Origin of the sequence: Parafrankia sp. EUN1f, assembly GCF_000177675.1 — a bacterium.
Classification (GTDB): domain Bacteria; phylum Actinomycetota; class Actinomycetes; order Frankiales; family Frankiaceae; genus Parafrankia.
The window spans coordinates 1-56306 of sequence record NZ_ADGX01000033.1 but is presented as its reverse complement, the minus strand read 5'-3'; the positions used below and the strand labels follow the sequence as shown (position 1 = coordinate 56306).

Below are 56306 nucleotides of genomic sequence, written 5' to 3'. Positions count from 1 at the left end.
GATGGCCACCAACAGCAACGGCCAGGCGTTCATCCGGTCGGCGAACGCGGGACGACTGCCGGTGGTGACGGACTTCTACGGCAACGGCACGCACAGCTGGAAGTACTGGGACCGCCAGCTCGTCCGGTCGTGGCCGACGCTGGCCGCAGGCCTCGGCCTGCCCGCGGCCTAGCGCCGCACCAGCGGGCGACGGTTGGTTCAGTACCGGTGACAAGCATCGAAATGACGTCCATCCGGACGGACGAGGGGACAGCCGACCCGACGGCTGAGGGGACAGCCGACCGGGCAGCTGCGCCTGCGGGCCGCCCGGCGGGTGGCCCGGAGATTCGGCGGCCGGGCCGGCCGGCCCGGAGGGCGGGGCGGCGGCGGCGACAGCGGGCCGTGGCCGGCGTCCTGCCCGGACGCAAGGCGATCGCGCCGATCGGGCTCGCGGCGTTCATCACGGCGCTGGACAACACGGTCGTGAACGTCGCGCTGCCCTCCATGCAGCGCGACTTCGCGCTGTCCGCGGCCGGGCTGGAATGGGTGGCGACGAGCTACATCCTCGCCTTCTCCAGCCTGCTGCTGCTGGGCGGACGTCTCACCGACCTGTTCGGCCGCTGGCGGGTCCTCCTGCTGGGGCTGGCGGTCTTCGCGGTGTTCTCCGGTGTCGCCGGCGCCGCGGACACCTCCCTCGCCCTGATCCTCGCGCGGCTGGCGCAGGGGGCGGGGGAGCGTTGGCGCTGCCGGCGGCGCTGGCGATCCTCGCCGCCGACCTGGACGAGCGGGATCGCCATCTCGGCGCCGGTGTCCTCACCGCCGCCATCGCCGTCGCGCTCGCCCTCGGCCCCGCCGTCGGTGGGACGATCACCCAGTACGCCCACTGGAGCTGGATCTTTTACCTGAACCTGCCGGTGTGCGCGCTCGCCATGCTCCTGGCCGCGCGGGCGAGCCGCGGTCAGCCGTGGCGACCCGAGCACGGCGGCCGACGGCCGCGGCTCGATCTGCCCGGTGTCGTGCTGTCCGGGCTCGCGCTGCTGGCCCTCACATATGCGCTGGTCGAAGGCAACACGCTGGGATTCGGGTCGGCCCGCATCCTGCTGTCCTTCGCCGTCGCGGCGGTGGCCGGCACCATGTTCCTGGTGATCGAGGGACGTGCCAGGGAGCCCATGGTGGCCCTGAACCTGTTCCGGTTGCGGGCGTTCAGCGGCGGAATCGTCGCCCAGGTCCTGTGGGGGCTCGGGGTTAACGGGGTCTTCTTCTTCACCGCCCTGTTTCTGCAGCTCGTGCTGGGTTACAGCCCCACCCGGGCCGGCCTGGCATTTGTTCCGCTCGCGCTGGCCCTGATCGTGATGGTTCCCCCCGCCGGTCTGCTGGCCCGCCGGTGCGGCGCGCACTGGACGGTGGCCGGCGGGCTGCTGATGGTGGCCGGTGGGCTGCTGATCATCGCCTGGATTCCGGTGGACGCCACCTTCGTCGAGCTCGTGCCGGGCCTGGTCGTCATCGGGGCGGGCTCGGCCCTGACGACGCCGATGACGTCCCGGATCCTGGAGGTTCTCCCGGCCTCGACCGAGGGCATGGCCTCAGCTGTGCTCAGTTCCGCCCGTGAGGTGTCGGGTGTGCTGGGGGTGGCGTTGACCGGCGCGATTCTGCTTTCCCGACAACGCGCACTGATGGCGGATGGCGCGGCCTTCCCGGAGGCATTCGTCGCCGGCTACGCCCGCGGGTTGGAGGTGTCGGCCGCACTGGTCGCCGCCGGAGCGGTTGTCAGCCTGCTCACTTTACGGCGAGCTCCCCGGCATCGACGGCGCGGGGGAGCACATCGCCTCGCCGGAGCCGCGGTTATGATTCCTCGCACGCAATTCGCCGGCCCGATTTCGACCGGGCGGGCACGGCGCCACGTCCGATGATTCTGTGGGAGACTTCTCACATCGTAATCGCTAGGCTCACCTCAATGAGCCTTCTCCATCTCGCGGTGCACGGTCAGGGCCGTCGTGCACGAGTCGGCGATGGAAAAGGCTCACTTCTGGGGGGTGACAGCGTTCAGTGGAATTACGGATATCCGCCGCTTCCCGGCGCGGTGCTGCACAACCTGGCCGCGGGGCCTCGGCGCGGCCTGCCCGGTGTCGTCCAGGCAGGCGCGCACGGCGGCCGCGGCGGGTCGCGGGAACCTCCGGCGCGGCGCTGGGACTGGTGCTGGTACTGCTCCTCGCGGCCTGTGGCAGGGCCAGGGGCGACGCGTCGCCGCCGGTACCGGCCTGCACGACGCCGGGCTTCGCCGGCAGCACGGTGCGAGTCGGTCTGGTCTACCCGGACACCGGCCCCCTCGCCCTCGCGTTCAGCCTGGCGCGTAGCGGTTTCGAGGCCAGGATCGCGCTGGCGAACGAGGCGGGTGGCGTGCACGGGCGCCGCATCGAAGCGGTGCCGGCCGACGACGCCGCGCAGAACGAGACCAACCTGGCCGTGGCGCACCGGCTGATCGAGCGGGAGAACGTCTTCGTGCTCGCGGAGTTCACGACGGCGGCGTCGGGGTCGGCAGACCTGCTGGCGGCCAACGGCATCCCGGTGCTCGGCATCGCGGCCGAGCAGGCCTGGAGCAACTACGAGAACATGTTCGCGGCAACCTACATCTACGCCTCCGAGGACTCGGTCACCACGTTCGGTGTCTTCGCCCGGGCGCAGGGTGTGACGCGGGCCGCCGTGGTGGAGGACCCGGTCTCGGACTCCGCGCAGGTTCTCGGGGACCAGATGGTCGCGAGCATGCGGTCGCAGGGCGTTGACGTGGTCTCCCGCATCCCGTACCGCCTGGGCGCGACCTCGGCGGCGCGGACGGTCAAGGCCATCCGGGAAAGCGGTGCCGACGGCCTGATCGTCTCCATGGAGCTCGCCGGCCTGCGGGAGCTCCTGGCGGCCGCCCGCGAGGCGGGGGTCGGTTTCAAGATGGTGCTTTCCCCGCTCGCCTACGACCGGAGCGTGCTCGCCGGCGACGGCCGGCAGTTCGCCGGGGTGTCCGCCTACTTCGTCCAGATCCCGTGGGAGTCGAAGGATCCCGCGCTGAAGACCTACCGAGACGCGATGGGCCGTTTCGCGCCCCAGGTGTCCGACCCGGACCAGAACCTCGTGCTGAACTCCTACATCACCGCCGACATGCTGCTCCGGGGCCTGGAGCTCGCCGGCCCCTGCCCGACCCGGGCATCGTTCCAGAAAACCCTGCGCGGGCTCACCGACTACGATGCCGCCGGGCTCATTCCCGGGGGAGTGGACTTCAGCACCAACCGGACCAGTCTTTCCCTGTGCTACCGCTTTGCCACGGTGAACGAGAACGGCACCGCCTTCGAGAGCCGCCGCGCCGCCGACGGCACCGAGCGATGGTGCGGCACGCGCCTCACCGACTGACGGCCCGGCCCGGCTCCGGTTGACGCGTCAACCCTTCGGCGGTGACGGTCAGATCATCGGGGAAGGCCAGCAGCGGATGTGTGGCGACCTTGACGGCGTGGGCGGGGTTCGCGACGTCGACACGCCAGGTCTCGCCGCCCGCGGCAGCAGGCCGGACCGGTCTGACCGGCCGGCTCGGTCGAGGTCGAGGACGAGGACGAGGCGTGCGCGGGCACGGCCAGGAAGGCAGCCGTGACAGCGCCCGCGGCCGTGACGGCCAGCGCTCGGGCAGCGGCTGGGCGCCGCCGGGTCGGTCTCGTCGAGGTCTGCACGGCTGCTGTCCGCACGGCGTCCTCCTGGAGGGGTCTGGCTACGGGAGAAGCACCGATGGGGTCGTACCGGTGCGGGCGAGGGCGAAGGCGATCCGCAGCGCGCTGGCGTCCCGGTACCGGCGTGGATCTCGCCCGGTCAGGCTGACGATTTTCGTGATGCGGTAGCGCAGGGTGTTGACGTGCACCGGCAGGCTGCGGGCGGCGGCCTCGGGGGAGCCGTCGCAGCGCAGCATCGCGTCCACCGTCTCCACCAGCCCGTGGCCGGCGCTGACGAGCGGGTCCACGCAGGTCGCCACCAGTTGCCGGGCGGCCTGGGTGTCCCCGCACAGCACCCGCTCGACGAGTAGATCCTCGGTGCTGACCACCGCCGGGTTCCCCGGCCATGCGGCGAGCGCCCGCAGCCCGGACAGTACGGCCGCCGTCGCGGGGCCCGCCCGGGCCACCGACGCGACCGGCTCGCTGATGACGATCCCCGGGCCGGCGAGGCCGTCGACCAGCCCTCGCAGCCCGCCGACCAGATCGACCGGAGCGCCGCCCTCCGTGGCTGTGCCCGCGCCACTCCGGCTCCCGCCTCCGGTGCCGGCAGCGACCGCGGCAGCCGCCGGATCCGCGGCGAACACCGTGGGCCCGCCGCCGGTCGCGGCCGTCGCCGAGGAGGGCCCCTGGACGGCGATCACGACCACTGCCTTTCCACGGGACGCGGCGCAGGCGACCAGCCCGAGACGGCCGGCAATCCGGGCGATCTCGTCGAGCAGCGGGTCGGTCCCGCCCTCGGGCGGGTTCATCCCGAGGATGCGTACCGGGAGCCCGAGCGGAACCACGTCGGCGGCCCGCGCCGCGATCTGGTCCTCACGCCCGTCGACGAGCGCCTCGAGCAGCAGCGCGCGTCGACCCGCCACCGCGCGGCCCCGATGCTCGGCCGCCTTCGCGTAGACGGTCGCCGCCTGGAAGGCGACCTCGCGGCCGTACCGCTCCAGCTCGGCGCGCAGCACCGCGGACGTGGCGGGGTCCAGGGCCTCGTCCGCCTCCGCGTTCGCCACGCGCAGGACGACGTCGACGGTGACCTGGAGCAGCTCGACGGTCTGGTCGAACGAGATCTGCCGGGCCACCTCCGCGGGCACTCCGGAGAAGACGTTCTGCAGCGAGGGCGCCCGCGCCGCCACCAGGCTCTGCGCCATCGTGGCGATCTCCTGGTGCACGATGAGCCGGACCCAGGACCGGCTGTGCGCGGACAGCCGGGTGTACCACGGCAGGCCGCCGAACGCGGCGACCGCCGTGTCGGACAGCCGCCCCACCGACTCGTAGAGCCACGCGGACGCGGACGCGCCCGGAGCCGCCGCATCACTGCCCGGCGTCACCGGCGACCTCGACCAGTGCGTTCGTGACCGCCACCGACTCGATGATCAGCAGGTCGTGGCCGGTGTCGATGGACCACAACCGTCCGGCGGAGCGCGCCTGCTCCATCGCGACGACGTCCTGGATGTGCAGGTCGAGGTCGACCTGCGGGCTGGGCAGGTGCGAGCGTTCGCCCAGGCCGGTCAACGTGGGGGTACGCACCTCGTGACCGGCGCCGCGTAACCTGCGGGCGAAGGGCTGGTAGCACCAACCGCCACGCCCGCTCCCGTGCACCAGGACATAGGTCGCCATGACGGTGTCTCCTCGGATCCGGACCCGGTCGAGGAGCCACCCGGTCCATGGCCAGCAACGTGATTATCCGGACAAACATAGTACGGACGCATTGTCAGGCGGGCCGGCATCGTCCCAGGCGCCACCGGCGGGCAGGGGCGACCGGTGGATCCGGTTGCTCAACCGGCGGAGCCGGGCGGGGAATCCGGCGCCCAGGGATCGGGCGTGTACGCGGAGCCGACGTCGCGTCGCCACTGCATCCACCGCTGGATTCTGGCCAGGGACGTGAAGCCGGCAGCGGCATAGTGGGTATGGGCATCCTCTGTCACCAGCGTGAACTGCGGGATTTCGCGTAACAGTCGGTGCTGGAGCAGCCCACAGACCAGCCAGTGCCCAACTCCTTTCCCACGATGGTCCGCATCGACGAAGACGTCGTCGATGAAACCGACCGCCACCCGGTCGGTCACGCAACGGGCGACTCCCCGCTGCAGACCGGCCGGATCGTAGACGCCCACGGTGAGGGAATGGTCAAGCGCGGTGTACACGGCCTCCTGGCTACGGCCGCGCGCCCACGGAGCCTCCAGCGACAACCATCTCCACACCTTGGGGCGGTCCAGGAGCTCGGGGTCGTCCGACAGTTGCCACCCTGCGGCCCGTAACGGCTGCCAGGGCGGGGTCACCGGATCCCCGATGTGGCCGGCGCGCCGGGCGTACCAGCCTCGACGAGTGCCCGTAGGCGGTCCAGGGCCATGCGGGTGCCGGTCTCGTTGTCGGCGGTGGGGATGGCATCAGGGATGCCGTCGTGGGCGATGACGACGAGGGTGCCGCCGTCGTCGGTGTCGGAGAGCGTCGTGGTCATCGTCATCGGGGCGCCCAGGGCCGGGTCGGCGGTCTCGAACGCGAGCTCCTCGACGACCTGCTCGCCGGGAACGAGCCGCACGAAGTGGCCGCGGTACGTGTCGGTGTTCCCTGCGGTCTTTCCGGCCGCGCCGGGCCGGTCATAGGAGAGCGAGATCCGGAAGGCGCCGCCCTCGCGGGCGTCGAACTCGTGCAGCTGTGCGCTCATCCCGTCCGGGAACCGCCACCGGACGATTGCCGCCGGGTCGATCAGTGCCCGGTACACCGTGGCGCGTGAAGCGCCGAGCCGACAGCTCACCCGCAGCGAATACACGGTCCCGAAGGTAGCGGCGGCCGCCACGGGTGGGCCAGTCCCGCCCGCGGATGACGCCCTCCGCGCGCCGTCGAGGGATTCGGATCCGGCATAGGTCCATCTGGCAGGCACGTTCGAGCCATGGCTGAAACATGGCCGCGAAAGCCTGCGGTCAGTGGGCCCGGGGGCCCGAAGCCCGCCTGGTCCCCCGGAGCAGGGACCTGCGGCATCCGACAACGGTGCTCTTCGCCGTGGGCCGGTGCTCACCGCCCGCGTAGCTTGGATGACCGGCCGGCTTCCCGCCCGTCGCACCAGGCATCTGACCGCGCCATCCGGAAGGGAAAGATCGCAGTGATCATAGCGCTCATCCTGGTGTTTCCTTTCGCGCTGATGGCGATGATGCTGGGCATGCACGCCATCGAGGCGGCGCTGACGCGGGTGGCCGCTCCGGCCCGTCTACCAGCACGCGAACGCGGCCCCGCCGCAGTGGTGCGTCCGTCCGCCGGTCGCCTGTCCGTGGTGCCCACACAACCCGCCCGGGCTCGAGGCGAACGTCCGTCGACCGCTTTCGTGCCGGATGCCCCCACCTCCGTGCGCCTTTCGCTGGTCACCGCGGCGCCGGATCGCCCTTTGACAGCCGGTTCGCCGGATGCTCCCGCACCCGCAGAGCCGTCGGACACCGACTGGGCCGAGACTGCGGGGCCCGCGGCTTCGATGCTGGCGGAGCCCAAGCCCGCGACCGTGGATACAGCGACGCCCAAAACCCCGACGCCCAAACTCCCGGTGTCGAAGCCCGCGGTGCCGCGGCAGGTCGTGCTGTCGGTCGTCCCGTCGGTCCTGCCCACGGGCGGTTAGGGCGCGGCCACGCGATCGTGTGCCGTCCGGGCGGACGGGCTGGCCGAGACCATGTGGGCCGGTTGTTGCCTGTGTCGCGGCGCGATGCCAGGAAGCGATGGCGCGTCGGTTAGCGTTCGCTGGCGTGGAGGATTCCGAGCGCCTGCGCGGCAGTGGGTCGCGTGCGCGGGCGGCGGCGGTGCGCTTCGAGGCCGTCGACCCGACATCACCGGCGGCGGTGTGGGCTGTCGGCCGTTACTTCGCGGAGATCGGGCGGCGGTTCGGCTTCGATCCGTCCGCCGAGCCGGATGACGGTGCGGCGTCGCTGGCGGCACCCGGGGGCTGTTTCGTCCTGGCCATCGGTGATGGGGCCGCGGTGGCGTGCGGTGGTGTGCGGACGATCGAGGACGGCGTCGGCGAGATCAAGCGCATGTGGGTGGATGACGCCTGGCGCGGCGCGGGCCTGGGTTCCCGACTTCTGCTCCACCTGGAGCAGACCGCGCACGCCCTCGGTCACCGCACCGTTCGGCTCGACACTCATGAGTCCCTGACCGAGGCCATCGCGCTGTACGAGAAGGCCGGCTACCGTCCGATCGGCCGGTACAACGACAATCCGCACGCCACCCACTTCTTCGAACGGGTGCCCCGGCCTCGCCCCTGACACGCCGGCCGGCTCGGCCACCCCGGACCCCCGCCGCGGGACACCGTGCCCGACCTGCCCGGGGTGTTTACCAGCTGACAAACGGACGATTTTCGGGCCGCGCGAACGATAGATACTCCGCTGTGGTTGAAAACCGGAGCAACCGGAAAGACCGGCACCCGTACGCTGGCAGCGCGGCTGCTCCGCGGTCTCCTCGTCCAGGGCCGCCGGCGGACCCTGCCCGGCGCGACGAGCCCGACGGCCTCGTCTACGACCTGATCCGCTGGCCGGCGCGGCTGATCGCGCTGGTGATCGTCGTTCCGCTTCAGCTGCTGTGGCAGGGGCTCGTGCTGGTTGGCCGCGGGCTGCGCACGCTGCTGTGGACGTGGTTCCTGCGCCCGCTCCTGCTGGGCCTGAAACGGCTCCTCTGGGACTGGTTCCTGACCCCGCTCGGACGCCTGCTGTGGCGATGGGTGATCAATCCGGTCCGGCTGGCCGTGTTGTTCGTCTTCCACTACGCCATCGCGATCCCGCTGCGCTTTCTCGTCACCTGGCTGGTGATCGTGCCGGCGCGGTGGCTGTGGCAGACCGTGCTGCGACCCGTGGCGCGTGCGTTCGCCGGTGTCCTGCGGCTGGCCGGGAAGATCGCGGAGGCGGTGCTGGCGGCGCTGGTGGTGGCGCCGGCGCGCTGGGCGTGGCGGGCCGTGATCGTGCCTGCGGGCCGGATCGTCGCCGAGGCCTGCCGGTTCGCGATGCGGGTGGCGACCGCGATCGGGCGTGGGATCGCCGCCGTCTTCCGGGTGCTCGTGGTGGTCCCGACCGCCTTCGTGTGGCGAACGGTGGTCGTCCCGGTGGCGCGGGCGGCCGCCGCGGTGTGGCGCGTGACGGTGGTCGTGCCCGTCCGCTGGGTGAACCGGGTCTTCTGGCAGCCGGTGGCCAGAGCCGGCCGTGAGATCCGCAGCGCGCTGTTCGGGGGTCCCGCCGTCCGCCGGTGACCTGACGGCGACGAGCCGGGCCCGATCCGGATTCCCAAAGGCGGGAATCTGCCCGGTGGTCCGGCGATAGGCTGCCACGTGCCGACGTCGGCGTGTGAACGGCTGGGCTGGGGGGCAGGCAGACGTGGACGCGGGAATTGTCGCCGCCCTCATCTCCTCCGTTGTCAGTGCCCTGGTGGCGGTGGCCGCGACGGTGTGGACCCATCGCCAGGGTGTCGAGATGGAACGCATCCGTTTCGAGCTCGACCGTTCCACCAGGGACAGCGAGAAACGCTCGGCGGCGAAGACCGAGCTGGACCGGTACCGGGAGCCGCTGCTCGTCGCGGCGTTCGACCTCGGCACCCGTATCCACAGCATTCGGAAGAAGGAATTCCTGGCGTATCTGAAGCCCATCTCGAAGGAGCCGGATCGTCGTAGCCGGCTCGCGCTGCTGGCCACGCTGTTCTGCGTCGCGCGCTACTTCGGAACCCTGGAGATCGTGTACTCGCGGCTCGCGTTGCTGCGGTTCGAGAGCGCCGAGGACACCCGCGTCGTCGCCGCGCTGCTCGCCGACATCGGCGGGGCGTTCAGCAGCGACGAGTACGACCGCGTCGACACCTACCACTCCTCCCGGTTCATGCTGTGGCGGGAGGAGCAGCGGGCGATCGGCGAGCTGATGCGCGGCGGGCCGGGCAGTGCGTCCAACGAGTGCCTGGGATTCGCCTACTTCCATGACAACTACGAGGCCGTCTTCGCCGAATGGTTCGATGCCTTCGCCGAGGCGTTGCAGTCGCCGGCGGCCGTGACCAGCGCCCGGCTCGCCCGGGTGCAGACTCTGCTCGCCCTGCTCGTCGGTCTGCTCGACGAGGAGGGTGCGTTCACCCTGACGGTCGGCGGCGAGCGGATCGCGCCGGACTGGGTCACCCCCACCGGCCTCGCCTGATCCAGTCGGAGATAACCGGCCACGCTCGGATTTCTTCATTTCACGATGTGTGGTACGTTCTGCGCGGATCTGGTGACCAGGTACCTGCCGTCGCCGATCCCGACGTTTATCGGCCTCGCTCTCGTCAGTCGACGTTTCGGATGTCAGCTCACGGTGCGGTCGCCGATCGGCGTCCGCGTCATCAATAAGCCAGTACAGGCGGGGGCTGTATGGCAAAAAAGAATCAGATCTTCGAGATCGTGGTCGGCAAGCGGGCGCTCACGATCGGGCACGAGGTGTACCCGCTCGCCAACATCTCCCGGATTCAGACCCGGGAGCTGAAATGGTTCGGGAAGTACAGCACCTTCTACCCGCTCCGGCGGATGGCGTCACTCGCGGGAGGCGTCGCCCTGCTCGTGGTGGCGGTGATCGTGGGCCCTCGCTACGCCGACCCTGACGGGGAGTACGCCCTCGAGGACGTCGGCCGGCAGTTCGCAGTGCTCGTGCTTGTTCTGGCCGGCGCGGGCGTTCTCTGGCTGGTCGGGGTCCTGATCTACCGGATGTTCTTTCGGCGAACCTACTACCTGCTGGTTCTCGAAACCGCCGGCGCGCAGGCCGCCCTGCTGAACGGAACGGATCTCAATGAGATCATGCGCATCCGGAACGCGCTCGTCGCCGCCATCGAGGATCCGCCGGCATCCGCGTACAACATCGAGGTCCACGGCGATGTTTTTGCCGGCGACAAATTCACCGGGCGGGGCTACAACGTCAACAAGGGTGGCCGCGGTGCCGGCCAGTGACAGACGACCGGCCCGGTCCGGGCGCAGGGCGGGGGAATGATGGGTGACGTCTTCTCCGGTGACAAGTTCACCGGCCAGGGCTACACGGTCAACAAGGCCGGTCGTGACATCAACCAGGTGGTCAGCAATCACCAGGCCGGGTCCGCCGCACAGCTCGACGCGGCGGTGGGCGAGCTGCGCGCCCTCATCGCCCAGCTGATCCGGGACAGGGCGGTCACTCCGGACGGGGAGGTCGTCGCCGACCCGGCGGCCGTCATCGCGGCGGTGCGGGACAACCCGAGCCGGCTCCAGGAGCTCGGCGCCGCCGTGGCGGGCGGGGCCAAGGACGCGGTTCTGTCGATCGTCCAGGGCGGCGTGGCCGCGATGGTGGTGGCGCTGCTCGGCCGGTAACGGATGCGGGTGCCCGCACCCGCCGCGCCCGGCCTCCGGTCGACCCGCGGCCGGGCGCAGCCGGTCAGCGTGTGGTGCCCCGGCGGCGGATTAGCTGGACGGCGGCGACGGCGGCCAGTAGCAGCACCGCGACGGAGATCACGGCGATGATCCACCACACCGCGTTGCTGTCGGACGACGACGGTGGCGCGGACGGTTCGATCCGCACCGTGGGTGTGGGGGACCCCGCCGCCAGGGCGGCCGGGGATGCCGGGGACGAACTGCCGGCCGCCCGCCCCGGTCCGGCCAGGGGCGACGCGGAGGTGGGCGCGGGGCTGGGCGCGGCCACCGTGAAGGGGAACTGCCCGTTGATCGCATGGCCGTCGGCGGAGACCACGGTCCAGACCACCTGGTAGCCGCCGCCGGTGAGCCCGGAGACCGGCACCGTCACGGTGTTGTCCACGGCGGAAAGAGCACCGACGGCAGCCGGTGCACCACCGTCGCCCGTCACGGTCACGCTGGAACCGTCGCCTCGGACCGTCCCGCTGAAGGTCAGCGAGATCGCGCCGGGTGCGGCGTCGAGGGTCGCGCCCGCGGCCGGATCGGACGAGGTCAGCGCGGTGTGGGCGGACGCCGGTGAGCCCAGCAGGGCCACCAGCACGGCGGCCAGGGCGACGACCGGGGCCACCCTGCGCAGGGCCGCCCCGGGCAGGGAGGCGCCGGGCAGGGGCAGATGCGATCTTCTGTGCACCGCTTGCATGCTATGGGTCCACGTCGACAACGCCGCGAGGTTCTGCCCTGGCGGGTCGTCGTGCTTTCCCGACCTGCCTTTGCCCGGCCGGCCTTTGCCCGGCCGGCCTTCTTTCCAGCCAGGCCTGGGCCGCGCGGGGCCCACCGCCGCCCGCGGCCGTGCGGGCAGCCAGATGCTCCGTCCTCGCTCGTCTCACGTTCCCGGCGGGTCGAATCGTCCCTGCGTACCGAAGCCGACCTCGGTGAGCTGGTTGCTTCTCTGACCGCGCGCCGCCGGGTCGCCACTGCCTTCCGGGTCGCTGCTGGGGTGCGGGACCCCCGGGGGACGGGGCCGGAAACGCCCTGTCAGCAGGCACAGGCTCACGACCTAGGCTGAGCGCGTGAGCGTGACCGCATTGACGACGGCTGACCCCTCCGCGCCAGTACCCGGCCAGATGGCACGGGCCGTCGCCGCGTCGGCCGGCACGCTGCGCGCACGGCTCTGCCCGCCGATGCCCGCCGACCGGGTACTGGGCTGGGCCGCCGCGCTCGCCGTCACCCTGCTCGCCGGAATCCTGCGGTTCTGGCGGCTGACGGAGCCGAAGGGCATCTACTTCGACGAGGTCTACTACACCAAGGACGCCTGGGGCCTGATGACCCACGGCTACGAGGTGAACAGCAACACCTGCTCCGGCGACGCCTTCGTGGTGCACCCGCCGCTGGGCAAGTGGTTCATGGCGGCGTCGGAGAAGCTCTTCGGCTACCAGGACTGCGCCGGCGCGGTGCACGGCAGCCCCGAGCTCGGCTGGCGGTTCGCCTCCGCGTTCTTCGGCACGCTCGCGGTACTGGTCTTCACCCGGCTCGCCCGCCGCATGTTCCGCTCCACCCTGCTGGGCTGTTTCGCCGGCCTGCTGATGACCTTCGACGGGCTCGAGTTCGTCCAGAGCCGGATCGGCATCCTCGACATCTTCCTGATGACGGGGCTGGTGCTCGCGCTGGCCTGCCTCGTCCTCGACCGTGACCACGGCCGCACCAGGCTCGCCGACCGGCTCACGTGCACCGGCAGCACTGACAGCACCGACAGCGCCGACAGCGCCGTGGGAGCTGTGGGAGGAGGAGCCGACGCCCGGTACGGGCCGTGGCTCGGCTGGCGGCCCTGGCGGCTCGCCGCCGGTCTGTGCCTGGGTGCGTCCATGGGCGTGAAGTGGAGCGCCCTCTACACCCTGGTCGGGTTCGCCGCGCTCGCGCTGGCCTGGGACATCGGCGCCCGCCGGACGGCGGGCTTCCCGGCGCCGGTCCGCGGGGCGCTGCGCCGGGACCTGCCCGCCTGGTTCGGCTGCTACATCCTCGTGCCGATCGTGACGTTCCTTTCCACCTGGACGGGCTGGTTCCTCACCGACGGCGGGTACGACCGGCACAAGTACGGCGACGGGTTCGTCGCCGCCTGGCGCGGCTGGTGGTCCTACCAGCGGGCGATCCTCGAGTTCCACGAACACCTGTCCGCCCGGCACGTCGCGCAGTCCACGCCGATGAGCTGGCTGGTGATGGGCCGGCCGGTGGCCTACGACTACGAGGGCCCGAAATTCGGCGAGCAGGGCTGCCGGGCGGTCGAGGGCTGCGCCCGGGAGGTGCTGGCGCTGGGCAACCCGGCCGTCTGGTGGGTCGGGACGGCCTCACTGGTCGCGATGATCGCGCTGTGGGTCGCCCGCCGTGACTGGCGGGCCGCCCTCGTGCTGGTCAGCTTCGGGACGTCCTTCCTGCCCTGGCTGGCCTTCCCCAACCGCACGATGTTCTTCTTCTACGCCCTGCCGCTGCTGCCGTTCATGATCCTGGGGATCACCGCCTGCGCGGGCCTGGTACTCGGCCCGCGCGAGGCCTCCGACACCCGCCGCCTCGTCGGGGCACTGATCTTCGGCGTATACCTGATCGCCGTCGTGCTGCTGTTCGCCTACTACTACCCGATCCTGGCCTGGCAGACGATTCCGCTGGACGACTGGCGCGACCGCATCTGGTTCCCCGCCTGGATCGTCGCCTGAACCCGCGAACCGCGAGGAACCGACCGGTGATGAACCGACCGGTCAGGTGAGCAGCTTCTTCTGAACCTTGCCCAGGGGGTTGCGCGGCAGCGAGGTGACGAAGCGGACCTCCCGCGGGCGCTTGTGCGGGGCGAGTGTCGTGGCGACATGGTCGACGAGCACCGCGGCGTCGACGGTCTCGTGCGGGACGACGAACGCCACGATCCGCTGGCCGAGATCGTCATCGGGAACACCGATGACGGCGGTCTCGGCGACCGCGGGGTGGGCGAGCAGCGCGTTCTCGATCTCCCCGGCCCCGATCTTGTAGCCGCCGGACTTGATGAGGTCGGTGTTCTGGCGGCCGACGATGCGCAACTGGCCGTCCGGCTCGAACAGGCCGAGGTCGCCGGTGGCGAACCACCCGTCGGGCGCCAGCGCCGCCGCGGTCGCGGCCGGGTTGCCGAGATACCCGGAGAACACGTTCGGGCCGCGCACCTCGACCGGCCCGAACTCGTCGGTGCCGGTGACCCGGACCTCGACGCCCTGTAGCGGTGCGCCGACGAGGCCTGGCCGGCGCTCGCCGTCGGCGCGGGCGGCGGTGTTGATGAGGGTCTCGGTCAGCCCGTAGCGTTCCGCCACCCGCTGCCCGGCCAGCGCGACGAGCCGCTCGAACACCGGCACGGGCAGCGCCGCCGAGCCGGAGACGAGCAGCCGGGCGGACGAGAAGGCCGCCGGCTCCGGCACCCGTGACCACATGGTCGGCACCGCGAAGTACAGCGTCCCGCCCGGGGTGGGCGCGAACCGCCCGGTGTGGTGCAGCGCGGACCCGAGGCGCAGTGGGCCGAGCGTCCCGAGCACGAGCCCGTGCACGTGGAACAGCGGCAGGGCATGCCCGAGGACGTCCTCGGGTGTCCATGCCCAGGCGTCGGCCAACGCGTCGATGTTCGCCGCGATGGCGCGGCGCGGGATGACCGCGCCCTTCGGCGGCCCGGTGGTCCCCGAGGTGTAGATGACCAGGGCGGGTGACTCGTCCCCGCCCGGCCCGCCCGGCAGGTCCGCCGCGCCGGCCGCCGGTGCGGGCTGCGCCGGCAGCGCGGCGCGGGCGGTGAGGTCGATCTGGTCGAGGATCAGGTCGGGGGCGCTGTCCTGCAGGACGTACGCCCGTTCGGTCTCGCCGGCCTGCGGGTTGATCGTGACCACGGTGACGCCGGCCTCGACGGCGCCGGCGATCGCGACGACCGTCTCCAGCGTCGGGGTGGCGACCACGGCTATCCGCCGCAGGCCGCGCACCCGCTGCGCGACGGCACCCACCGCACCCGCGAGATCATCTCCCTCCAGAGAGACGTCCGACATCCGGACCCGGGCCTCGCCTCGGCGCAACGCAGTCAGCACGTTTCTCATTGTCACGCACGCAGGCCGATCCGGGCTCGGAGCATTGCGCCTCGGGCTTCGGCCCGGGTCTTCGGGGCTCAGGGGCCGGTCGCGATGTGCAGCGCGGCGAGCCGCCCGGGGTCGAGCAGGAGATCGATCTCGACGATGCGCCCGCCGGTGACCATGAAGCCCGCGACGGCGAAGACGCCTTCCGCCGACGCGGCGAGCACACCGGCCGCGCCGTTGACGAGGGCGGTGCCGCACAGGCGGGCGAACCGGACGGCGTGGGTGGTGATGTGGCCGGCGACGTCGGTGGCGCCGGCGAGCACCGTGGGCCCGACCCAGGGCCGCGACCCGGGGTCGACGCGCAGGATGATCGCGGGCCCGGATGTGACCGCGACCTGGATGTGACCGGACTCGGAACCGGCCGGCCCGGAGGTGACAGGTGTGGGCAAGGGGCGGGCTGGTGCTCCGACGGACGGCGACAATGGCGGCGGGGGAGATCACGACGTGGAGGAGAATGAGTCGATGTATCCCGGAACGTTCGCTGCGAGGTTCGCCGACAAACCGGCTGTGATCATCGCGGAGACGGGGGAGCGGCTCACCTACCGTGAGCTCGAGGACAATTCACTACGGTTAGCCCGTTATCTCTACGACGCGGGCTTCCGGCGGGGCGACCATCTCGCGCTGCTGGCGGACAACACTCCGCAGGCCTACGAGGTGTACTGGGCGGCGGTGCGTTCAGGCTTCTACATCACCGCGGTGAACTGGCATCTCGCGGTGCCCGAGATCAGCTACATCGTGAACGACTGTGGGGCGCGGGTACTGATCGCCTCGGCCGCGCTGCGGGACGTCGCCGCCACCGTCGTCAGGGACACGCCCGCCGTGGACCTCCGGCTGATGTTCGGTGCGCAGGCGCAGCCGCGCGGATCCCTTCCGGGCGGCTTCGGCTCCTACGAGGCCGCGCTGGCGGGCGCCTCGCCGGAGCCGCTGCCGGCGCAGCCCCGCGGGGCCGACATGCTGTACTCGTCGGGCACCACCGGCCGGCCGAAGGGGATCAAGAAGCCGTTGCCGGAACGGCAGGTCGACGAGCCGGGCGACCTCTACACCGAGCTTCTCCCGCGGATGTACGGCTTCGACGCCGACACCGTGTACCTGTCTCCCGCGCCGGTCTACCACGCGGCGCCCCTGCGGTACTCCACTGTCATCCACGCGGTCGGCGGAACCGTCGTCCTGATGCGCGGTTTCGACGCGCAGGCCGCGCTGGCCGCCATCGAACGCCACCGGGTCACGCACAGCCAGTGGGTGCCCACGATGTTCGTCCGAATGCTGAAGCTGCCGGCCGGGGTGCGGGAACAGTACGACCTGTCGAGCCATCGGGTCGCCGTGCACGCCGCGGCACCGTGCCCCGTCACGGTGAAACAGGCGATGATCGACTGGTGGGGCCCGATTCTCCACGAGTACTACGCCGCCACCGAGGCCATCGGCACGACGCTCGCCAGCAGCGAGGAATGGCTGCACCGGCCGGGAACGGTCGGGAAGGCGACGCTCGGCATCCTGCACATCTGCGCGGATGACGGTACGCCGCTGCCGCCGGGCGAGACCGGGACCGTGTACTTCGAACGCCACGACCCGCTGTTCGAATACCACAACGACCCGGAGAAGACGGCCCAGGCACGGCATCCGGACCACCCGACCTGGAACACGACAGGTGACATCGGGTATCTCGACGCCGACGGCTATCTCTACCTCACCGACCGGAAGGTGTTCCTCATCATCTCCGGCGGCGTGAACATCTATCCGCAGGAGATCGAGGACAGTCTCGTCCTGCACCCCAAGGTGTTCGACGTCGCCGTCGTCGGAATGCCCGACGAGGAGATGGGCGAATCCGTCCGGGCGGTGGTGCAGCCCGCCGGGGGCGTCGCGCCGGGACCCGACCTGGCGGCCGAGCTGACGGAGTTCCTGCGCGGGCGGATCGCCTCCTACAAGATCCCGCGCAGGTTCGACTTCGTGACCGAGCTGCCGCGCACACCGACCGGCAAGATGGCCAAGAAGGCCCTCCGCGGCTGATCCGCTCCTGCAGCAGCTGGGCGCGGAGGCTGAGCAGCGCACGCTGTGTGCGGCCTCCGCGCCGGGCTCAGGCGAGGGCGGGCATCACCCTGTCGGCGACGATCCGCAGGTAGCGCCACGCAATCTCGGGGGGCAGACCGCCCACCAGCGGGTGCAGGTTGATCGTCTGGCCGCCGCGGGCCAGCTCGACCGCCTCCTCGACGGTCATGACGCGGTGGCTGCGGTTCTCGGCCCGCAGCTCGTCCACCGTCGTCGCGAAGGAGAGACTGGCGGTGGTGGTATCGGTGCGCTGATCAGCCTCGTTCCAGCTGGCGTAGCTGACGGCGTCGTGCAGCAGGTGCGGGCCGATTTCCTCCCACGCCCGGTCGACATCCTCGGCGACGAACACGGTGGTCGGCAGGTCCGGCGGTGGCAGGAAAGCGAAGCCGGGCTGGTGGCCCGCCTCCTGAGCGGCCTGCTCGTAGGCCTGCTGCAGGCCGGGGGCAGCCTTCTGGGCGAAGAAGCCGAGGCCGTGGCGGCCGGCGCGGCGGGCCGCCACGGCGCTGGCACCGCCCCAGAAGAGCGTCGGGCCGCCCGCGGTCACCGGCTGCGGGGTGACCTGCAGCCGGCGCCCCTCATGCTCGAACGGCTCGCCGGACTTCGCCCGCAGCAGCAGCCGCAGCTTCTCCTCGGCGATTTTGCCGCGGCGGGCGAAGTCGACCCCGAACAGCTCGTACTCGGCCGGCCGGTAACCGACGGCCGCCACATAGGAGATCCGGCCGTTGCTCAGAATGTCGAGCACCACCATCTGCTCGGCGAGCCGGATCGGGTCGTAGAGCGGCAGCACCAGTGCCGCGACGAAGATCGGTAACGTGGTGGTCCGGGCGGCCAGCGCCGCGCAGAGCGTGAGTGGTGCGGGCAGGTAGCCGTCGGGCGACGAGTGATGCTCGCAGACCGTGACCGCGAGGCATCCTTGGGACTCGCCCCAGGAGGCCATCTCCAACGCCGTCTGGTACAGCTGCGGTGCCGGGGCGCCGATGGCCGGCGCGCGCAGGTCGAAACGCATCGTGAACACTGGGACTCCCTGTGGGCCTGACGCGTCCAGAGGTCGGTCGAGGAGCGGAGCTGGTCGGGGGACGGGACGACCGGCAAGATCGGATAATACATACAATTCGTGACCCTGGTAGCGGCGGCGGTCCCGTCGGAGTGGTCCGGGTGAGGCCGGGCCGGTGCTCGGTCCGACGGCACACGAAGATCACCAGTTGTCGCCACCGACGCGGCGGACCCGGCGTACCGCGGCCGCTGAGCTGTCCGGCCCGCCCGGCCCGTCCGGGTGCCTTGTCCGCCACTACGGCGGGCGGCCGACGTCGCTGTGCGCATCCGGAACGTAGCGTCGGACCGAGCGAGTGGACGGGCAGAGGAGCGACTCGGTACCCGCGGGATCGGGAGGTCCACCATGAGTGGCAGCACAGGCAGGCACCGAGTACTGATCGTCGGCGGCGGGACGGCGGGAATCACGGTCGCGGCGCGGCTGCGCCGGGCGGGCGTCACCGACGTCGCGCTGATCGAACCGTCGAACACGCACTACTACCAGCCCATGTGGACCCTGGTCGGCGGCGGCCGGGCCCCGGTGGAGCCCACCGCCCGACCGGAGCAGGACGTCCTGCCGCGCGGTGTGCGCTGGTACCGCGACGCGGCCGCCGAGATCGACCCCGACGCGCACACGGTCGGGCTCGCCGGCGGCGGGCGGGTGGCCTACGACTTCCTGGTGGTGGCGCCCGGCCTGCAGCTGCGCTGGGACGCCGTCCCCGGGCTGGAACGGACGCTGGGCCGCGGCGGCGTGTCCAGCAACTACAGCTACGACTTCGCCCCGGCGACCTGGAACTTCATCCGCAACCTGCGGTCGGGGACGGCCGTGTTCACGATGCCGTCAACGCCGGTCAAGTGCGGCGGGGCGCCGATGAAGATCGCTTTCCTGGCGGCCGACTACTGGTACCGGACCGGTGTCGCCCGCGACATCAGGATCGTTCTCGCCTTCGGCGCGTCCGCGCTGTTCCGGGTCGCGGCGTACCTGCCGGCGCTGGAGGCCGCGGTCGAGCGCTACGGCCTGGACCTGCGGCTTTCCACCGAGCTGGTGGAGGTCCGTCCCGAGCGCCGCCAGGCCGTCCTGCACGAGATGGCCGCGGGCGCGACCGGAGGCGCCGGTGGCATGACCGAGCTGGACTACGACTTCATGCATGTCACGCCGCCGCAGCAGGCCCCGGACTGGATCAGGTCCGGCCCGCTTGCGGGAGCGGACGACCCCGGCGGCTACGTCACCGTCGACCCGGCGACCCTGCGGCACACCCGCTACCCGGACGTGTTCGCGCTCGGTGACGTGGCGGGCCTGCCGACGTCCAAGACCGGTGCGGCGATCCGCAAGCAGGCACCGGTGGTCGTGGCGAACCTGGTGGCCCTGCTCGACGGCCGCGAGCCGCGGGCCCGCTACGACGGCTACACGGCCTGCCCGATCGTGACCGCCCGCGACCGGATGGTCCTCGCCGAGTTCGACTACGCGCTGCAGCCACGCCCCAGCATCCCGGTGATCGACACCACCCGGGCGCGCCGCGACATGTACCTGCTCAAGCGCTACGGCCTGCCGGCCTTCTACTGGAACCTGATGCTTCGCGGCCTCGGCTCGTGAACGCGCGGGCAGTTCACGAGTTTCCGGTACCGGGACGGATCAAGGTTTCCCGGTAGGAACCAGGGTGTCAAAGTAGGTCGGTGAAGGACACTTCCGACCAGCGTGTGCTGGCCCGGGCGAGGGCCGCGACGATGGTGACCCACTTCGCGCTGGCGCTGGTCCTCGCCGCCTGGGCGCCGCGCATCCCCCAGGTCCGCAGCGACCTCGGCCTGTCCGACGGTGAGCTGGGCCTGGCCCTGCTCGGCGGGCCGGTGGGTGCGCTGGCCACGCTGTGGGCTGCCGGCGCCCTCGTCAGGCGGCTGGGCAGCCGGCGGATTGTCGTCGCCTCACTCATCGGCTACTGCACCGCGGGCACGCTGCTGGCGGTGGTGTCCGGGGTGCCGTCGCTGTTCGCGGTGCTCGCGGTGTGGTGTGCGCTCAGCGGTGCGCTCGACGTCGCGAGCAACGCGCAGGCAGCCATGATCGAGGAGCTGTTCGGCCGGCGGATCATGATGACGGTGCACGCGGCCTGGACGGGAGGCGCGCTCGTCGGCGCGGGCCTCGGCGCGGGCGCCGCGGCGCTCGATCTTCCGCTCGGCCTGCAGACCGCTCTGCTGGGCACGGCCGGGCTCGCCGTCGCCCTGCCCGCGACCGGCTGGATGCTGGACGGTGACCGCGCCGTCGCGGCACCTCGCTCCTCGCCGCGCAGGCACCGTCGCTCGGCGGAGCTCCGGGCTTCGGTGCGGTGGGTGGTGCCGTTCGTCCCGCTCTGCGTGGTCGCGTTCGCGAGCTTCCTCGGCGAGGGAATCGCGGCGGACTGGAGCGCGGTCTACCTGACGGACGTGACCGGTGCGTCGCCCGGCCTGGCCGGGGTGGGCCTGGTCGCCTACATGACCTGCATGCTGGGCGTACGGCTGGTGGGTGACCGGGTGGTGGAGGCCCACGGCGTCCGGCGGACGATCCGGCCACTGGCGCTGGCCGCGGGCGTCGTGTTCGCCTGCGCCCTCGGACTCGGTGGGACGCCGGCGGGCACCACGCTGGGGATCGTCGGCTTCGCCGTGCTGGGCGCCGGTCTCGCCTGTGTCGTCCCGGCGGCGTTCTCCGAGGCGGGACGTCGGGCGACCCGCGCCGGGGCACCCGCCGGGCCGGCGATCGCACTGGTCGGGTCGCTCGGCTATGCGGGCTGGCTCGCGGGGCCGCCGTTGATCGGCGGCGTGGCCGAGGTCGTCGGCCTGCGTACGACCATGTGGGCGGTGGTCGGGCTCACCTGCGCCATCGCGGCGCTCACCGGCGTCCTCGCCGCGGCCACCTCGCCCGCGTCACCTGATTCACCCGCGCCACCTGGTCCCGATTCACCCGTGGCGCTGCCGACCACGGCGAGCCTGCCGCCCGCGACGACGTCGGCGCCCGCCGCGGGTTAGCCGGGAGGGGCTGCTGGACAGGCGTTTCGGCCCCCTTCCGACCTGGCATCGGCCTATCTCACAGGCGTCGCACAGGGACAGCACAGCGGCGCCGAAGGCCCGGCGCCGACGGTGGACCCTTGTCGATCCCGGCACCTGCGGCCCCGACGGCGACGCCCGACCAACTGACTCCTCGGCCTGCTCGGTGCTCCCACCGCCGAGCAGGCCGAGGCCGCCAGGGGCGGATCGTGGCTCCGCCCGACATGGGTGTCCCGGTTCGCGGCGGTCAGGCGGCGCGGCCCAGCGCCGCACCGACGAAGGTCAGCTGGGCTGGCGTGACGGAACGCCAGTAGCTGGGAGTGTGGCCGCCGGGCCCGAAGTTCTGTTCCTGCGCCCGCAGCGTCGCAGCGGCCTCCCGGGAGACCCTGATGAAGGGATCCGACTCGCCGCAGTCGATCCGGTAGGCCACGCCTGGTGCGGGTTCGGTTCCCAGCACCGGGTGGGCGCCGAAGTCGGCCTTCGAGTCGAACGCGCCGGGGGCGCTGGCACCGTAGGAATGCCACATCGCCGGGCTGCTCGCGGCCACGGCGACGACCAGCTCGGGGTGACGGTGCGCGAGCAGCAACCCGCCGTAACCGCCCATCGACCAGCCCGTCACCGCGATCCGGCTGGTACGCAGGCCCAGCTGGTCGAGCCGCGGCAGGACCTCGTCGAGGATCATCGTCTCCGGGTCGTCACCGGAGGCCCGGCGGTGCCAGTACGTCTCCCCGCCGTCCATGGTGACGAGCGCGAACGGTGCCACCCCGGCCGCGAGCACCGTGCCGAGCTGGTTGTCCAGCCCGAGCAGGGAGACGGCCCGCGCAGCGTCGTCACCGCGCCCATGCAGGACGAGGCAGACCCCCAGCCCGTCCGCGACGCGCGGAGCGACCACCGCCAGACCGACCTCACGGCCCCGCGCCGTGCTCGTGAACCTCGTCCGACGCACCTCCACGGGACCACGGGTCGCCGCGGCGCCGGACGTGGACGTGGAATGCGATGCAGGCGGCGAAACGGGCGCGGCCGGAGTGCCGACCGAGCGTGGGGGATCACTGACGGGGAGGCCGCGGGAGGACTGGGAATCCGTCCCGCAGGCCGTGGGAAGACCACCGGCCGCGGTCACGGTCGCGATCAGCAGCGCACGCCTGCTCAGGCCCATGCTGCGGATGTTCTCATCACGCGGCGGACCACCGCGACCACGGTGCGGTGGTCCGCCGTTGCGCCGTGGCGCCGGTTCCTCGGTGCGCGGCCCGTTCAGCGTTGCGTGGCCGGCTCCCACTGCCAGCCGGGGATCCGTTCCAGCGCGGACCGTCGCTCCGGTGGGAGCCGATCCTCCAGGTGCGCCACGCGCTGACCGGCGACCCAGGTCGCGAGGGGGAAGCCGCTCGGCGCCAGCTGCCCGTCCGGGACCCGCGTGTGGCCGTGGCTGTGGCTGAACTCGCGCAGTGCCGCCAGGCCGAGGTGGAACTCGTCCTCATCGGCCTGGACCTGCGCATCGGACAGCTGCTGGACGCTGTGTTCCAGCCGCTCGCGGCGCCGGGCGCGATCCGCGGCGGCGATCTGCGGTTCGTTGTTCACAGTGCTGACCTTCCTGCCGGCAGCTTCTGCCGAACACTCTCCTCCCCCTGCATGCCCGCAGTTCGACAGGTCGCACGTGCCCGGCGGAGGCGAGATCCGCCCCCGCCGGGCGGGCGGTCAGAGCTCGTTGCCCCAGAAGTAGCGGGCGACCATCTCCACCCGCTGCAGCTTCGCGCGCTGGTGTGCCGCGTCCAGCGGCACGGTCGTGGCGTGAAACCCGCCGTTCGTCGAGATCGCGATGTCGTCGACGTCGATCAGGGTGGCCGCGTCGTCGATCCGGCCGACCAGCTCGTCGACGGACTCCAGTTCCGGGTCGTCGACGTCGACGATGCCGAGTGACACCACCAGCCCGGCGGGCAGCTGCCCGAGCGGGAAACGCTCCGCGGGTGCCGCCGGGTATTCGACGCACAGCCGGCCGAATCCCAGACCGCTCAGGAACCGCTCGACGGCAGCCGGGTCGTAGCCACCGCCGACCGCGCCGGTGGTGGTGATGTCGAGGCCGACGCGAAACTCCGCCGGCGTCTCCAGGCCGGCGAGGACCTGGGCGTCGACCTGCGACATCCGTTCGATGGTCGAGTCCGGGTCGATGCCGTGCGATCGGGCCTGCGACCGCCCCTGCTCGGTGAGCAGGAAGGTGTACGCGGGGTTGGTCAGCAGGACGTAACGGATGCCGTCGGCGGCCAGGGCGGCGATCTCCGCGCCCAGGATCCGCGCGAGATCCGCACCGACCTGCTCGACCTGCCCGGCCGCACCGCCGGTGAGGGCGACGCCTCCGGTCAGCTCGGCGAGGAAGCCCGGGGACGGTAGCGCCACCAGCGTCGGGCGGTCGGTGCCGGACAGCAGGTAGTCGGCCTCGTGCTTGGCCAGCCGGCCCTGCCCGACCGGGCGATCGGTCAACCCGCGGACCTCCGGCGCGTGCGCGATGCCGACGAGGTCGGCGAACGCGCCGCCGGGGAGCGGCTCGTCGGTGAACCCGGCGATCCCGTCGTAGACGACGGACAGATGGTTGCGCCGGCGGAACTCCCCGTCGCTGAGCGCGGCCAGGCCCAGCCGGCGCTGGGCGAGCAGCGCCTGGCTGATCGCGGTCTCCTCGGCGGCCAGCAGCGCCGCACCGTCGACGGCTCCGCGCAGCTGTGCCGCCCGGGTCTCGACCAGCTCGGCCGGTGGCAGCAGGCTCGCGTGGTGGTCGATGTGGTACTTGAAGTCGTCAGCCATGTCCGTTCGCCTCCCGGCGTGCCCCGGCCCAGGCCGGGAAGTCGACGGCGAAGCCGGCGGCCGCGACGACGGCTTCGCAGATCTGCTGGTCCTCGTCCGGGCTGCCACCGGAGATGCCGATCCCGCCGAGGATCGCGCCGTCCCGCTTGAGGGTGTAGCCACCCTTGGTGGCGACGATGGGATGCTGTCCCATCCGTCCCACCTGGGTGAAGAAGACCGGGTCGGACTGGCGCCAGTTCTCCAGCATCTCGGTCGGCCGCTGCATGACGGCCGCCGAATAGGCCTTCGACAGGGCGATGGCCGGCGTCATGGGCCGGGCGCCGTCCATCCGCTCCACCAGAACGGTGAAGCCGCCGTAGTCGACGACGGCGATGCTCAGCGCCTTGCCCAGTTCGAGCGCGCGTTCCCGGGCGTCGTTCACGAGGGTCCGGGCATCACTGAACAGCAGGGTCATGCCGACGCTCCAGCGGTCGCGAGCTCCGTGGCGTACGCCTTTTCCAGAAAGCGGATGAGGGCGGCGTTGAACAGGTCGGGCGCTTCCCAGTACATCGAGTGCGGCGCGGCCGGGACGAGTTCCAGCGTCGCGCTCGGGAGGAGTGCCGCCGCGGCGCGGACGGTGTCCGGGCGCAGCACCGCGTCGTTCTCCCCGGCGAGGAAACAGAGCGGAATGCCGGAGCCGACGAGCTCGGCGACGGTCGGACCGTCGGTGTTGAGATTGCGAAGGTCCGCCATCTTCGCGGTGTTGAAGGTGCCCATCTGCCGGAACAGGAACGTCTTCTCCTGCTCCTCGGTCTGGAAGCGGGGAGTGAGCAGCCGGTCCAGGACGGGCAGCTTCACCGCCTCGGCCCGGTCGGCCTGGACCCGTTCGGCCAGGTCAGGATGGTCGATGCCGCCGAGCGAGTGCGCGAGCACCACGCCGGCGGCGAGGCCGGGCCGGCGCAGCGCGGCCCGCAGCGCGGCCGCGGCCCCGATGGACTGCCCGACCAGCACCGCGCGCTCCACCCCGGAGTCGACGAGAACGGCGGTGATGTCGTCGGGAAACGCCCGGCTGTCGAACTCGTCCATGGTGGAGTCCGAACGGCCGAAACCGCGCAGGTCGAGGGTGATGACGGTGAACCGGTCGCGCAGCACGGGAACCTGCTGCCACCAGGCGGCGTGGTGCCCGCCCGAACCGTGCACGAACAGGACGGCCGGGCCGCTGCCGTGCACCTCGTAGTAGATCCCGGTGCCGTCCGAGGACGTCGTGGTGGGCATGGGTCACGCTCCCTTGGCAGCGGAGTCGGCGGAATCGTCGGTGAAGGCGGGTGCGGCCGCGGGTGTGGGCGCGGGTGCGGCGGCCTGGCGGGGCGGCGCACCGCCACCGGCCCCGGGGCGGTTGCCGTGGTAGACGATCTCGATCATGGTGTGGTCGGGGTCGTGGATGTAGCAGAACTTCGAGTTGTTCTCGGGTCGCTCGATGGGCCGGGTGTGCCGGACGCCCAGTTCGTGCAGATGCGCGAGAAAGCCGTCCCAGTCCTCCACCTCCATGGCGAAGTGGTAGGGCGACATGCGGTCCATCTCCTCGACCGGGGTGAAATGCAGGTCGAAGTTCCCGCGGGTCATCAGGACCACCCTGGTGTTGCTCTTCGGGGTGATCGCCTTGAGGCCGAAAACCTTCGAGTACCAGGCCTTCGTGCGCTCCGGGTCGGTGGTCGGGAAGTTGACGTGATGGATATAGGCGGGTCGGTTGCTCATCATTTCTCCTCGGCCGCTGCTGACGACTTCTCCAGCTCCACCGGATTGCTCAGCGTGCCGATGCCGGAGATCGTCACGCCGACGGTCTGGCCCGGTTCCATCGCCACGACGGACTCGGTGCCCATCCACAGGACGTCGCCGGGCATGAGCGTGATGTAGCGGGAGATCTCGCGGATGTAGTCGTAGGGATCGAAGATCATGTCTCCGGTGGCGAACCGCGCGACCTCGGTGTCGTCCAGGCTGACCGTGGTGGTGGCGGCCAGGGCGTCGGCGTCGGTCTCGATCCACGGACCCATCGGCTTGAAGGTGTCGCTGTTCTTGGACCGCCACAGGGTGCGGTCGCTGCGCTGCCACTCCCGGGCACTGACGTCGTTGCCGATCGTCCAGCCGAACACCGCGTCGACGGCCTGCTCGCGGGAGCAGTGCCGCACCCGGCGCCCGATCACCGCCACCAGCTCGCCCTCGGTCTCGAGCCGGCCGCTGCAGTCGGCGGGCCTGACGATCGCCTCGCCGTGCCCGATCAGTGCGCTGTTGGCCCGGTAACCGATCTCCGGGCGCTCGGGCATCACCGCGAGCGCGTAGCCGCGCTCCCGCGCGTGCTCGATGTGGCTGGCGTAGTTCAGGCCGACGGCGAAGAAGGTCGGGGGCACCACCGGCGCCAGCAGCCGCACCTCGGCCAGCGCCACGGGCTCGCCGCTGGGCCGGTGCCCGGCGAACGGGTCACCGTCGACGGGGCAGACCTGCTCGTCGACGATGATCCCGAAGCTGGGCACGCCACCGCGTTCGAAACGGCACCATCGCATCAGATCGCCCGCATCAGATCGCCAGCCGGTGCGAGACGCGCTTGGTGACCAGGTAGCCGTCCAGGCCCTCGGATCCACCCTCGCGCCCGTGGCCGCTCTCCTTGAAGCCCCCGGACGGCGCCTGCGGCACGGACCCGCCCACATGGTTGATCGACAGGATCCCGGCCTCGAAGGCGTCGGTGAGCCGGGCGACGGTGTCCGCCCGGTGGGTGAAGCCGTAGGCGGCCAGGCCGTAGGGGAGCGCGTTCGCCTGCGCGATCGCGTCGTCGAGCGCGCGGAAGCGGATCACCGGCGCCACCGGGCCGAACGGTTCGTCCCGCAGGATCTCGGCGTCGGCGGGTACGTCCGCCAGCACGGTCGGGCGGTAGAAGTACCCCGGGCCGGGGATGTCCTCGCCGCCGGTCAGCACGGCTGCCCCGCGGTCGCGGGCGTCGTCGACCAGGTGCCGGACGGCGGCCCGGCGGCGCTCGTTGGCCAGCGGGCCCATCTGGACACCCGGCGCCAAACCGTCCCCGACCACGATCGCGTCGGAGGCCTTCACGAACGCGTCGACGAACTCGTCGTGGATGCTGTCGTGCACGAAGAAGCGGCTCGGTGAGGTGCACACCTGGCCGGCGTTGGTGTACTTGCCGCGGGCGCAGGCGGCGGCCGCGGCCGCCGGATCGACGTCGTCGCAGACGATGACCGGGGCGTGCCCGCCCAGCTCCATGATCGTCGGCTTCATCACCGCGGCGGCGAGCCCGGCGAGCTTCTTGCCGACCGGCACCGACCCGGTGAACGCGACGAACCGGATCGTCGGCGAGGCGATGAGATGTTCGGACACCTCCGCCGGGACGCCGAAGACCAGGTTCAGGACCCCGGCCGGAACCCCGGCCTCCTCGAAGCACCGCACCAGCGCGCAGGCGGTGGCGGGCACCTCCTCCGAGGCCTTGATCACGATTGAGCACCCGGCGGACAGCGCGGCCGCGATCTTGCGCATGGGGCTGCCGGCCGGGAAGTTCCAGGGCGTGAAGGCGGCGACCGGGCCGATCGGTTCGCGGCGCACGGTGAGGGTCTCACCGGGCCCGACGGGGATGATCCGCCCGTAGGCGCGGCGGCCTTCCTCACAGTCCCAGTCGAGCAGGGTTGCCACCCGCTGGACCTCACCGACGGCCTCCGCCAGTGCCTTGCCCTGCTCGAGGGTCATCACCCGGCCGATCCGCGGGGCGCGCTCACGCAGCAGGTCCGCGGCCCGGTGCAGAATCTTCGACCGTCGCTCGACGGGGGTGTCGCGCCAGATCCGGTAGCCGCGGGCGGCCGCCGCGAGCGCGGCGTCCAGGTCGGCCTTCTCCGCCAGCGGAACACTGCCCAGCTGCGTGCCGGTGGCCGGGTTGATGACGGCCTCGCGGCGGTCGCCGCTGCCGTCGGTCCAGCGGCCGTCGATGTGCAGCGCGAGATTCGGATAGTCGGTCGGGACCGCAACCGGCTCGGGCACCTCGTAAATGCCCGGCTGCGTCGTCATTGTGCACTCTCCCTGTTGGTCTGCAGCGTCCAGAGGTGGTGCGGCGGGGTGACCTCGTGCGTTCGGGGCGCATACGAGTCGTCGACGCGGTCCATGTCGGCCGCGTATTCCACCCGGCCGCCGCACGGCGCGTGAACAAAACGGAAGACGTTCGACCCGACGGTATGCCGGCCGAGCCGCCTGGCCTCGCGCCAGCCGGCCTCGATCATCTGGTTTCCACCCAGGATGACGTCGTCGAAACTGTTCACCTCGTAGGAGGTGTGATTGATTCCGGCGCGGTCGGGCCGGTGGCACAACAACAAGGTGTGCTGGTCGAAGTCGCCTTTGCAGCGCATGAACGTTCCCATCGGCAGCACCTGGTCGGTGATGCGAAAACCCAGCCGGTCGGTGTAGAACGCGACCGCCTTCTCCCAGCCCTTCTTGGGAATGTTCAACGCCACATGGCACAGGCGCAGCGGGCGCACCGGTGTGAACGGGTCGAGACCCCGGTTCCAGCGCCCGACGGCGCCGAACCGGTTGACCGGGATCTCGACGGCCGGCGGCTTGGCGGGGGCGGCCACGGCGAGCCCCAGGCCGAAGCCCGTCTCGTCGAACAGATGCGCCACACCCGCGGCGTCCACCAGGACCTCGTGGTCTGCCCGCAGGTCGCGGACCAGCTGGTCGAGGTTCTCCTGAGTGTCGACACCCCAGACCACCTCGCGGATCGTGGGTCCGGGCTCGACCGGCGGAGGAAGGGACGGGTCGTCGGACCGGCGGAGCTCGACAGCCTGGTTGCTCAGGGTCGTGAACACGGCCCGGTCCTCGTTCTTGTCCGCGTCATCGTGGGCGGCTGACAGGGTGAGGCCGAAGTCCCGGAAGAACCTTGTGCAGGTGGGTAGATCGTCGACCGCGTAGACGGCGCGTTCGATACGCAGGATCGTCACGGGTGCATTGCTCCTCAGCTGGAAACGTGCGACTTTGCTGCCCCACGCCGATACGGTGAGCCTAGGGCTGCGGCACCGGTCGAACCATCCTCCCGACTGTGCGCACGGCGAAGGCTAATGATGCGGATCCGGGTGCACAGCCGGCTTGGTACAGCTCGGTTCAGGCCGGTTTGCTCAGCTGGGCTGAACTGACCGTCATCGGGTTCCGCGTGAACCACGCGGTGATGTAGTCGAGAAAAACCCGGACCTTGCGCAGGGTGTGCGCCCCGGGTGAATGGACTGCATAGAGTGACCGGGCCGGCCCCTGGTAGTCCGGAAGGGCTCGTTCGAGCAGCCCGCTCGCGAGATCGGCGGAAACGGTGCGAATGGGCATCAGCGCCAGGCCCCGGCCGCGGACGGCGGCCTTGCGCAGTGTGAGATAGCTGTTCGAGGAGTAGACCGCCGTCGGCACTTTCGAATGGATCTCCTGGCCGTTCCCACGCAGGTGCCAGATCGGGTCGTTGAGGTGAATGAGGCAGTCGTTCTCGGCGAGCTGCTGGGGATCCTTGAGCGGCGGTCGTGCGGCCAGGTACTCCGGTGCGGCGCACAACACGTACTCGATGTCCGCCAGCTTCCGGATCAGCATGGTCGAGTCGCGCAGATCCCGGGTGTGAAAGGCGACGTCATAGCCCTGGTCGAGAAACTCGAACGGGCGGTCCGACATTCCGCCGACCTCGAATCGCACATGAATCTTCGGGTGGTCGACGGCGAAGTCCGCGATCGCCTCGCCGAGGTCGAGATTTCCGATCCATTTCGGACAGATTACTGCCAGTGGCCCTTCCACTCGCTCCCGCAGGCCGCGGAGTGCGGCGTCCTCCGCATCCATTTCCTGTAGCACGCGGTCGGCGAAGTCGCGGTAGCGCCGGCCGGCGGCGGTCAGGGTCACGGCCCGCGCAGTGCGGTTCACGAGTCGAATGTCGAGTTGTTTCTCGAGTTCCGCGACATGGCGGGAGACCAGCGATCCCGAGATGTTCAGCTGTCGTGCCGCACGGCTGAAGTTACCTTCGTCGGCGACCCGGACAAAGCTCCGCATTACGGTCAGGCGATCCATCTGTGAAATCCCTTTTTTCGCCGAGACAAGGTTCCGATGGTAACGCCCGACCGGACTGGTCGTAAACCTCTCACCGACCGTGACAAGAGCAGGGTCGCGGTCGGTGAGAGATTCGTTTCCCAGCGGTATGCGGGCCGGCGTCGTCCCGGTCGGGCCCGCCCTGAAACGGGTTACCCGGCGCCGGTCAGGCTCGCCGCCGACGCGGATGCCGGTGCATCGCCGCTGTCCGTTCTCTCGCTGCGGGCGGTGTCACTATCCGTGTCACCGGCCGTAGCGGAGTCGTTCTCGGTGGCACTCGCGGTGTCGTCGACTGTGGTGGTGTCACTGTTGGTGATGCTGTCACGGTCGTCGACAACGGCGCCGTCGGGCACAACGGCGCTGTCATCGATACCGCCGGCGGGGGCGGCGGTATCGCTGTCGGTGGCAGCGACGCCCTCCGCCTGTGCGCGGGCGGAGGGGCGGAGAGCCTGGCGGGCGGCCGAGGCGAAGGTCGCCGCCACGATCGCGTCCGGCGAGATCCGGTCGGTGAGCTCCTCGGCCACCGCGCCGTCGCGCAGGACGAGCACCCGATCACACAGCAGCGCCAGCTCGTTCTCGTCGGAGCCCGCGACCAGCACCGCGCAGCCGGTGGCGGCCGCCGACCTGATCGTCTCGACGATCGTCTGCCGCGCTCCGACGTCCACCGCCTGCGTTGGCTCGTGCAGGGCCAGCAGCCGTGGGTGGGTGGCAAGCCATTTGGCGAGCAGGACCTTCTGCTGGTTGCCGCCGCTCAGCTTGCCGACCGGCATCGACGGCCTGGGGGGCCGGACATCAAGCGCGCCGATCCAGTGCCGCACCATCGAGTGTTCGGCGCCGCGGTTCACCGGTTTCCACCTGCCGTGCCCCTGGGATCGCGGCAGCGCGATGTTCTCCGCGATCGACAGCTCGAATGCCAGCCCCGCGTGCTCGCGCCCCTCGGGAACGAGCGCGACGCCGGCCGCGATGGCCCGCTGGGTGTCGAGTTCCGTCAGATCCAGATCGGTGGTGCCGACGGTGAACCTGCCGGCCCGGGCGGGACGTGCCCCGGCGACGAGGTAGGGAAGCTCCTCGTAGCCGGACCCGGCGAGGCCCGTGACGCCGAGGACCTCCCCGGGTTCGATACGGAGATCCACCTGATCCAGGACCTTGCCCGAGACTCCGGTGAGCCTGATCGTGGCCGGCCTGGTGCCGCCGGCGGGCGTGCTGCTGTCGGCGGGCGTGCTGCTGTCGGCGGGCACGGTGCCGTCGGGGCCTTCCGACCTGTCGTTGTCGGAGACCTCATGAGCGGCAGAGCCGTCAGCGGTGCCGGAGATCTCGGGTGAGTCGCCGGCGTCCTCGGTCTCGACGATGGCCGGCCCACGCCCCAACCGGTGGGTGGGCACGTCGCGGGCGGCCTGGGCCCGATGCCCGACCACGAGCTCGGCGAGATCGGCCTCTCGCAGGCCCGCGGTGGGCAGGCCCGACTCGACCGCGCACCCGTCGCGTAGCACCGTCACCCGGTCGGCCGCGTCGACGACCTCCTCGAGCCGGTGGGTGATCACGAGCGCCGCTGTCCCGGACGACACCACTTCGTCCAGCATCTCGTAGAAGCGCTCCAACGAGCGCCGGGTAAGGGACCTGGTCGACTCGTCGAAGATGATCAGCCCGGATCCCTCCCGTGCGTCCTGGATCGCCCGCGCGATCGCCACGGTCGCCCTGTCCTCCTCAGGCAGGGACCCGACCTTGGCCTCCAGCGGCACGGAGCGACCGAAGCGATCGAGGACCTCTCGGGCCTCGGCGAGTTCGTGCTTCCAGTCGATCCGCCGGGAGAACCGGCTGGCGCGCAGCCGGCCGGCCCGCAGGTTCTCGACCACCGAGTAGTCGTTGACCAGGCCAAGACTCTGATGGACGACGGCCAGCCCGTGCGCGCGCGCGTCGAGCGGGCGGATGGGTAGCCGCAGCAGGGTGCCGTCGACGAGGACCTGGCCGCCCGGATCAGGCGCGTGGTATCCGGTGAGCACCTTCGCCAGGGTCGACTTTCCGGAGCCGTTCTGCCCGATCAGGCCGTGGATCTCACCCGGGTGCAGATCGAGCGCGACCTTGCGCAGGACCCGGGCGCGGCCGAACGTCTTCGAGATCCGGTCGATCCGCAGCCGTGGCACCGTCACCGCACTCGATTCGGCTGCCCTCACGGTCAACCCAGTCCCCACAGCGCGCGGAACTTCGCCGGGAAGTCCGTCGGGCCGAACCACTCGCCGGTGGCCTCCGCCTCACTGCTGACCGTGATGTCCTTGACGTTGTCCCGGGTGAAAAGCCGGATGGGGATCTCGTACTCGGGCAGCGGCAGACCGAGCATCATCCGGATGGCCGCGTCGGCGTCGACCCAGCCCTGGAACACGTTGGCCTGGCCGGAGTCGACGTGGAGGAACTTCCCGGAGGCCAGCATCTGCAGGCCGGTGATCTGAGCGGATCCCGCCGCGCCGCGGATGGACGACGCCTTGCCCGACTGCTGGACCCCGTTCAGGGTCGGCTGCAGGTACTGCTCGAACTCGGACACCACGTAGCCGACACCCGGGGTCGTGAGAATCGCGGAGCTGGTCGAGGACGCGATCAGGCTGAAGTTCGCCGAGGAGATCTTGTTGACCTTGACCTCGCAGTCCGGGCAGTGCGCCTTGTACTCCTCCTGCGCGGCGGCGACATAGGCCTGGGTCGACGGCGAGTCCGTGCTGCCGTTGATGACGACGTTGGCCTTTCCGCCCGAGTCCACGATGATCCAGTCGGCGATGGCACGCTGCTGGGCCTTGCCGGCGCCCTCGATGTAGCCCAGCCTGTCGCTGGCGGGGTGGGCGGAGTCGGGGATCTGGTTCGTGATCAGTACCGGAATGCCCTTGCTCTGGGCGGCGCCGAGAGCGTTGCCGGCCAGAGCGTAGGGGATCGCGTCGGTGATGATGGCGGCGGCGCCCGCGCCCGTCGCCTGGTTCACACAGGAGGTGATGTCCGACGGGTTGGAGTTGCCGTTGCAGACGTGGACGTCGACGCCGGCCGAGGACAGCGCGGACGTCAGCGCGCGTGCCGTGACCGTGAGCGCCGGGGCCTGCTGGGTGATCGGAATGTAGTAGACCGTCTTGCCGCGCAGCTTGTCGATGCCCTCGACCTCGTCGGTCGGGATCGGCAGGGTCTTCCGCGGGTTGCTCAGCTCCGTCACCTTGGCGGCCAGGTCACCGGCGGCCGTGCTGGCCCCACCGCCGGCCGTGGACGCGCCGTCGCTGTCGGTGGAGTCCGAGCCACAGCCGGCCAGTAAGCCCGCCGCGGTTAAGGCGGCGACCAGCATGGCCCATCGCTGCCGGCGAAACCGGGTGGCCGATCGCGGCGCACGTGCGGTAGTGATCACTTTCATCCTCCAGGCGGAGACTCCCGCGGCCGCGGCTACGGGACTGACTGAGCGGGAAGTAGGGGTCGCGGAACCGGGACTGGGTCACAGACCCCAGGAGCGTCGGTCAGCTCCCGGATCGGGCATGCAACAGCGTCGAGATCGTCACGGCGACGATGAGGACCCCGCCGTAGAAGACGTTCGAGATCCAGGCGGCCACGCCGAGCAGTTGGAGGCCCAGGATGCCGGTGGCGAGGAAGTAGACGGCGATGAGTGTGCCGAGCGGGTTGAACCGACCCGGCTGCAGGATCGCGGTTCCGAGGAACGTGGCCGCGAAGGTCGGCAGAAGATAGCTGTTGGCGACCGTCGGATCGAACCCGCCGGTCGCCGCCGCGGCCAGGACACCGCCGACACCGTTGATCGCGCCGGCCGTCGTGAAGGCGCCGAACCGCACGCGGTTGACCCGGATGCCGGCGAGCCGGCTCACCTCGCGGTTGGCGCCGACGAACCGCATGTTGCGGCCCAGCGGCGTCAGCATCAGCACGTAGGCGAAGACCAGCATGAGTCCTACGCCCTCGTAGAAGCTCACGGGCAGCCCCAGCACGTCGAACAGGGCGATCTTCGAGAAATCCGTGCTCAGCCCGCTGATCGGCGTCATGTTGCTGATCCACAGCGCGATGCCGAGCAGGAGCGTTCCCATCCCCAGCGTCACGACGATGGTGTTCACGCCGAGCCGGACGACCAGGGCGCCGTTGATGGCGCCGCACAGCGTCGCGATGGCGATCGCCGCCAGGCTCGCGAGCCACACGTTCCATCCGTGGTCGACGTTCAGGACCGGGACCAGGATCGCGGACAGGCCGAAGACGGCGGCGACCGAGAGGTCGACGAACTCGCCCACGCAGATGGTGCACAGCAGCGCGGCGGTGAGGAAGACGAGGGCCTGCTGGCTTCCGAAGATCGTCTTGGCGGTGCCGGAGGTCAGGAAGGTCTCCGGCACCGCGATCCCGTAGACGACCGCCATGATGAGCCAGACACCCAGCACCGCGAAGCGGGCGCCGTAGTGGCCGAGGCCCGCGCCCCCGCCAGGCCGCCTCCCGCGCCCGTGTCCCGCGCCGTGGCCTTCGCCGTGCCCGTGCCTGCGGCCGTCCGCATGCCCGTGACCGTCCGCGGCCTCCTCGTCCGGGCTGAGCACAGCCGTGCCCTGCCGGTCGGTGGACGACGCGGACCGCCGGGGTGACCGGATGCCCGGAAGGGACGACGCCATGCTCATGCGGACGGCGCCCCGTTCGACACCTGGGCGACCCGCGTGAAGCCGGAGATGTCCGGGAACGGGCTGGTGCGGTCCTTCTGAAGGTCGACCTGGAAGGTGTTGAGCAGCATCGCGAGCATCGAGAAGTTGCCCAGGCTGCCGATCAGGTCGACGAGCCCCTGCTCGCCGAACGTGGCCAGGCCCGCGGCGAAGGTCTCGTCGCTGACGAAGTGCTCGGTGAGGACCTCGGTCGCGAACTGGTAGAGCAGCTGCTCGTCCGGGTCGGTGAAGGCCGGGTCCTCGCGGCGGGCGAGGCGCTCCAGCGCCGCGCGGTCGACGCCCGCGTCCGCGGCCTTGTCGACGTGCGCGTTCCAGGAATACTGCGCGTCGAAATGACGGGCGGCGATCAGCAGGCTGAGCTCCCGCAGCTTCAGCGGCAGCGCCGACTCGAACCGGCAGAACGCGCCGAGTGCCTCGACCCGCTCGCAAAGATCGGGGCTGCGCAACCAGACCAGGAAAGGACCGCGGGTGCCGCCGCGCCGGCTGGTGATTCGATCGCTGATCTCCGCCTGCCGGGGGGACAGTGTTTCCAGCGGCTTGAGTCGCACGAACATCCTCCTCGATGTCGACCATGGCGAAAGTTGTGATTGGGGTAACGATGATGAACGTTCGACGTTGTGTCCAGAGCTGTCCGATGCCTGTTGGTGAAGACCCCGAAACATTAGAGTTCCGGATCGGCGATCGTGGCCCGTGACCGACCCACCTAACCTCAACCTGGACGATCCCGGGCTGTTCGGGGGCTTGACAGAGAGAGCTGAGGACTCGAGATGACGATCATCAGGACGCGGAACGTTACGCGCCTCGATCGCGGTGGCGCTGTGCGCACGATACCGCTGATTACCAGGTCCAGCGCCATCGAGAAAATAACGCTGACCTCCGGTATCAGCACCTACCCGGTGGGCTCCGGAGCGCCGCTGCACACGCATAACTGCGTCGAGCACGTGACGCTGCTGAGCGGTCTCGCCGAAGTTGAGATCGACGGTGAGCTGACCACGCTGGAACCCTACGACACCACCTATGTCGAGGCCGGAATTCCGCATCTCTTCCGCAACATCGGGGATGTCCCGATGACGATTCTGTGGGTCTACGACTCGGCGTTCGTGACACGCACCTTCATGGCGACCGGCCAGACCGTCGAGCATCTGTCGGAGGCCGACAGGATGGTCAACGACTGAGCCGTCACACCGTTCCCGCCCTCCTGGACGCCATGGCGACCAGGAGGGCGATGTGTTTCCGGGCGGGGGCGGTCAGACCGGGCGCACACCGTCCGGGATTGCCACACCGAGCGCGGCGGCCTGGTCGCAGAGCTTGGTGACCATCGGAACGGGCAGGGGGATGCCGCCGGTGAGCCGGTCGGCGAACGTGCGGGTGCCCCGCTCCCCGGGGACGAGGATCTCCGCGGACGGGTCGCTCGCGGGCAGCCTCTTGATGGCGTCGACCGTCTCGTCGACGATCCCCCGGAACTGGTCGACGGGCAGGAACGCCGAGATGTCCACGGCGAGCAGGGCTGCGTTCTGCCGGTGCCGCCGGCCCTCCGGGGTACCGCCGTGGAACGAGCTGACGATCGGGTTGGCTGTGAGGCCGCTGGTCAGCAGCTCGAAGACAAGCGACATCCCGGCGCCCTTCGCGCCGCCCATCGGCAGGGGCACGGCGGCCTCGGCCGGGTCGGTGGTGGGCCGGCCGTCCTTCGTCAGGGCGGCGCCCTCGGGCAGCGGCCGCCCGCTGCTCTTGTGCTGGGCGATCCGGCCGAGCGCGATGACCGCCGTCGCCATGTCGAGCAGGACGATCGGATGGCGGCCCGCGGGCACCGCGACGGACAGCGGGCTGGTCGCCACACCGGCACCGGTGCTGCCGGTGTAGGCCATGTTCGGCACGCCGGCGACGATGCCGAGGCCCGCCATCCCGTACTGGGCCGCGCATTCGGTGTAGTAGCCGATCGCGCCGGTGTGCACGGTTCCGCGGACGGCGACCCAGGCGATACCGCTCGACCGGGCCATGCTGACGGCCTGGTGCATGGCCATCGACAGCGCCACCGGGCCGGGGGCGGAGTCCGCGTCGATCACCGCGACGGCCGACCGCAGCTCGTCGACCGCGATCTGGGGCCGCGGGTTCGCCTCGCCTTTCTCGAACAGCTCAAGGTAGCGGGGGATGCGGGAGACTCCGTGCGAGTCGACACCACGCAGGTTCGCCCACACCAGGACGTCCGCGATCGTGTCGGCGTGCTCCCGGCTGGTGCCGGCCGCGACGAAGATGTCACTGACGAGTGTGCGCAACGCCTTGTCCGGCACGATGGTGCGGGGGGCAGGCATGGGAACCTCCGATGGTTCAGGCAGCGATGGCGGCGATGACAGCGAAGCTCGCAACACCGTCCGTCCGGTGAACGCGCGCCGGACGGACGGCGACGAGGCCGAGTGAACGAACACGGAGCGAACGGGCCGGGACCGAGGCTGTGGCCCGGTTTCGCCCGGCCGGCGGGCGGCTACAGCGGGAGATGCACGTCGACCAGCGCGGTGACGCCGGCCCGGACGCTCGCCAGCGCCGCCTCGAGGACGGGGCGTAGATCGTCGGGGTTGGTGACGGTGTGCCCGGCCATCTCGAACGGTGTGACCAGGGAGGCCAGATCGGGCTGGTCGGTGAGGTCCACACCGCGGAAGTCGCCCTCGGTGACCGCTGTGCCCTGCGGGTAGAACCGCAGGTGGTTGAGCTTCATCGACCGGTACTGCCGGTTGTTGAAGACCACCACCAGCAGCGGGAGGCCGAGAGCGCGCGACGCCGCGAGGGACTGCACGATCGGGTTGTAGAGGAACGAGCCGTCGCCGATCGTGAGGACGACCTCACGATCCGGATCGGCGAGCTTGACTCCGAGCGCCACGCCAAGCCCCTGGCCGAGGCCGCCCTGGACGTAGGAGTACCGGCCCGGCTCCTCGGCCCGCAGATGCTGCGCGATGGCCCTGCTGTGCGTGATCGTCTCGTCGACGACGGCCGCTCGCGGGTCGATCAGGTCGCGCAGTTCCCTGACCACGGCCGCGGCGTCGAGACCGTCGCCGGCCGCGGCCCGTGCCGGTCGGGGAGCGGCGAGTACCGCGCGCCGGGCGGCAACCCGCTCGTCGTCGACACCGAGCTCCTTGACGCCCGAGACCAACGCTCGCAGCGTCGGCCCGACATCGCCCTCCAGGTACTGATCCGCGACGAGCACCTGGTAGTCGCTGTACGGACGGTGCGGGACGTCGTCGACGACGAGTACCTCGGCGTCCGCGGGGCGGTTGCTGGGCGGGTACCAGGGCGCACGGCAGCAGACCAGGACGATCAGGTCGGCCTCGGCGAACAGCGCGCCGCCGTCGCCGCCGCGGTGCAGCTCACTGGTGCGCGGGAAGTTGGCGCACACCGCTGACTGCGGCTCGATCACGGGGATCGAGAGCAGCTCGGCGAGGTCGACCAGCGCGGCGAAGCCGTCGGGATGCCGGCCGGCCGACTCGGTGACGATGACCGGGTGCTCGGCGGCGACGAGCCGGCGGGCGGCCTCGGCCAGATCGCGCTCGGTGCTGACCCGGCTGCCAGGCAGGGCCACGGGCCGGATGGCCGTCGCTGCAGGCTTCCATGGTTCGAGCAGGACCTCGACCGGGACGTTGAGGTACACCGGACCGGCCGGCCCCCGGCGCGCGATCTCGGCGGCCCGGACCACGGAGCCGTACAGCGTGGACACGCTGCCGACCTGGGTGGACCACTTGACGAAGGGCGCGGCGACCGCCTGCGTGCCGCCGACGATGGACAGGTTGCGGTACCACTGCGAGCCGGGATCGGTCTCGGTCTCGCCATAGGTGATCGACTCGGAGGAGCAGACGACCATTCCGACATTGGCCAGCAGCGCGCCGTGGATGCCGCAGGCACCCTGTAAGAGACCGGGAACCGCGTGCAGCAGGACCATCTGAGGTCGGCCGGTAACCAGCCCGTACCCCGTCGCCATCGCCACGGCGAGGGTCTCGTGCAGCAGATCGAGGTAGCGCGGCCCAGGCGTGCCGTTCTTCTCCTGCCGGGCGAGCGCCTCCCACACCGGCGCCCACTCGGAGCCCGGCGAGGAGAAGATGACATCCACCCCCAGATTCCGGCAGGCCTCGAGGATCGCCTCCCCGCCGTCCTTCTGGTCCTTCTCGTCCGTCAGGTCCGTCACGACGCCGCCTCCGCGCCGCCGGCACCTGAGCCGACCGTGAGCTGGGCGTCCTCGATCGGCCACTCGAGGCACTCGCAGATCCCGCGGCCCATGATCCACTCGAGTTCCTCGGTGGTGAAGCCGAAGTGCTCGGTGAACTGCGCGATCGTGTCGGAGTAGGTCAGGCCGTGACCCATGAGACGGGTCAGGTCCGTGCCCCAGAAGCAGCGCTGCGGACCCATCGCGTCGACCATCTCGCGAACGTACTTCGCGAGGTTGAGGTTCGGGAACGGCTGGGTCGAGTAGCCCGGGATGGCGGAGACCTTGACGTAGATGTTGGGGTGTTTGTGCAGGTCGGCGGTCTCCTTGACCCAGTAGCCGATGGCGTCGTCGACGCAGCGGGCCATGATCCCCATGTGGTCGATGATGATGCGCAGGCCGGGGTGGCGGGCCGCGATCGCGCCCAGCTCGGCCTTCCAGATCGGCGCGTGCACCATCGTCTTGATGCCGAGCTCCTCGGCCAGCGGCCAGTACCAGTCGTTCGTGCCGTCGATCATCCAGTTCCGGTCGATCGGCCGGTGGAAGGTCAGCCGGGTGCCCTTCACGTACGGGTTCTGCGCGAAGTCGCGCATCATCGCCGCGCCCTCGGTCGGCTTGTTCTGCGGGATCCGCGCCATGATCCCGAAACGGTCCGGGTGTGCCTCGCACGCCTCGAGGGCGTAGTCGATGCGGTCACCCTCCCACGACGGCGGCAGGATGAGCGCGCGGTTGACCCCGGCGTCGTCCATCAGCCGGAGCGCCTCCTCGTAGCTGAACGCCTCTTCGCGGTGCCCGTTGAGACGGATCCGTTCGCGGGCCCCGGGCACCCACGGCCGGTCGGGGGTCTCCTCGAGCCAGACGTGGATCTGCGAGTCGACGATGAACATCTGTGGCGTCCTCGATTCGGGATGGGGGAACGGGCCGCGGCGCCCACCGGGCCACCGCTGGAAACCTGGGAACTACGGAGAGAAAGTCGTGGTCAGGAAAGGTCGTGGTCAGGACGACTGACGCGCGGCGATCTGGTCGACGACGTGCTCGGCGATCGCCAGCGACGAGGTCGCGGCCGGCGACGGGGCGTTGCGCACCGCGGTCACCGGGCCGAGCCTGCTGATGCGGAAGTCGTCCACCAGGGAGCCGTCGGCGTCGACGGCCTGCGCGCGGACCCCGGCCGGCGCGCGGACGACGTCGGACGTCCGCAGGTCAGGGACGTACTCTCGGGCCGCCGCGAGGAAGACCCGCCTGGACAGCGATCCGCGCATCTCCCCGAGGCCGGCCCGCCAGTGCTGGCGGAACAGCTTGCGGGCCCCGGGCCAGCGCAGCACGGCGGCGAGGTCGCCCGGGCGCAGGTCGCGGCGCCGGTAGCCCTCACGCGCCAGCGCCAGTACCGCGTTCGGGCCGATGTCGACGTTCCCGTCGACCCGCGGGGTGAGGTGCACGCCCAGGAACGGGTAGGCCGGGTCGGGAACCGGGTAGACCAGCCCGCGGACCAGCCCGGTCCGCGCGGGCACCAGCCGGTAGTACTCGCCGCGGAACGGCACGATGGCCGGCCCCGGGTCATCGCCGGCCAGCCGGGCCACGGAGTCCGCCTGCAGCCCCGCGCACAGCACGACCTGGCCCAGTTGGTAGGTCTGGGAGCCGGTGGTCCGAGAGCTGGCCGTGACGGTGACCGCGTCGGCGCCGGCCGGCCTGATGCCGGTGACCGTGGTGGCGAGCAGGATCTGGCCGCCGGCGGCGACGACGTCGTCCGCCATGGCCCGGGCGATCGCCGGGTAGTCGACGATGGCGGTGGTCGGCGAGTGCAGCGCGGCCACACCGGTGACGTTCGGCTCCAGCTCGCGCAGTCCGGCCTGGTCAAGCCAGCGGATCCCGGGAACGCCGTTGCGTCGGGCGCGGCCCTCGATGGCCCGCAGCCGCCCGGCCTCCAGGTCGTCGCGGGCGACGACGACCTTGCCGATCTCCCGGAACTCAAGGCCGTGCTCGGCGCAGAACTCGCGCAGCAGGAGAACACCACGACGGCACAACGTCGCCTTCAGCGAGCCCGGCTGGTAGTAGAGCCCGGCATGCACGACGCCGGAGTTGTGCCCGGACTGGTGGGTCGCGAGCTCGTCCTCCTTCTCGAAGACGACGACCTCCCGGCCGAGCTGGGCCAGCCGGCGGGCGACCGCGAGGCCGACGAGGCCGCCGCCGACCACCCCGACCCGTTCGCGGGCCGTGCCAGCCGCGGTCATGAACCCGGCTCGCAGCGCATTGCGACGGTCTTGACCCGCGAGTAGAAGCGGAGGCCCTCGTAGCCCTGCTCCTTGACCGTCGACCCGCCGGAGTCACCGAAACCGCCGAAGGGCATGTGGACGTCCCAGCCCGAGGTCGGCAGGTTCACCGAAACCTGGCCGGTGTCCACCCGGTCGGCGAAGGCGTGGGCGTGGCCGAGGTCGCGGGTGAAGACCGCGGCGGCCAGCCCGTAGGCGGAGTCGTTCGCGGCGGCCACCGCCGCGTCGAAACCATCCACCACCTGCACAGCGAGGACCGGGCCGAACACCTCGTCGCGCCAGATTCCCATCGCCGGGGTGACCTCGGTGATGACGGTCGGGGTGACGAAACAGCCATGGGCCAGCGGGCCGTCCGCCGGGGTCGTCCCGCCGGTGGCGATCACCGCTCCCTCCTGGCGGGCGCGCTCGATGTGGCCCAGGACGTCGTCGCGGTGGCGCCGGCTGACGAGCGGGCCCACCACGACGTCCGGATCGGTGCCCCGACCGTAGGGGATCGCCTCGGTGGCCTGGACCAGACCGGCGATGAACTCGTCCGCGATCTTGCTGTCGACGATCACCCGGCTGGTGGCGGTGCAGCGCTGCCCGGTCTGCCCGAACGACGCCGCGGCGACGGTCGGGACGGCGAGCGCCAGATCGGCGTCGGCGAGGACCACCGAGGCGTTCTTGCCACCGAGCTCGGCCTGCACCCGCACGGTGCGGTCCGCGAGCCGACGCTTGAGGATTCGTCCGACCGCCGTGCTCCCGGTGAACGACACCGCGGCGATCCGCGGGTCGTCCAGCAGCGCCGCCTCGATCTCGCTGATGCGTCCGAGGGCGAGCCCGAGCACCCCGGCGGGCAGACCGGCGTCGTGCAGGGAGCGGGCGAGGTGCACCGCGACCAGCGGTGTCTCGGACGCCGGCTTGAGGACGACGGCGTTGCCGGCGATCAGGGCCGGGGCGGCCTTGCGGGCCGGGGTCAGCAACGGGTCGTTCCACGGGGTGATCAGGCAGACCACCCCGAGCGGCTCCGAGCGCACGGATGTCTCGGTGCCCGGGCGGCTGTCGGCCAGCAGATGCCCGTAGGGCTGGCGGGCCATGCTCGCGTAGTAGTCGAAGAAGTCAGCGGCCTTGGTGACCTCGACCGTGGCCTCCGCGAGGGTCTTGCCCATCTCGGCCACCAGGTCAGCGGCGATCTCCTCGCGACGTCTGCGCAGGTCGGCGGCCGCGTCGATCAGCACCTGGGCGCGGCTGAGCAGTCCGGTGGCGCGCCACCGGACTGCTCCCAGCGCCGCCGCGTCGTAGAGCTCGGTCACCTCCGCCGCGGACATCGCCGGAACTCGCCCGACGACCCGGCGCACGTCCGCCGGGTCGACGACGTCGATGTGCCGGCCGTCGGCTGGCATCAGCCACTGCCCGCCGACGAGCCGCGGCACCGCCCTTGGTGGCATCAACTCCGACCGTCCTCTCGAATCCTGGAGACCTGCAACCTGGGGGCCAAACGGCCCTTCGGCAGGTAGGAACCGAGCCTAGGAGGCGGATCAGAACAGTGAAGACCGTAAACCGGCAAACTAAGGTTTACGGTCCTCATGCGGGCCGGTGCGGGCGAAGTGGTCCGGGTCAGGCCGATCGACGGCCATGATGGGTGGGCCCTCGAAGAAGCCGCGCGCAGCAGGAGTGAACCTTTTCCATCTCACGGCGTGTGGGCAGGGGTGGGACGGGTCCGAGTCGACGATGGAGAAGGTTCAGAGAAGATGTCGTCCGTGATAATTGTTCACTATAAGGTGAAGCCCGGTTTCGAGGAGCACGTCGCGCATTCTCTGGCGCGGATGGTGGAACCCACCCGGGCCGAGCCGGGAAACCTCGCGTACAACGTCTGCCGGTCGCCGCAGGATCCGGCCGTCTTCGCGATCTACGAGGAGTACGTCGACGCGGCGGCGGTCACCGCGCATGCCTCGTCGGACTATTTCGAGCACTGGCTGAAAAATGAGACGCTGCCGTATCTCGAGGAGCGCCGGCGGCATGACCTGGTCGCGCTCTGAACAGCAGGGGCGGTCAGGCCCGGAACCGATCCCCCCGGTCCTGACCGCCCCCGCGTCACCGGCGGCTCAGGCGGCTCAGGCGGATCCGCTCGTGACCGGGGTGAACTCCAGGTGCAGCTCGGTCAGGCCGCGCAGCACCCAGGTCGGCTCGTACTTGAACCGGCGGTCGCCCGCCGGGCCGTGATGCTCCTCGGAAAGCCGGATGTCGCGGGTGCGGTCGAGGATGCGCTCCAGGCTGATCCGGGCCTCGACGCGGGCGAGGGGCCCACCGGGGCAGGAATGAACCCCACGGCCGAACGCGATGTGCTGGCGGACGTTCTTGCGGTCGTGCCGGAACTCGGCCGGGCACTCGAAATGGCGCGGATCGCGGTTCGCCGCCCCGTTGAGGAGCATGACCGGGGTACCCGCCGCCACCTCCACGCCGCCGACCGTCGTGTTCCGCCGCGCCAGCCGGAAGTCGGCCTTGACCGGGCTCTCGACCCGCAGCGACTCCTCGATCAGGTCGGGGATCAGCTCACGGTTCGCCCGCAGCTCGTCCTGGACCTCCGGGTTCTCGGCGAGGTACTTCAGCACGGCACCGAGCAGGCGGGCGGTGGTCTCCTGCCCCGCGGCGAACAGGAAGGTCGCGGCACGGACGACCGCGATCACCTCCGGAATGCTCCCGTCGGGGTAGGTCGCCGTCGCCATCTGGGTCAGCACGTCGTTGCGCGGGTTCTGGCGGCGGTCCTCGATGTACTTGCTGAACCAGTTGTCCAGCCAGCCCAGCGCGTTCAGCTCGCCGTCGGAGTCCCCACCGGCGCCGATCTGGCCGGGGCTGGTGCTCAGCCCGAATCCCTTCCGGAAGCGCTCGTGGTCGGCCTCGGGGACACCCAGGACGTCGGCCACCGCGAGCATCGCGAACGGCTGCGCGTAGGCGCGGATGAACTCGCACCTGCCGGAGTCGATGAACTCGTCGAGCTGCCGGCCGGCCAGCCCCTGGATGAACTCCTCGTTCTCCTGCAGCCGTTTCGGCGTCAGCATCCGCATGACGAGCGCACGCTCGTTGGTATGCATCGGCGGGTCCATGGTCACCATGTGCTCGTTCATCGGCAACTGGTCGCGGTGCTCGTCGATGATGGCGCCGACGTCGTCACCCTCCAGCGGCACGGGGAAGACCGCGAAGGGGCCGACCACCGAGTTGCATGAGGAGAAGGTGTCGACGTCGCGGTACACCTCGGTGGCCTCGGCATAGCCGGTCACCGCGACGACCCCGAGATGCGGCAGCGGCAGCACCGGGCAGGTGGCACGTAGATCGTCAAAATACGGATACGGGTTTTCGACGAGCGATTCGTCGTTGAAGAAATCGATCGTCTTCCAGTCGGTCAACCCGCTCTCCCTCCGAGTGGCGCCGCGCGCGTCAGAAAATTATTGGGCGAGTGCCCAATACGTGTTGGGCACCTGTCTAGCACACGTGCGGAAGCACGAGCAACCAAACCGGGCCTTTTCGGTCGTCGGCGCGGACCCGTGGCATCGGTGACCATGCACCGCGAGATGGAAAAGTCTCACCGATCGCGCCGCTTCGTCCGCCCTGCCTCACCGCGGTCCGGCCGGTGCCGGCGCGCAATCCGTTGCGGGCGGCGCCGAAACGCGGCTCAGGGTTTGGCGAAGCCGTCGTCTCCGGCCAAGAGCACCACCAGAAGAGTGCGGAGCTGGTCGAGGCCGTCGGGACCGAGGAGCTCCGACCACTCCTGCTCGACCGCAATCGCGGTGCGGCGCATCGCGCGCAACGCCGCCAGACCCGCGCTGGTCAGCTGCACCAGCCGGGCCCGACCGTCGTCGGGATCGGCGATCCGCTCGACATACCCGCCCCGCTCCAGGGTGGTCACCACCTGGGCTATCGCCTGCCTGGTCACCCCGAGGCCCTCGGCGAGCTCGGAGACGCGGCGACCCCCGCCCAGCAGGGGCACGAGCAGCTGCGCGTGGCCTGGGCGCAGGCCGGTGAGCCCGGCGGCGGCGAAGCCCTCAGCCACCCGGGCGGCTTGCAGCCTGGCGACTCTCTGCAGCAGGGCCGGGGTCGTCTGCGCGGCGACCGGCCGGAACATCTGGCTCACGGAGGTATCGTGCCATTGCAAATAGGCAAGGTACTTGCCTATTCTGTCGGCATGTCGATCTCGGTGCTCCGCGCACATCGGCGGGCTGTTCTGGGAGCCGCACTGCTCATGGCAGCCGTGCTGGTCACACTCCTGGTGGCCTGTGACTCGGGGGTACGGCGGTCCGGTCCGTCACGGCAGCGCCTCGGCGGCTCGGATTCCTCGCCCGCACCCTCGCAGCCGGCCGCCGGGGCACCGATTCCGACGGGTCGGTCGAGCTTCGCGTTGACGGTGGCGGGGGAGAAGGAGGAACGGACGGTTCATCTCTACCGGCCCTCCGGGCTCACTGGCCAGGTGCCCGTGGTCGTCATGTTGCACGGCGGGTACGGCAGCGGCACGCAGGCCGAGAAGAGCTACCGGTGGGACGATGCCGCCGACGCCGGGCGTTTCCTCGCCGTGTTTCCCGACGGGACCAGTCGCTCCTGGAACGCCGGTGGCACCTGCTGCGGTCCCGCCGCGGGTGACGACGTCGACGATGTCGCGTTCCTGCGGGACGTCCTCGCGACGCTGGGCGGCCGGATCGACGTCGACCCGCGCCGTGTGTTCGTCACCGGGATCTCCAACGGCGGCGCGATGGCCTATCGGATGGCCTGCGAGACCGACCTGTTCGCCGCGGTCGCGGCTGTCTCGACGACGATGCTGGTCGACTGCTCGTCGGCGGCGAAGGCCTCCATCCTGCACATTCACGGCATCGAGGACAAAGCCATCCGGTACGACGGCGAGCAGGGCGACCCGTTCAGTCGCCGGTACCCGGGCATCGACGGCCCGCCCGTTCCCGAGGTGGCCGCCGCCTGGCGCGCGATCGACGACTGCCCGCAGCCGTCGGTGACCGTCGAGGGCGTGCTGACGACGTCCGCCGCGGCCTGCCCCGACGGCCGCGCCGTCGAGCTGGTCACGATCGACGGCGCGGGCCACCAGTGGCCCGGCAGCGACGCGAAGGCGCTCACGCAGCTGCTGGGAGCGGACAAGCCGTCGGACGCCCTCGACGCGACCACGCGCATCTGGGACTTCTTCGCCGCGCACCCCGCCCCCTGCGCTGAGAGGTGGGAGGGGGCGCCGACCCGGTACCGCGACCGGCAACCGCGCTACCAGCGGTCGCGATGCAGGACGGTCTCCAACGGCTCGCGGGAAGCCGGGCGGAAACCGGTGCCGAGGGTGTGGGCGACCGGCACCAGCGCACCCTGGGTGTAACCGGGGGGAATACCCAGGAGCTCTGCGACCTCCCCGGCATGGGCCAGATGCAGGGTCGTCCAGGCGGTGCCGAGCCCGCGCAGCCGCGCGGCGAGCATGAAGCTCCAGACCGCGGGCAGCAGCGAACCCCAGAAACCGGCCTGTTGCGCGGCGGGAACCGAGGCGGCGTCACCCTCGATGCACGGAATGACCAAAACCGGCACCCGGTGCAGGTTCTCCGCGAGATAGCGGGCGGAATCGGTGACCCGGGCCTGGGTCGCGGCGCGCTCGCCCTCGTACTGCTGGGCATTGGCCCGGTCCGCGGCGGCCAGATATCCGGCGGCACCCTTGCGGTAGGCGTCGGCGATTCCGGCCCGCAGGCCGGGGTCGGTCACCACGAGCCAGTGCCAGCCCTGCCGGTTCGACCCGCTCGGGGCCTGCAGCGCGATCCGCAGGCATTCGTCGATCAGCGCCGGCTCGACCGGGCGGTCCAGGTCGAGCCGCTTACGGACGCTGCGTGTTGTCGTCAGCAGCTGCTCGGGCGTCAGATCAGCGATCAGATGAGGCTCAGGCAGGGCCACCGGACGCTCCTTGCACGCCGCACCCTACAGGCGCGGTCCTCGGGAAAGGGGACACCGGCACGTTAGCTCAGCCCGTCGGGATGCGGCCGAACCAGAGGAACGGGTCGTCGCCCACCATAGTGCCGGTCGTCAGGATGACTGCGGCGCAGAACAGGACCGGGACGACGACCTTCCGCTCCACCGTGCCGTTCGTCCGGGGTACCAGGACTGTCTCCATCCGCCAGTTCACCGGCCACAGCAATGGGCATCCGCGTGGGGTGAGGCAGTCTCCGAGCAGATGGGCCAGGGCACCGATCGTGACGGCGTAACCGGCGAAACCCATGTCGAGGTCGCGCATCAGGTATACGGCGATCCCGGCCGTCAGGCAGTCCTTCAGCCCGGACCAGACATCGTGCCCCTTGAAGTCCAGGCCGAGCCCACGCAGCCCGAAACCGACCAGCACGAACAGTGCGGCCCACCAGCCGTACCGGAGATGCTCAGCCAGCAACCCCATGAGGATTCCCATGGCGACCGCGAACAGCAGCGAATGGGTGGCGTGCCGATGGCCGCCGGACAGGCGGCTCACCCACCGGCACAACGTCTTCGTCAGCGGCCCCAGCGTGTTGGCGATCCGGCCCGACGGGTGGTCGATGTCGGGCAGCAGGCCCGCGCCGGCGGCCACGACCGCACCGGCGATCAGCTGGCTGGAGGACAGCGACAGCGCGTGCGAACCCAGCAGCTCCTCCCGCGAGAGCAGCGGAGCGGCCGCCAACCAGGCCACTCCGCCGCTCAACACGTGCGTCTGCCCCATCACGTCGCATCATTCCCATTGATCGGCACCGGCGGACTTTAGCGGGTACGGCACCCACAGCGCACGTGACGCGCCAAGAGGACATCCCCGGACGAGATGGGCCGCCGGCCGGCGGCGGGTGTCGGAGAGCCGGTGCCCTCCACCGCCGCGCGCCGCAGGGGACCCGTCTCAGTCCAGTCGGTCCCCGCAGAAGTCAGTCTCCACGACTTCCATGCCGGTGCCGGCCGCGTTCACCCGGCTGAACGAGTAACACTGCTCGACCTTCCCGAAGTCCGCATCAAAGTCGATCTTGTTGGTCAGGCCGCCGGCGTTGTAGTCCTTCACCGCGCGCAGGCCGTCGATGAAGCCCTGACGGGTCGGGCAGTCGCCGGCTTCCTCCAGACCGCGGACATAGATGTCCCCGACGAGGTAGCCCACCAGGGCCAGGGTCTCGTTGGCGTTCTGGAGGGAGGGCGCGTAGGCGGAGATGGCATTGCGGTAGGCGGTGTTCGCCGCCGACTCCACCTCCAGCGGGAGATAGCTCGTGAAGGTGGTGACGCCGGCAAGGTTGGTGCCGTACTGCGCGAGCAGCTCCGGGGTGGGAGCCTGGGCGGCGCTGAGAATCACGTTGAGCTGCAGTCCCGCATCGCGTACCGCAGAGATGATCTTCGCGGTGCCGGGCGCGTCGAGGTTGCCGACGAAGGTGTCGGCACCATCCGCCCTGATGTGGCGGATGACCTCCGCGATCTGGCTGGCCGACGGATCGTTGTCACCGGCCACCAGGGAGGAGGGGATCCCGACCGCGTTGAAACTGGTCGTGAACTGGTCCGCGAACGGTGTGGACACCGACGAGTCGAGAGCATTGTGATAGATGATCGCGCGCGTTCCGCCGTACTTCTTGGCGAACTTGCCGAAGGTGTTCACCGTGCCCGTGCCGGAGAAGTTATAGGCGAAGGTGAACATGTTGCGGTTCTTCGCCCACACGTCCTCGACCGCGAGGCCGACGACCGGAACCCCGGCCTTCATCAGGTACTCGGCGCCACCGCCGGTCACCACGCTGCCCTCGAGGACGGCGAAGACCCGCTCCTTCTCGATCAGCTCCTGGCTCACCGCAAGATTCAGCGACGCAGTGCTCTCGTCGTTGCGCGGCGTGAGGACGAGATGGCGGCCATTGACACCGCCGGCAGCGTTCGCGGCCCCGAAGCGCGCATCAACCCCGGCCCGGAACGCGGTGAAGACATCGGCCGCCATGCCGGTGTCCGGATAGATGAGGCCGGCGTTCACCTGATTGGCGGTCACGCCAGGCGTGTTGCAGTCCGCTCTGTCGGCCGCCGTTGTTCCTCCGAGGCAGGCCGATAACGTCGTCGCGCTGAACAAGGCCGCAGCACAGCACGCCGCCGAATACTTGATCCTCACTATGCGCATCTCCCGAGGCGGATGTTGACCCAATTTGATGTCGTCCTTGTCGGGCCGCCAGCGTAGCGGACTATAGCAGCACGATCTCGGTGGTGGTGACCGTTGGGTAGCCGGACATCTCTGCGTTCAGGTGGCCGCGCTGGGCCGGTGTGGGTCAGATCTGCGCCGCGAGGTGAAAGACCTCCATGTCGAAACCGCTGCAAGCAAGGTGTGTTTCGTCGCCCGTCTGCTTGCCGGCAGGCTTGCCACCGCCGCGAACACCTTACCTAACGGACGGTCAGCTGATCGGAGTGATGCGCGGGTGTTGTGCCTCCATCGTCCGTCGGAATTCCCGTCACTGCTTTCGCCCTGCGGCCCGGGAGGGCGATGACCACGGCCGTCGTGGCACGAACCGAGGAGTGATCGACAAGGCCGAGTGGAAACAGGCCGTCGGTTGTGGTGGCGGGCCGCGCCGCTGAGGCCGACTACAGAGCAGACGATCCGGGCGCCGCGACGGCCCCACGGTGGCACGCATGGATGCCTGAACAGGCACGGGCAGGTGCCTCGGTGTGCGGCGGTGGACCAGGGCCGGAAAAGGGATCCCGCGGCAGGTGGCCGAATATCGGAAAATGGTGGTGGGAAGTTTTCGGTGGAACTAATCTGTGGTCGGATGATTCAAAATCCGAGGTGGGACGATGGAACCCCCGCCAACCGTGCCCGAATCTCGCGGTTCGGATCTCGGATTGTTTGTGGCGTGGGCTTCGCATTCCGCTGCTGTCTGAGAGTCGGCGCACTGGGGGATTCTCGGCGGAACGGGCTGGTCCAGACCATCTCGCTGGTCGGGTTCGACGAGACCGCGAAGTCATCGCGCCACGGCTAGATCTGACGCTCCGTCAGATCTGGCCTACAGGGTCTGGCGGGACCTGGGGCGGCGCAGGTAGATGGCTGGTCGTGGTCGACTGTGTGGGAGCTGTCGCACCGACGGTCCCGCTCGACACCCGGATGGAGCCCACGCTGACCAGCTTCCGAGCCGGTCATCTCCCAAGGTGCCCGATCCGCCCTTGCCGGCCGACCGGCAGGGGCGGATCGGACTGCGGCGTCGAGGTGTTGTTGCCATCGGTGGTGGACCAGTGGCCGCTGACGGATGCTGCCGGTAGCCTTCCGATCGCGACATGACGCGACGCGGCCGACCGCTTGACGACGCAACGGGCGGCCGCGTGGCCGTCGCCGGGACGCTGGACTGACCCACCGGGTACGGAGCAGGAGGCGAGTTCCCATGCGGATCGGGATGCCGCTGAACTACAGCGGAGGTTTCACCGAGACGGTCGCCGAGCTCGGCGACTTCGAACGGGCGGGTCTTGGGATCGTCTTCGTCCCGGAGGCCTATTCGTTCGACGCGGTGAGCCAGCTCGGTTTCCTGGCCGCCCGCACCGAACGCGTCGAGATCGCCTCGGGGATCCTGCCGATCTACACCCGGACGCCCACGCTGACGGCGATGACCGCGGCCGGGCTCGACTTCGTCTCCGGCGGCCGGTTCACACTGGGCATCGGGGCATCCGGTCCCCAGGTCATCGAGGGCTTTCACGGTGTGCCCTACGATGCGCCACTCGGCCGGACCCGGGAGGTTGTCGAGATCTGCCGGGCGGTGTGGCGGCGGGAGAAGGTCGAGTACAGCGGTCGTTACTACACCCTGCCGCTGCCGCCGGAGCGCGGCACCGGCCTGGGGAAGCCGCTGAAGATCATCAACCGCCCGGTACGGGAGCGGATTCCGGTGCTCCTGGCCGCGATCGGCCCGAAGAACGTGGCGATGGCCGCGGAGATCGCCGAGGGCTGGGAGCCCTTCTTCTTCCACCCGGAGAAGGCCGGCGAGGTATGGGGCGAGGCGCTGGCCGACGGCACGGCCCGACGTGACCCGGAGCTCGGCCCGCTGGACGTCGTCGTCGCGGCGCCGTTGGCGATCGGGGAGGGCCTCGACGATCTGCTCGACCTGATGCGTCCGTCGGTGGCGCTCTACGTCGGCGGGATGGGCGCGAAGGGCCGTAACTTCTACAACGACCTCGCCCGGCGGTACGGCTACGTCCGGGAGGCCGAGCTCATCCAGGATCTGTACCTGGCCGGGAAGAAGAAGGAAGCCGAGGCGGCGGTTCCGATCGAGCTGCTGCGGGCGACCGCTCTCATCGGGCCGGCCGGCTACATCCAGGAGCGGCTGGCCGCCTATGCGCAGGCGGGGGCGACAACCCTGAACGTGACCCCGCTCGCGCCCGACCATCGTTCCCGGGTGGCCGCCATCGAACAGGTGCGTGGCTGGATCTCCTGACGGCAGCCCCGACCGTAGCGCCGAAGCCGATCTCCAGTGGGCTGTCACACAGACCGCCCTCCGTGCCCGCGGTCGCGGGCCGCGCAGAACAGTGGCGTGGTTTGCTGGACAGGCCAGTGACAGGAGGGGCCGGCGGACGGAACGCCCGCGGTTGCGACAAGGCCTGGCGGGATGAAGGGGACGAAGCGACCGATGATTCTGCGTGAGCAGGTGTCCTTCGACGGCGCCGGGGTACGCCTGGCGGGCGACCGGTGGGATCCGCCCGGCGGCGGGCGCAGGGGCTTCGTCCTCCTGCTGCACGGTGGCGGGCAGACCAGACACTCCTGGCAGCGGACGGGGGAGCGGCTCGCCGGCCTCGGATGGGCGGCGATCTCCGTCGACGCGCGTGGGCACGGCGACAGCGAGTGGGCGCCGGACGGCGACTACAGCCATCGGTCCCTGGTCGCCGACGTCGGGGCGGTCGCACGCCAGCTCGATGAACCACCGGTCCTCGTCGGTGCGTCGATGGGGGGCATGGCGGCGCTCGTCGCCCAGAGCGAGGACCCGGGGCTCGGCCGTGCGCTGGTGCTGGTCGACATCACACCGCGGATCGAACCCGCCGGCACGGACAAGATCTTCGCCTTCATGTCCTCGGCGCCGGACGGCTTCGCGTCGCTGGAGGAGGCGTCCGACGCCATCAGCGCCTACAACCCGCACCGCAAACGGCCCAAGAACCTCGAAGGCCTGAAGAAGAACCTGCGACACCGGGACGGGCGCTGGTTCTGGCACTGGGATCCCGCCTTCATGACCATTCGTGACGAGGCGGAACGCGGTTTCAGTGAGCTGGCCGCCAAGCGGGCGGCGCACCCCTCCGAAGCGGTCGTGTCGGCGCCATCCGCCCAGCCCGAAATGCTTTACGACGCTGCCCGGGCGATCCGGGTGCCCGCCCTGCTGGTTCGGGGCCGTCAGTCGGACATCGTCAGCGAGGAGGGCGCGGCGGAACTGCTGCAGCTCATCCCGCACGCCGAATACGTCGACGTCACCGGCGCGGGCCACATGGTCGCCGGGGACGACAACGACGTCTTCGCGGGCAGGCTCGGTGGCTTTCTCGACCGGCTTCCACCCTTGGCCGGCTGAGCGGAACAGCCGAACAACGGTCGGAACCTGCGCCGGAGCCGCCTGCGCCGGAGTCATCGGTGCTGTGGGCTCCGGCGCCGACTGGTGCAGGCGGCCGCCGGCCGACGCGGGTGCGGGCGGACCGGGCGCCGCTCAGTCCGCAGGGTTGCGTGAGACCTGGAACCAGCGGCGCTTGCCGAGCTTCACCGGCACCGGCTCGGAGCCCACGGTGACGACGGCGTCGGTGTCGTCAATCCGGTCGTCGCCCACGGTGACACCGCCCTGCTGGATGAGCCGCCGCAGGTCACCGTTGGACGGCCCCGCTCCGAGCAGGGTGCGCATGAGATCGAGGACCTTCATCGATGCCGTGTCGAGCACGACGTGCTCGGCGTCGGCGGGCACCTGACGGCGGCTGAAGGTCGTGATGAACCAGTCCCGCTCGGCGGCGGCCGCGGCCTCGCCGTCCCAACGGGTCACGATCGCGGTGGCCATGTCGTACTTCGCCTCGATCGGCGCGGTCTCCTGCTTGCTCAGCACGGCACGGATCGCGTCCTCCGGCAAATCGCTGTAGACCGTGAGGTACTGGCCGACGTACTGGTCGGGAACCCGCATGAGACGACCGAACTTCTCACGCGGGCTGTGATTGATGGCGACGTAGTTGCCGAGGCTCTTGCTCTGCTTCTCGCCGCCGTCGATACCCGGGGTTATCTTCGTGGTGATGACGACCTGCGGGGCCTGCCCCTCCTTCTCCTGGAGCGACCGGCCCATCATCTCGTTGAAAAGCTGGTCACTGCCGATGATGGTGAGGTCCGCGCGCAGGCACACCGAGTCCCAGCCCTGGATGATCGGGTAGACCAGCTCGTGGGCGGCGATCGACTGGCCCTCGCTCATCCGCTTACGGAACATATCCCGCGAAAGCAGCCGGTCCACGGTGACTCGGGACATCACGGTGAGCAGCTCCGACGGTGTCATCGCGTTCAGCCACTCGGAGTTCGGCCGGATCTCGAGTAGTTCGGGATCGGTCCGCAGTACCCGGGTGGCCTGCTCCTGAATCTGCTTCGCGTTCGCCTCGATCTCCTCGCGGGCGAGTACCGGGCGCGTTTTGCTCTTACCGGTGGGATCGCCGATCTGCGTCGTGAAGTCACCGAGCAGAAGTACGACCCTGTGCCCGAGATCCTGCAGCGCCCGGTACATCCACAGATTCACCGCGTGGCCGATGTGAAGATGCGGCGCGGTCAGGTCGACACCGTATTTCATAATCAGCTGCCGGCCACTCAGCAGCCGCGTGCGCAGCTCTTCGAGCGTCAGTATCTCGTCGGTCGTGCGCGCGAACTCGCTGAGGAGGCGGTCGACGTGCGCCCGGTCATTGATGACAGACATCTGGATCCTTGTGAGAGCTGATAATGAATCATCGTATCATGGTCGAGGTGGCCGACCGCTGATCCGGGTGGCCGGCAAGGCGGGGGTGCCGGCTCCGTGCATTGACCGAAACTCCGTCCGGGAACCGCGGCTGAAGCGGTGCCGAAATCAACGGATTGGTCGTCGGTGTGTGATATCGGGTTCCACTCACGGGGTGGTTGGACGGTGGGTCCGGGTGTCGCCGGTGACAGGGGGTGCCCCCGGCCTTGCCGGACCCGAGGTCCTTGGGGAGTGGCCTGAGTGCGGTGGAGCCGGGGTCGCTGTCGTCCCGAGCGCAGCCTCGGCGCGCACTGTCCATAGCGCAGTGCCCCGGGCGTACCGCGGCGCGGCCCGGAGGTGGCCGGCGGCCCAGGCCTGATGGGCGGAGTGGTGGGCATCCGGGCAGTGCGGCGAGCCCCGCTTCTTCCTAGCCGTTCGGTAGGTACTGCGGCGCGCTCTCGTCGCAATCGATCGGGCTCGGAGGGTGATTGGTGCGTGTGGCGGCAGGCCCGCTCTGTGGCAAACCCGGTTCAGGTGGGCACCACGGGTAGCGGCCGGCCTGTCCGTGGCCAGATTTCCGGTAACCGTTGATTGCGGCTCCGTGGGTTCTGTTGGGATTTCCCTGTGATGCTGCGTACCTCACACAAAGACAACTGTCCTTGCTCGTTAACATGCGCAACTATGTTCCCGGTTAATGGGCTGCGTGGATGGCCTGCGGTGTGGCGCTACCGGGCATTTGGTCATCTGCGGCTGCCGGCTTCCGGGCTCCGTTGTCGATGTCGGGTTCGCGTTGGAGAACAAATGACCTTAAGAAGACTGTCAGGGCTGTCGGGGGCTGTGGTGGCAGTCACACTTCTGGCGGGTGCGGTAAGTTGCGGCTCCGGATCCGGCAACGATGGTGTGGCGGCGTGTACCGGGCCTGGCGTGACCGTGGACCAGGTCAGACTCGGCATGGTTCTTTCTGATTCGGGCCCCGGCAGCGATGCCTTTTCGTCGGCCCGTGCCGGCGTGAACGCGCGGCTTGGTGTGGCGAATGCGGCCGGGGGCGTGAATGGGCGCCGAATCACCTATGAATGGCGCGACGACACCAGCTCGCAGCTGGAGAGCAATCAGGTGGCGCAGGACCTGGTCAAGGACGGGGTTTTCGGTCTTCTCCCGGTGACCACGGTGTTCGGTGACGCGCTGGAAAGCCTGAAGGACACCGGTGTTCCGGTGGTGGGCTTCGCGTCGCTGTCGACATGGGCGCGCTACCAGAACTTCTTCTCCTACGGGTACGTCGTCGACCCGACGGCCATCGCCCGCTACATCCAGCAGGCAGGTGGCAGCAAGGTCGGCTTCGTGATGACCGGTTCGGTGGACTCCGCGCTGCAGACCGCCCAGGAATACCGAGACGCCTTCGAACGGTTCGGGCTCAGGACGACCGAGACGGTTCCGTACGTGCACGGGGTCGACAGCCCGAACCAGACGATCTCGAAGCTGATCGCCGCCGACGCCGACACGATCATCGGCTTCACCGTGCCGACCGACCTGGCCGAGCTCGTCGTCGCGGCGCGGAACATGAGGATGAACCTGAAGTCGACAGTCTCGCTCGTCGGATATGACCAGAGCCAGCTGCCGACGGTGGGGCGGGATCTGGCGGGCGTCTCGTTCGACGTGCATTTCCGCCCGTTCGAGTCGTCCGACCCGGCCATCGAGAGCTACCGGGCCGCAATGGCCAAGTACTCTCCGGAGACCCAGCCGGCCCAGCAGTTCGCCATGCTCGGCTACATCTACGCGGACATGTTCGTCAAGGGGCTCGAACAGGCCGGCACCTGCCCGACCAGGCAGAGCTTCATGACCGGGTTGCGCGCGGTGCACGACTACAACGCGGGCGGTCTCATTGAGACGCTCGACTTCGCGACGAACGCCTCCGTTCCCTTGAGCTGCTACGCCTTCGTGCGTATCAACGCGACGGGCACGGATTTCGAGATGGTCAACGAGCGCCTCTGCGGCAGCGACACGGGCGGTCAGTAACCGCTGGTCCCCCGCGCGGCCCTGGAGTCACCTCGCCAGGGTTGCGCGGGGCCGTGCCTCACCCCGCGCGGCCGAGCCTGGACGTCATCCGCCAGGGCCGTGCCTCGCGCGCCGCGTGTCTCTCGCCTCACGCGTCCGGCGCCTATCGTCCCCCCGCGCCCCGCGCCCCGCGCCCGCGCCCCGCG

At 70.4% G+C, this 56306-nt stretch carries 49 protein-coding genes and 3 pseudogenes (1 of these 52 running past the window's edge); 19 read left to right on the top strand and 33 right to left on the bottom strand.

Features of this window, described 5'->3' with window-relative positions; translation table 11 throughout:
• The 3 genes and pseudogenes from FREUN1FDRAFT_RS12730 to FREUN1FDRAFT_RS12720 all read left to right on the top strand — a co-directional run.
• Positions 1 to 172, top strand: the end of a protein-coding gene (locus tag FREUN1FDRAFT_RS12730) for an alpha/beta hydrolase family protein (RefSeq protein WP_006540455.1). It extends 1268 nt beyond the left edge of the window; only the last 172 of its 1440 coding nucleotides appear in the window; its start codon lies off the left edge, out of view; it ends in the stop codon at positions 170 to 172.
• A gap of 50 nt (positions 173 to 222) precedes the next feature.
• Positions 223 to 1889: pseudogene (locus FREUN1FDRAFT_RS41390) on the top strand (MFS transporter).
• Positions 1890 to 2172: 283 nt separating this feature from the next.
• On the top strand, positions 2173 to 3375 hold the full coding sequence (locus tag FREUN1FDRAFT_RS12720) for an ABC transporter substrate-binding protein (protein WP_006540453.1): 1203 nt from the start codon (positions 2173 to 2175) through the stop codon (positions 3373 to 3375).
• 349 nt (positions 3376 to 3724) lie between these two features.
• Here the strand turns inward: FREUN1FDRAFT_RS12720 and FREUN1FDRAFT_RS12715 are convergent, their stop codons facing one another.
• The 4 genes and pseudogenes from FREUN1FDRAFT_RS12715 to FREUN1FDRAFT_RS12700 form a co-directional block, all read right to left on the bottom strand.
• A complete protein-coding gene (locus FREUN1FDRAFT_RS12715; protein ID WP_006540452.1) occupies positions 3725 to 5044 on the bottom strand; it encodes a CdaR family transcriptional regulator in 1320 nt (439 codons plus the stop codon).
• A gap of 103 nt (positions 5045 to 5147) precedes the next feature.
• Positions 5148 to 5333, bottom strand: a pseudogene (locus FREUN1FDRAFT_RS47985) (alpha/beta hydrolase); the annotation flags it as partial.
• 158 nt (positions 5334 to 5491) lie between these two features.
• On the bottom strand, positions 5492 to 5902 hold the full coding sequence (locus FREUN1FDRAFT_RS12705) for a GNAT family N-acetyltransferase (protein WP_232295166.1): 411 nt from the start codon (positions 5900 to 5902) through the stop codon (positions 5492 to 5494).
• Positions 5903 to 5988: 86 nt separating this feature from the next.
• Positions 5989 to 6510, bottom strand: coding sequence for an SRPBCC domain-containing protein (locus FREUN1FDRAFT_RS12700; RefSeq protein ID WP_006540449.1), 522 nt, complete (start codon positions 6508 to 6510; stop codon positions 5989 to 5991).
• A 303-nt stretch (positions 6511 to 6813) separates the two neighbouring features.
• Between FREUN1FDRAFT_RS12700 and FREUN1FDRAFT_RS46205 the strand changes: the two genes are divergently transcribed.
• The 6 genes from FREUN1FDRAFT_RS46205 to FREUN1FDRAFT_RS12670 all read left to right on the top strand — a co-directional run bounded on the left by FREUN1FDRAFT_RS46205 (position 6814) and on the right by FREUN1FDRAFT_RS12670 (position 11022).
• Positions 6814 to 7317 carry a hypothetical protein gene (locus FREUN1FDRAFT_RS46205; RefSeq protein ID WP_006540448.1) on the top strand — a complete coding sequence of 168 codons (504 nt, stop codon included), beginning with the start codon at positions 6814 to 6816 and terminating at the stop codon, positions 7315 to 7317.
• A gap of 97 nt (positions 7318 to 7414) precedes the next feature.
• Positions 7415 to 7957, top strand: a complete 543-nt coding sequence (locus tag FREUN1FDRAFT_RS46200; RefSeq protein ID WP_006540447.1) for a GNAT family N-acetyltransferase — start codon at positions 7415 to 7417, stop codon at positions 7955 to 7957.
• Between the two features lie 122 nt (positions 7958 to 8079).
• The gene (locus tag FREUN1FDRAFT_RS12685; protein WP_006540446.1) at positions 8080 to 8931 is read left to right on the top strand and encodes a hypothetical protein; all 852 of its coding nucleotides are present in this window, start codon (positions 8080 to 8082) and stop codon (positions 8929 to 8931) included.
• Between the two features lie 124 nt (positions 8932 to 9055).
• On the top strand, positions 9056 to 9853 hold the full coding sequence (locus FREUN1FDRAFT_RS12680) for a hypothetical protein (protein WP_006540445.1): 798 nt from the start codon (positions 9056 to 9058) through the stop codon (positions 9851 to 9853).
• Between the two features lie 209 nt (positions 9854 to 10062).
• A complete protein-coding gene (locus FREUN1FDRAFT_RS12675; protein ID WP_006540444.1) occupies positions 10063 to 10632 on the top strand; it encodes a DUF6232 family protein in 570 nt (189 codons plus the stop codon).
• Between the two features lie 39 nt (positions 10633 to 10671).
• The gene (locus FREUN1FDRAFT_RS12670; RefSeq protein ID WP_035951407.1) at positions 10672 to 11022 is read left to right on the top strand and encodes a hypothetical protein; all 351 of its coding nucleotides are present in this window, start codon (positions 10672 to 10674) and stop codon (positions 11020 to 11022) included.
• 64 nt (positions 11023 to 11086) lie between these two features.
• Here the strand turns inward: FREUN1FDRAFT_RS12670 and FREUN1FDRAFT_RS12665 are convergent, their stop codons facing one another.
• The gene (locus FREUN1FDRAFT_RS12665; RefSeq protein ID WP_050795842.1) at positions 11087 to 11752 is read right to left on the bottom strand and encodes a copper resistance CopC family protein; all 666 of its coding nucleotides are present in this window, start codon (positions 11750 to 11752) and stop codon (positions 11087 to 11089) included.
• A 433-nt stretch (positions 11753 to 12185) separates the two neighbouring features.
• Between FREUN1FDRAFT_RS12665 and FREUN1FDRAFT_RS12660 the strand changes: the two genes are divergently transcribed.
• The gene (locus tag FREUN1FDRAFT_RS12660; RefSeq protein ID WP_006540441.1) at positions 12186 to 13766 is read left to right on the top strand and encodes a dolichyl-phosphate-mannose--protein mannosyltransferase; all 1581 of its coding nucleotides are present in this window, start codon (positions 12186 to 12188) and stop codon (positions 13764 to 13766) included.
• 42 nt (positions 13767 to 13808) lie between these two features.
• On the opposite strand, the gene FREUN1FDRAFT_RS12655 is transcribed toward FREUN1FDRAFT_RS12660, so the two are convergent.
• Both FREUN1FDRAFT_RS12655 and FREUN1FDRAFT_RS12650 read right to left on the bottom strand, forming a co-directional pair.
• The gene (locus FREUN1FDRAFT_RS12655; RefSeq protein ID WP_035951404.1) at positions 13809 to 15146 is read right to left on the bottom strand and encodes an acyl-CoA synthetase; all 1338 of its coding nucleotides are present in this window, start codon (positions 15144 to 15146) and stop codon (positions 13809 to 13811) included.
• Between the two features lie 68 nt (positions 15147 to 15214).
• On the bottom strand, positions 15215 to 15571 hold the full coding sequence (locus FREUN1FDRAFT_RS12650) for a hypothetical protein (RefSeq protein ID WP_006540439.1): 357 nt from the start codon (positions 15569 to 15571) through the stop codon (positions 15215 to 15217).
• A gap of 73 nt (positions 15572 to 15644) precedes the next feature.
• Between FREUN1FDRAFT_RS12650 and FREUN1FDRAFT_RS12645 the strand changes: the two genes are divergently transcribed.
• Complete coding sequence (locus FREUN1FDRAFT_RS12645) at positions 15645 to 17186, top strand: acyl-CoA synthetase (RefSeq protein WP_006540438.1); 1542 nt, start codon at positions 15645 to 15647, stop codon at positions 17184 to 17186.
• A 67-nt stretch (positions 17187 to 17253) separates the two neighbouring features.
• On the opposite strand, the gene FREUN1FDRAFT_RS12640 is transcribed toward FREUN1FDRAFT_RS12645, so the two are convergent.
• Entirely contained in the window at positions 17254 to 18240 is a 987-nt protein-coding gene (locus FREUN1FDRAFT_RS12640; protein WP_006540437.1) for an LLM class flavin-dependent oxidoreductase, read from the bottom strand.
• 381 nt (positions 18241 to 18621) lie between these two features.
• Between FREUN1FDRAFT_RS12640 and FREUN1FDRAFT_RS12635 the strand changes: the two genes are divergently transcribed.
• The gene (locus FREUN1FDRAFT_RS12635) at positions 18622 to 19848 is read left to right on the top strand and encodes an FAD/NAD(P)-binding oxidoreductase (RefSeq protein WP_006540436.1); all 1227 of its coding nucleotides are present in this window, start codon (positions 18622 to 18624) and stop codon (positions 19846 to 19848) included.
• 80 nt (positions 19849 to 19928) lie between these two features.
• Positions 19929 to 21248, top strand: a complete 1320-nt coding sequence (locus FREUN1FDRAFT_RS12630) for an MFS transporter (protein ID WP_232295165.1) — start codon at positions 19929 to 19931, stop codon at positions 21246 to 21248.
• 265 nt (positions 21249 to 21513) lie between these two features.
• On the opposite strand, the gene FREUN1FDRAFT_RS12625 is transcribed toward FREUN1FDRAFT_RS12630, so the two are convergent.
• From FREUN1FDRAFT_RS12625 to FREUN1FDRAFT_RS12560, 14 genes and pseudogenes are all read right to left on the bottom strand, one after another.
• A complete protein-coding gene (locus FREUN1FDRAFT_RS12625; RefSeq protein ID WP_006540434.1) occupies positions 21514 to 22422 on the bottom strand; it encodes an alpha/beta hydrolase family protein in 909 nt (302 codons plus the stop codon).
• Positions 22423 to 22517: 95 nt separating this feature from the next.
• On the bottom strand, positions 22518 to 22841 hold the full coding sequence (locus FREUN1FDRAFT_RS12620; protein WP_006540433.1) for a helicase associated domain-containing protein: 324 nt from the start codon (positions 22839 to 22841) through the stop codon (positions 22518 to 22520).
• Between the two features lie 117 nt (positions 22842 to 22958).
• Positions 22959 to 24056 (bottom strand): hypothetical protein, encoded by a 1098-nt coding sequence (locus FREUN1FDRAFT_RS12615; RefSeq protein WP_006540432.1) that lies wholly within the window; start codon positions 24054 to 24056, stop codon positions 22959 to 22961.
• On the bottom strand, positions 24049 to 24510 hold the full coding sequence (locus tag FREUN1FDRAFT_RS12610; RefSeq protein WP_006540431.1) for a heme-binding protein: 462 nt from the start codon (positions 24508 to 24510) through the stop codon (positions 24049 to 24051). Before FREUN1FDRAFT_RS12610 ends, FREUN1FDRAFT_RS12615 begins: the two co-directional genes overlap by 8 nt.
• Complete coding sequence (locus FREUN1FDRAFT_RS12605) at positions 24507 to 25310, bottom strand: alpha/beta fold hydrolase (protein ID WP_006540430.1); 804 nt, start codon at positions 25308 to 25310, stop codon at positions 24507 to 24509. The genes FREUN1FDRAFT_RS12610 and FREUN1FDRAFT_RS12605 overlap by 4 nt, the downstream gene beginning before the upstream one ends.
• A gap of 114 nt (positions 25311 to 25424) precedes the next feature.
• Positions 25425 to 25790: pseudogene (locus tag FREUN1FDRAFT_RS12600) on the bottom strand (VOC family protein); the annotation flags it as partial.
• Positions 25790 to 26593, bottom strand: a complete 804-nt coding sequence (locus FREUN1FDRAFT_RS12595) for a fumarylacetoacetate hydrolase family protein (RefSeq protein WP_006540428.1) — start codon at positions 26591 to 26593, stop codon at positions 25790 to 25792. The gene FREUN1FDRAFT_RS12595 and the pseudogene FREUN1FDRAFT_RS12600, both read right to left, overlap by 1 nt.
• Before the next feature lie 13 nt (positions 26594 to 26606).
• Positions 26607 to 28094 (bottom strand): NAD-dependent succinate-semialdehyde dehydrogenase, encoded by a 1488-nt coding sequence (locus FREUN1FDRAFT_RS12590; protein WP_006540427.1) that lies wholly within the window; start codon positions 28092 to 28094, stop codon positions 26607 to 26609.
• Entirely contained in the window at positions 28091 to 29017 is a 927-nt protein-coding gene (locus tag FREUN1FDRAFT_RS12585) for a VOC family protein (RefSeq protein WP_006540426.1), read from the bottom strand. The genes FREUN1FDRAFT_RS12590 and FREUN1FDRAFT_RS12585 overlap by 4 nt, the downstream gene beginning before the upstream one ends.
• Before the next feature lie 160 nt (positions 29018 to 29177).
• Positions 29178 to 30107, bottom strand: coding sequence for a LysR family transcriptional regulator (locus tag FREUN1FDRAFT_RS12580; protein WP_006540425.1), 930 nt, complete (start codon positions 30105 to 30107; stop codon positions 29178 to 29180).
• A 170-nt stretch (positions 30108 to 30277) separates the two neighbouring features.
• Positions 30278 to 32272 (bottom strand): sugar ABC transporter ATP-binding protein, encoded by a 1995-nt coding sequence (locus tag FREUN1FDRAFT_RS12575; protein WP_232295163.1) that lies wholly within the window; start codon positions 32270 to 32272, stop codon positions 30278 to 30280.
• A gap of 26 nt (positions 32273 to 32298) precedes the next feature.
• The gene (locus FREUN1FDRAFT_RS12570; RefSeq protein WP_157474693.1) at positions 32299 to 33435 is read right to left on the bottom strand and encodes a substrate-binding domain-containing protein; all 1137 of its coding nucleotides are present in this window, start codon (positions 33433 to 33435) and stop codon (positions 32299 to 32301) included.
• A gap of 166 nt (positions 33436 to 33601) precedes the next feature.
• A complete protein-coding gene (locus FREUN1FDRAFT_RS12565) occupies positions 33602 to 34744 on the bottom strand; it encodes an ABC transporter permease (RefSeq protein ID WP_006540422.1) in 1143 nt (380 codons plus the stop codon).
• Positions 34741 to 35337 carry a hypothetical protein gene (locus FREUN1FDRAFT_RS12560; protein WP_063745300.1) on the bottom strand — a complete coding sequence of 199 codons (597 nt, stop codon included), beginning with the start codon at positions 35335 to 35337 and terminating at the stop codon, positions 34741 to 34743. Before FREUN1FDRAFT_RS12560 ends, FREUN1FDRAFT_RS12565 begins: the two co-directional genes overlap by 4 nt.
• A 213-nt stretch (positions 35338 to 35550) precedes the next feature.
• Here FREUN1FDRAFT_RS12560 and FREUN1FDRAFT_RS12555 point away from each other — a divergent pair, with 213 nt between their 5' ends.
• Positions 35551 to 35958 carry a cupin domain-containing protein gene (locus tag FREUN1FDRAFT_RS12555; protein WP_006540420.1) on the top strand — a complete coding sequence of 136 codons (408 nt, stop codon included), beginning with the start codon at positions 35551 to 35553 and terminating at the stop codon, positions 35956 to 35958.
• A 72-nt stretch (positions 35959 to 36030) separates the two neighbouring features.
• Here the strand turns inward: FREUN1FDRAFT_RS12555 and FREUN1FDRAFT_RS12550 are convergent, their stop codons facing one another.
• The 5 genes from FREUN1FDRAFT_RS12550 to FREUN1FDRAFT_RS12530 all read right to left on the bottom strand — a co-directional run bounded on the left by FREUN1FDRAFT_RS12550 (position 36031) and on the right by FREUN1FDRAFT_RS12530 (position 42663).
• On the bottom strand, positions 36031 to 37092 hold the full coding sequence (locus tag FREUN1FDRAFT_RS12550) for an Ldh family oxidoreductase (RefSeq protein WP_006540419.1): 1062 nt from the start codon (positions 37090 to 37092) through the stop codon (positions 36031 to 36033).
• A 170-nt stretch (positions 37093 to 37262) separates the two neighbouring features.
• Complete coding sequence (locus tag FREUN1FDRAFT_RS12545) at positions 37263 to 38951, bottom strand: thiamine pyrophosphate-dependent enzyme (RefSeq protein WP_006540418.1); 1689 nt, start codon at positions 38949 to 38951, stop codon at positions 37263 to 37265.
• Positions 38948 to 39856 (bottom strand): amidohydrolase, encoded by a 909-nt coding sequence (locus tag FREUN1FDRAFT_RS12540; protein ID WP_006540417.1) that lies wholly within the window; start codon positions 39854 to 39856, stop codon positions 38948 to 38950. Before FREUN1FDRAFT_RS12540 ends, FREUN1FDRAFT_RS12545 begins: the two co-directional genes overlap by 4 nt.
• A gap of 108 nt (positions 39857 to 39964) precedes the next feature.
• Positions 39965 to 41197 carry an L-2-hydroxyglutarate oxidase gene (gene lhgO, locus FREUN1FDRAFT_RS12535; protein ID WP_006540416.1) on the bottom strand — a complete coding sequence of 411 codons (1233 nt, stop codon included), beginning with the start codon at positions 41195 to 41197 and terminating at the stop codon, positions 39965 to 39967.
• Positions 41194 to 42663, bottom strand: a complete 1470-nt coding sequence (locus FREUN1FDRAFT_RS12530) for an aldehyde dehydrogenase (RefSeq protein WP_006540415.1) — start codon at positions 42661 to 42663, stop codon at positions 41194 to 41196. Before FREUN1FDRAFT_RS12530 ends, lhgO begins: the two co-directional genes overlap by 4 nt.
• A 138-nt stretch (positions 42664 to 42801) precedes the next feature.
• On the opposite strand from FREUN1FDRAFT_RS12530, the gene FREUN1FDRAFT_RS46195 reads away from it, so the two are divergent.
• Positions 42802 to 43254, top strand: a complete 453-nt coding sequence (locus FREUN1FDRAFT_RS46195) for a putative quinol monooxygenase (RefSeq protein WP_232295161.1) — start codon at positions 42802 to 42804, stop codon at positions 43252 to 43254.
• Between the two features lie 75 nt (positions 43255 to 43329).
• Here the strand turns inward: FREUN1FDRAFT_RS46195 and FREUN1FDRAFT_RS12520 are convergent, their stop codons facing one another.
• Both FREUN1FDRAFT_RS12520 and FREUN1FDRAFT_RS12515 read right to left on the bottom strand, forming a co-directional pair.
• Entirely contained in the window at positions 43330 to 44619 is a 1290-nt protein-coding gene (locus tag FREUN1FDRAFT_RS12520; RefSeq protein WP_006540413.1) for a cytochrome P450, read from the bottom strand.
• 266 nt (positions 44620 to 44885) lie between these two features.
• On the bottom strand, positions 44886 to 45335 hold the full coding sequence (locus tag FREUN1FDRAFT_RS12515; RefSeq protein WP_006540412.1) for a MarR family winged helix-turn-helix transcriptional regulator: 450 nt from the start codon (positions 45333 to 45335) through the stop codon (positions 44886 to 44888).
• 18 nt (positions 45336 to 45353) lie between these two features.
• Here FREUN1FDRAFT_RS12515 and FREUN1FDRAFT_RS12510 point away from each other — a divergent pair, with 18 nt between their 5' ends.
• Positions 45354 to 46574 carry a PHB depolymerase family esterase gene (locus FREUN1FDRAFT_RS12510; protein ID WP_006540411.1) on the top strand — a complete coding sequence of 407 codons (1221 nt, stop codon included), beginning with the start codon at positions 45354 to 45356 and terminating at the stop codon, positions 46572 to 46574.
• Here the strand turns inward: FREUN1FDRAFT_RS12510 and FREUN1FDRAFT_RS12505 are convergent.
• The 3 genes from FREUN1FDRAFT_RS12505 to FREUN1FDRAFT_RS12495 all read right to left on the bottom strand — a co-directional run bounded on the left by FREUN1FDRAFT_RS12505 (position 46469) and on the right by FREUN1FDRAFT_RS12495 (position 49202).
• Complete coding sequence (locus tag FREUN1FDRAFT_RS12505) at positions 46469 to 47134, bottom strand: nitroreductase family protein (RefSeq protein ID WP_006540410.1); 666 nt, start codon at positions 47132 to 47134, stop codon at positions 46469 to 46471. The genes FREUN1FDRAFT_RS12510 and FREUN1FDRAFT_RS12505 overlap by 106 nt on opposite strands.
• A gap of 67 nt (positions 47135 to 47201) precedes the next feature.
• Complete coding sequence (locus FREUN1FDRAFT_RS12500; RefSeq protein ID WP_006540409.1) at positions 47202 to 47924, bottom strand: metal-dependent hydrolase; 723 nt, start codon at positions 47922 to 47924, stop codon at positions 47202 to 47204.
• Between the two features lie 168 nt (positions 47925 to 48092).
• On the bottom strand, positions 48093 to 49202 hold the full coding sequence (locus FREUN1FDRAFT_RS12495) for an ABC transporter substrate-binding protein (protein ID WP_232295160.1): 1110 nt from the start codon (positions 49200 to 49202) through the stop codon (positions 48093 to 48095).
• Between the two features lie 1372 nt (positions 49203 to 50574).
• Between FREUN1FDRAFT_RS12495 and FREUN1FDRAFT_RS12490 the strand changes: the two genes are divergently transcribed.
• Together FREUN1FDRAFT_RS12490 and FREUN1FDRAFT_RS12485 are read left to right on the top strand one after the other, a co-directional pair.
• The gene (locus FREUN1FDRAFT_RS12490; RefSeq protein ID WP_006540406.1) at positions 50575 to 51615 is read left to right on the top strand and encodes an LLM class F420-dependent oxidoreductase; all 1041 of its coding nucleotides are present in this window, start codon (positions 50575 to 50577) and stop codon (positions 51613 to 51615) included.
• A gap of 192 nt (positions 51616 to 51807) precedes the next feature.
• Positions 51808 to 52731, top strand: a complete 924-nt coding sequence (locus tag FREUN1FDRAFT_RS12485; RefSeq protein WP_198144312.1) for an alpha/beta fold hydrolase — start codon at positions 51808 to 51810, stop codon at positions 52729 to 52731.
• A gap of 132 nt (positions 52732 to 52863) precedes the next feature.
• On the opposite strand, the gene tyrS is transcribed toward FREUN1FDRAFT_RS12485, so the two are convergent.
• Entirely contained in the window at positions 52864 to 54090 is a 1227-nt protein-coding gene (tyrS, locus tag FREUN1FDRAFT_RS12480; protein ID WP_006540404.1) for a tyrosine--tRNA ligase, read from the bottom strand.
• Positions 54091 to 54825: 735 nt separating this feature from the next.
• Between tyrS and FREUN1FDRAFT_RS12475 the strand changes: the two genes are divergently transcribed.
• Positions 54826 to 56121, top strand: a complete 1296-nt coding sequence (locus tag FREUN1FDRAFT_RS12475; protein ID WP_232295159.1) for an ABC transporter substrate-binding protein — start codon at positions 54826 to 54828, stop codon at positions 56119 to 56121.
• Positions 56122 to 56306 lie beyond the last annotated feature (185 nt).

Excerpts from the sequence above, each read along its gene's own strand:
- FREUN1FDRAFT_RS46200 (WP_006540447.1), top strand. The coding sequence starts at position 7,415 with ATGGCGCGTCGGTTAGCGTTCGCTGGCGTGGAGGATTCCGAGCGCCTG.
- FREUN1FDRAFT_RS12675 (WP_006540444.1), top strand. The coding sequence starts at position 10,063 with ATGGCAAAAAAGAATCAGATCTTCGAGATCGTGGTCGGCAAGCGGGCG.
- FREUN1FDRAFT_RS12670 (WP_035951407.1), top strand. The coding sequence starts at position 10,672 with ATGGGTGACGTCTTCTCCGGTGACAAGTTCACCGGCCAGGGCTACACG.
- FREUN1FDRAFT_RS12660 (WP_006540441.1), top strand. The coding sequence starts at position 12,186 with ATGGCACGGGCCGTCGCCGCGTCGGCCGGCACGCTGCGCGCACGGCTC.
- FREUN1FDRAFT_RS12655 (WP_035951404.1), bottom strand. The coding sequence starts at position 15,146 with ATGAGAAACGTGCTGACTGCGTTGCGCCGAGGCGAGGCCCGGGTCCGG.
- FREUN1FDRAFT_RS12645 (WP_006540438.1), top strand. The coding sequence starts at position 15,645 with ATGTATCCCGGAACGTTCGCTGCGAGGTTCGCCGACAAACCGGCTGTG.
- FREUN1FDRAFT_RS12635 (WP_006540436.1), top strand. The coding sequence starts at position 18,622 with ATGAGTGGCAGCACAGGCAGGCACCGAGTACTGATCGTCGGCGGCGGG.
- FREUN1FDRAFT_RS12625 (WP_006540434.1), bottom strand. The coding sequence starts at position 22,422 with ATGGGCCTGAGCAGGCGTGCGCTGCTGATCGCGACCGTGACCGCGGCC.
- FREUN1FDRAFT_RS12615 (WP_006540432.1), bottom strand. The coding sequence starts at position 24,056 with ATGGCTGACGACTTCAAGTACCACATCGACCACCACGCGAGCCTGCTG.
- FREUN1FDRAFT_RS12610 (WP_006540431.1), bottom strand. The coding sequence starts at position 24,510 with ATGACCCTGCTGTTCAGTGATGCCCGGACCCTCGTGAACGACGCCCGG.
- FREUN1FDRAFT_RS12605 (WP_006540430.1), bottom strand. The coding sequence starts at position 25,310 with ATGCCCACCACGACGTCCTCGGACGGCACCGGGATCTACTACGAGGTG.
- FREUN1FDRAFT_RS12595 (WP_006540428.1), bottom strand. The coding sequence starts at position 26,593 with ATGCGATGGTGCCGTTTCGAACGCGGTGGCGTGCCCAGCTTCGGGATC.
- FREUN1FDRAFT_RS12590 (WP_006540427.1), bottom strand. The coding sequence starts at position 28,094 with ATGACGACGCAGCCGGGCATTTACGAGGTGCCCGAGCCGGTTGCGGTC.
- FREUN1FDRAFT_RS12580 (WP_006540425.1), bottom strand. The coding sequence starts at position 30,107 with ATGGATCGCCTGACCGTAATGCGGAGCTTTGTCCGGGTCGCCGACGAA.
- FREUN1FDRAFT_RS12570 (WP_157474693.1), bottom strand. The coding sequence starts at position 33,435 with ATGCTGGTCGCCGCCTTAACCGCGGCGGGCTTACTGGCCGGCTGTGGC.
- FREUN1FDRAFT_RS12565 (WP_006540422.1), bottom strand. The coding sequence starts at position 34,744 with ATGAGCATGGCGTCGTCCCTTCCGGGCATCCGGTCACCCCGGCGGTCC.
- FREUN1FDRAFT_RS12560 (WP_063745300.1), bottom strand. The coding sequence starts at position 35,337 with ATGTTCGTGCGACTCAAGCCGCTGGAAACACTGTCCCCCCGGCAGGCG.
- FREUN1FDRAFT_RS12555 (WP_006540420.1), top strand. The coding sequence starts at position 35,551 with ATGACGATCATCAGGACGCGGAACGTTACGCGCCTCGATCGCGGTGGC.
- FREUN1FDRAFT_RS12550 (WP_006540419.1), bottom strand. The coding sequence starts at position 37,092 with ATGCCTGCCCCCCGCACCATCGTGCCGGACAAGGCGTTGCGCACACTC.
- FREUN1FDRAFT_RS12540 (WP_006540417.1), bottom strand. The coding sequence starts at position 39,856 with ATGTTCATCGTCGACTCGCAGATCCACGTCTGGCTCGAGGAGACCCCC.
- lhgO (WP_006540416.1), bottom strand. The coding sequence starts at position 41,197 with ATGACCGCGGCTGGCACGGCCCGCGAACGGGTCGGGGTGGTCGGCGGC.
- FREUN1FDRAFT_RS12530 (WP_006540415.1), bottom strand. The coding sequence starts at position 42,663 with ATGCCACCAAGGGCGGTGCCGCGGCTCGTCGGCGGGCAGTGGCTGATG.
- FREUN1FDRAFT_RS46195 (WP_232295161.1), top strand. The coding sequence starts at position 42,802 with ATGCGGGCCGGTGCGGGCGAAGTGGTCCGGGTCAGGCCGATCGACGGC.
- FREUN1FDRAFT_RS12515 (WP_006540412.1), bottom strand. The coding sequence starts at position 45,335 with ATGTTCCGGCCGGTCGCCGCGCAGACGACCCCGGCCCTGCTGCAGAGA.
- FREUN1FDRAFT_RS12500 (WP_006540409.1), bottom strand. The coding sequence starts at position 47,924 with ATGGGGCAGACGCACGTGTTGAGCGGCGGAGTGGCCTGGTTGGCGGCC.
- FREUN1FDRAFT_RS12490 (WP_006540406.1), top strand. The coding sequence starts at position 50,575 with ATGCGGATCGGGATGCCGCTGAACTACAGCGGAGGTTTCACCGAGACG.
- FREUN1FDRAFT_RS12485 (WP_198144312.1), top strand. The coding sequence starts at position 51,808 with ATGATTCTGCGTGAGCAGGTGTCCTTCGACGGCGCCGGGGTACGCCTG.
- tyrS (WP_006540404.1), bottom strand. The coding sequence starts at position 54,090 with ATGTCTGTCATCAATGACCGGGCGCACGTCGACCGCCTCCTCAGCGAG.